This is a genomic window from Corynebacterium sp. c24Ua_83 (genome assembly GCF_039907245.1).
GTDB lineage: Bacteria > Actinomycetota > Actinomycetes > Mycobacteriales > Mycobacteriaceae > Corynebacterium.
Genome location: NZ_JASBOI010000013.1, coordinates 1 through 57,464 on the forward strand (window position 1 = coordinate 1; position 57,464 = coordinate 57,464).

Consider the following 57,464-nt stretch of genomic DNA (forward strand, 5'->3'; position numbering starts at 1 on the left):
TGGGGAGCAGTTCAGATTTCGGCGAGGCTTTGCACTTTGTACCGTTGGAGACTGCCGCTGTGGCTGCTGTCGCTGCAGCCGCAGCCGCAGCCGTAACAGCAGGTACTACTTGCGGCGGACGGCGGTGAAGTAAACCGCCACTGCTGCGATCAGAATGAGGGCCAGGATCCCCAGGCCGATGTACAGGATCGTGTTGCTCTGGGAGGCATTGTCGATGTCCTTGGCTTGGGCGTTGGAGTCGTCGCTGGAGTTGCTGCCCTTCGCGTCGCCGTTGCCGTCGTCACTGGTTCCTGGCGGTTCGGGGGAGGGCTCCGGCCCGGGCTCTAGGGTTTGACGCCACTCCGGTCCATCGACCTTATTGCCTTCCACTGCGGTGGACAGGCGGAACTCGATGTCCTTTGCTTGCTTTCCGTTATCGTCGTAGCCCTCGAGGGTGACCATGACATACCACTGACCGGCATCCGAAGCTTGCGAATCCCCAACGTTTCCTTCACGGTTGCGGTAGAAAACGTACGGCGTACCCACAGCACGTGCGGTGGTGGGGACATCCTTGTCGAGGGTCCGAATTGTCTGCTCTGACGTGACTTCGCGGCGCGGCGACGCCACGTAAATGTCGCCGTTACGGGAATCGTCCGTGTTCTTCCTATCGAATTCAACCTCTGCGATGGGGCGCTGGCCCCAGTCGACATTCATGCGGTAGAACTTCGTCTCGCCGGGAACCAGGGTGTCGGACACAGTGCCCGGGGAGATCTCGGTTGCGTTGTTGTAGGAATTGCCACCGGGGGTCGGCTTCGGAGTGGTGCTAGGCACCTTGACCTTATCCTTGTCTTCACCCTCCGGGACTTCACGATCGTTTTCCGGGCCGGCATCGGCGCCGTCAACTTCGGGCGCAAAGCCGATCATGATCTCGACCGGCAGGTCGTGGTCAATTTCGGTACCGGTATGGTTCAGCTTCACGCGGTACTTCGTCGGGTCGCAGTCCTCATCCGGTTCGATGGTGACGGTCTCCGCTTCTGGCGGGCCGGGCCAATTGGAGCCGTTGTAGTGGCCGGAGCCCTTGTCGCTGCAGCTGTCGTTCTTATATTCGACGTCGACGTTGTAGTAGATGTGGTCACCGCCCTCGAAGCCAACGGGAACCAGGTTTGCAGTTACCTGCGCCTTCTTGCCTTCGGGGACGCTGATGCTGAACCACTTTTCGTCGCCGTCCTTGTTGGATCCCTTAGGGGAAGGCAGGGTGCTTTGGTAGAGGCCTTCGCCGAGGTAGAACCCGTCGGTGGCGTTGTCTGCTAGTTGGACTGGGGTGCCGGCGGATTCGTAGTTGCCGGCGACGCGTTGGGCGGCGTCGGTGAGTGCTTCGGTGAGGGCTTCGGTGTCGTCTGCGGAGGTGTAGGTGCCGCCGGAGACTTCGGAGATGCATTCGAGTTCCTTTTGGGCCTTGTCATCCACTTTGAACCCTACGGTGTGGATGGCTAGATCGATGCCGTCGCCGGCGATGTCTTCGGCGACGTCGCAGACTGGTGGTGGGGCGCAGGTGTCGATGCCGTCGGAGACGAGGATGATGTTGCGCTTGCCGGAACTACCGAGTTCCTCGGCGGCCTTCTTGATGGCATTGCCGATGGGGGTGTAGCCCTTGGGCTCTAGCCCGTTGATCTTGTCCTCGAGGTCTTCGGGCTTGTTGTTGCCGAGGGAAGCGAGGGTGGTGATGTCTTGGCAGCCTTTGTCGCGGTTGTCCGGGGCGTTGGATTCTTCGGAGCCGTAGGCGATGACTGCGGTTTGGGCTGAATCGGCGAGGGTGTCGATGGTGTCGTTGGCTGCTTTTTTGGCGGCGTCCATGCGAGTACCGCCGTCGCCGGTGTCTTTTTCGGCCATGGAGTCTGAGGCGTCGAGGACGACGGCGACTTTGCTGTCGTCGGTGTTTCCGCTGTCTTGTCCGTTCCCGTTGTTGTCTTCGGCGTTGGCGTTGACGGCGAGGATGGGGAGGAGGGTGATGATGGTGAGGAAGGCGAGTAGTGCGAGGGTGAGGCGCCAGGGTGTGGGGTGTTTTGCTGAGGTTTGGGGGGTGGGGCTAGCTGGGTGCAAAGGGGATCAGCGCCTTTCTAAGTACTGCGAGGTTTTGTTTTACAAGGGTGGGACGCAACGCGGCCGCATAATGTTCCCAGCCCGGAAAAAGTTCCGCGCTGAGAAAAATTGTGGTGAAGAAAATAATAGGAAATAAAGCTCTGACCCGCATGAAAAGCGTTCTGATTTGAACGGTAACGAGGGGTGTCCGGGGGCACCTATAAAGTGGTCAGCATGACTGCACCGCATTTTGACCCGGCACACATGCTGAGCTTCGACCTGGAAACCACTGGAGTAGACCCGAAGACCGCCCGCATCGTCACCAGCGCACTTGTGACCATCAAAGGGCGCGAGCGAAACGACATCGAGATGCTCGCCGATCCCGGCGTGGAGATTCCTCAGCAGGCCTCCGACGTCCACGGCATCACTACCGAGTACGCCCGCGAGCACGGCCAGGATCATGGAGAAGTGCTGGCCAAAACCATCGAGGGCATCCGGGAGGCATGGCGCTCCGGCGCCACGCTGATCGTCTACAACGCCGCCTATGACCTCAGCGTTCTGCGCGCTCTGGAGCCCAGTTTCACCATCGACGGGCCGGTATTCGATCCCTATGTGGTTGATAGGGCAAAGGATCAGTACCGTAAGGGCAAGCGCACCCTGGAAAGTGTGTGCCAGCACTACGGCGTGAATTTGGACAACGCCCACGAGGCGACGGCGGATGCAGTGGCTGCCGCCCGTGTGGCGTGGATGCTGGCGCGCAAGTATCCCGAGGTGACACAGATGTCAGCAGATGAACTGATGTTTTCGCAGGCCACGTGGTTCTACGAGTCTCAGAAGGGGCTGCAAGAGTGGTTTCAGAAGAAGGGCAAAGACGTGCAGGTCAACACCGCCTGGCCGCTTGCCGAGTAGCCTGACGAAACCCTATCGCAGCGCCCATTTGTTTCTTATCTTCCCCTAGGGGCACAATAAAGGTGTTGTGGTTCTTCCCCTCTGCTTCTCACTGACGTTTCTATTGACGCCCACTGGGGCTCCAGCCGGTCTCTAAGGGAATTCACTGGCGCAGCAGGGGATGGGAGCCAACGCTTCCAGAAAGTAGATGCTTCAACAAGGCCGACGCCTGAAGAAGGCAGACGCCTGAAGAAGACAGCTGAATACAGAAAACATCTGAATACACCGAAATGGGGCACTAGGGATCATGGACGATAAAAGCAATCCCCAGGGCGAAGAGCGCAACGGCGCTGAACGGCACTCATCAGGACCGAGTCCAGCCGACCAGAGTTCAGCCGGACAAATCTCACAGGAGAAGCGGGAGAAGCAGGCCGCTCCTGGTTACGCCGTCGCTTCCACTCCGAAGATCGCGGAGTCTAAGAGGGAGAAGAAAGACAACACCCACTGGCTATACATCGGCGTGATCATCGCCGTGATCGCCGGTATCATCTTCGGCCTCGTGGCGCCCGATACTGCCAAGGGATTCAAAGAGCTGGGCACCACCTACGTCAGCCTGATCAAGATGATCATCGCACCGGTGATTTTCTGCACGATCGTGCTGGGAATTGGCTCGGTGAGGTCTGCGGCGTCAGTAGGTAAAGCAGGCGGCCTCGCACTGACATACTTCGTTACGATGTCCACCTTTGCCCTCGCAGTGGGTCTGGTGGTCGGCAACATCCTGCAGCCGGGCGATGGCCTGAACCTGAGCACCGGCGGAAGCAACACCTTCGGAAACGGCGAAGAGCAGAAAGCTGAAGGCCTGGTGGGCTTTGTCCAGGGGATCGTCCCGGACACTTTCTTCAGCGCTTTTACCAGTGGTCAGATTCTGCAGGTGCTTTTCATTGCCCTACTGGTGGGCTTCGCCACGCAATCGATGGGTAAGGCCGGCGAGCCGATCCTCAGCTTCGTAGCCACGCTGCAGAAGCTGGTATTCAAGATCCTGTCCTGGATCCTGTGGCTCGCACCGATCGGCGCCTTCGGCGCCATGGCAGGTGTAGTCGGCGGCACGGGCATCAAGGCCGTTCTGCAGCTGGGCGTGCTGATCCTCGGCTTCTACATCACCTGTGTGATCTTTGTGTTCGGCATCCTGGGTCTGATCCTGCGGGTATTCACGGGATTCAACATCTTCAAGCTGGTGAAGTACCTGGGTCGCGAGTACCTGCTGATCTTCGCCACCAGCTCCTCGGAGTCTGCATTGCCGAACCTGATGCGCAAGATGGAGCACATTGGTGTGGACAAGTCCACGGTCGGCATCGTCGTGCCGACGGGCTACTCCTTCAACCTGGACGGTACTGCCATCTACCTGACTATGGCCGCCATCTTCATCTCGGACGCCATGAACGTCCACATGGGACTCGGAGACCAGATCAGCCTGCTGGTGTTCATGATCATCGCCTCCAAGGGAGCGGCGGGCGTGTCCGGCGCTGGCATCGCCACGCTGGCGGCCGGCCTGCAGTCCCACCGACCGGAGCTGCTGGGTGGCGTGGACATCATCGTCGGCATCGACCGCTTCATGTCCGAGGCTCGCGCGCTGACCAACTTCTCCGGCAACGCGGTGGCCACCCTGCTGGTCGGCAAGTGGACGCACACTGTCGACAAGGAGCAGGTCAAGCGGGTGCTGAACGGCGAGGACCCGTACGTGGAGGCCGCGGACGACCACAACGTCAACCTGAAGTATCCGTCGGTGAAGAACCCCGCCACGGCACACCTGCAGCCGACCCCGCAGGTGAACCTGGACGACTACCGCCAGCAATAGCCTGGCAGGTGGCGGTTTGCGGAGATTGCAGCCCGGGTAGGTGCACGGCGAGGCTGGACGTGAACGGCCAGCTACGGCAATCGCCCGCCTGCGGGCGCGGCGGCGGAGACCGCAGCCCGTGTGGGTACGCGGTGGCAGCCTGGCGGACGCGGACGGGCGAGTGCGCGTCGAGCCCGGCGCGGCAGTGGGGGACTGCCGCGTAAGGGGGATCACCGGCAGGACTATACTGAAGCGCATGTCACATGAAGCTTCACGTCCCGTAAGCGAGGGAAACGCCCCGGCAGGGCAAGTCCCAAACACGGAAGAAAGCGCCGGCGCGGAGGCCGACGCAGCTGGAACCACCGCCGGTACTGATTCCACCGCAGGCACGGAGTCGATGTCCGGCAAGGAGGCCATTTCCGGCGCGGAATATCTGAAGAAGATCGTCTCCGCCCCCGTCTACCGCGTGGCCACGAACACGCCACTCGAAAACATGGCAACGCTGTCCAAGCGCATCGGCAACGAAGTGTTGGTCAAGCGCGAAGACCTTCAGCCTGTGCACAGCTTCAAGATCCGCGGCGCGTTCAACCGCATGTCCCAGCTCACGGACGAAGAACGCGCCCGCGGCGTCGTCGCCGCCTCCGCTGGAAACCACGCCCAGGGCGTAGCGCTCTCCGGTACGGAACTCGGCATCCGCACCGTCATCGTCATGCCGGAAGTTACACCCAGCATCAAAATCGACGCAGTCCGCAGTTTCGGCGGGGAAGTGCTGCTGCACGGCGCGAACTTCGACGAAGCCAAAGCCAAGGCCATGGAACTCTCCGAGGTTGAGGGCATGGTGTGGGTCGCCCCCTTCGACGACGAAGCCGTCATCGCCGGCCAAGGCACCACCGGGCTGGAGATCTTCCAATCCCGCCCCGACGTAGACCGCGTCTTCGTGCAGGTCGGCGGCGGCGGACTGGCCGCCGGAATCTCCGTGCTTCTCAAAGAACTAGACCCCAACATCCAGGTCATCGGCGTGGAGCCCGAAGAATCCGCCTGCCTCACTCATGCGCTAGCCGCCGGACACCCCGTGGCTCTCGACCACGTCAGCCTCTTCGCCGAAGGCGTGGCCGTTAAGCAGATCGGCAGCGAAACCTTCCGAGTCTGCCGCGAATACCTCGACGACGTCATCACCGTCAGCTCCGACGAGATCAGTGCCGCCATCAAGGACATCTTCGACGACACTCGCGCCATCGCTGAGCCAGCCGGCGCCGTCGCACTGGCAGGCCTGAAGCGCTACGCCGCCGACCACCAAGTCGAAGGGGAGACCCTGGCACACGTCCTGTCCGGCGCGAACGTGAACTTCCACTCCCTGCGCTACGTCTCCGAACGCGCGGAGATCGGCGAGGGCGGCGAGGGTATCTTCGGCGTGAGCATCCCCGAGCGCGAGGGAGCTTTCCTCGAGTTCTGCAAGATCCTCGGCCATCGCGCCGTCACAGAATTCAGCTACCGAGTCGGTCAGCGCGACGGGGAAAAGCCCGCCCGAATCTTCGTGGGCGTCAAACTCAAAAACGGTGAGGATGAGCGCAAGGCCATCGCCGAAGACCTCCGCGAGGCAGGCTACGGCGTGGTCGACCTGTCCGACGACGACGTAGCCAAGGAACACGTCCGCTACATGATCGGCGGCACCCCCGGCCAGCACGTCGACGAAACCGCCTACAGCTTCGAGTTCCCCGAAAACCCGGGAGCCCTGCTGCACTTCTTGGAAGTCCTGGGAACCCGCTGGAACATCACGGGCTTCCACTACCGCAGTTTCGGCATGGACCACGGTCGCGTGCTGGCGGCTTTCGAGGACGTCTCCGGCGACGCGGAATTCCAGGAGCACCTGCAGCAGCTCGGCTATCACGCCACGGACGTGACGGACAGCCCGGCCTACGACTTCTTCATCAGCGCCGAATAGCGCGGCACGCGGGTGGTACGCCTAAGTGCGCAGCGTTAGCTGAAGAACGCGCCGAAAATCGAGCCGAGCTGGCGCAAATGCTCAACCTCGCTGAGCAGGAAGTCCGGCCCACCCGGGCGCCCGATGATCAGCAGCAGGCTCGTGCCCTCGATCGGCGTGCCCGCCAGCGCGGAATCCATGACCGCCCAGTTCTCGGGAATCCAATCCTCGCGCTCTGGGTTCAGCACGCGCGCCTCGTTCAATGGCGGATGATCCAGCTCCTTGCCGTTGTCCTCCGGCGCGGCAGGGGAAGACGCCACCCGGTGAGTCCGCGGCAACGTATCCAGCACGACCGCCCAGCCTGCCGTCATGGAGCGCGGCAGGTCCTGCATCATGATCTCTAGCGCCTTTTCTTTGTGACGCCGCTTCTCCGCCACCCCGGACAGCATCTGAATCTGGCCACGTCGGTCGATAGAACCTGTAAAGGGGCGAATCGAGTCGACGTAGAAACCGTCGAGTTCCTGTGTGGCCGTGATCAGGCTGTCGGGCAGATGCCCAGACGGCAGGGAGACGACAATGTCGTCCATAACGAAGTCGGGCTCATCCTGTTCTGGGCGTCCGACAATATCCACACCGCGAATGTCACCGCCGACAGTCCCCAGCGCCATGGCCAGCAGACCAAGGGAGCCGGGGGTATCGGGCATACGCACACGCATAAGGAAAGACATGGCACCGATACTAGCGACACCTGAAGTCCACGGGGGCTACTTGCCTTGGCTAGAGTAGAACCCATGTCTGAGATTTCGCGCGAAGATGTTGCCCACCTGGCCCGCCTGGCTCGCCTGGACCTGGGGGAGCAGGAATTGGATGAATACGCAGCTCAGATCGACGGGATCGTCGATCACGTGGCCGCGATCGGGAAGGTAGACACCGAAGGCGTTGAGCCACTGAGCCACCCCACTCAGAACGTTGACGGCGATGTCGCCGTCATGCGTGAAGATGTGGTCGTTCCGAGCCTCACCGCAGAGCAGGCCCTTGATCAGGCGCCGAAGCAGAGCGAGCAGCGCTTTGAGGTGCCGCAGATCCTCGCGGACTAGGACAGCCTCTGAGGAACGCTAGCGTCACTGGGGCTGCGGCACAGTTGCGGCGGGTGGCGTCAAAAAGCTAAAAGACCGCTAGAGCAACGAACGTTTAGAACTAAAAACTGAAAGAACCAAAGGAACTGTAGGAACACTCATGGCTGAGAACAAGTACATCGTCGGTTCCCGGGACGACTCGGACTTCACCACCTGGACCGCCGCGGAACTGGCGGAGAAGATCCACGCGCGCGAGATCAGCTCCCAGGAAGTTACGCAGGCCCACCTGGACCGCATCGGTGAGATCGACGGCGACATCCACGCATTCCTCCACGTCGGCGCCGATGAGGCGCTGGCGGCGGCCTCCAACGTTGACGACGCACTGGCCGCCGGCGACCAGCCGACCAGCAAGCTGGCCGGCGTGCCGCTGGCGTTGAAGGACGTGTTCACCACCACCGACGCGCCGACCACGTGTGCCTCCAAGATGCTGGAAGGCTACATGAGCCCCTACGACGCGACCGTCACCATGCGCCTGCGCGCCGCCGGCATCCCGATCCTGGGTAAGACGAACATGGACGAGTTCGCCATGGGCTCCTCTACGGAGAACTCCGCCTACGGCCCGACGAAGAACCCCTACGACCTGGAGCGCACGCCGGGTGGTTCCGGCGGTGGCTCGTCGGCGGCGCTGGCCGCGGGCATGGCTCCGCTGGCCATCGGCACGGACACGGGTGGCTCCATCCGCCAGCCCGCCGCGCTGACCAACACCGTCGGCGTGAAGCCGACCTACGGCACTGTTTCCCGTTACGGCCTGGTGGCCTGCGCCTCCTCGCTTGACCAGGGTGGCCCGACGGCGCGCACGGTTCTGGATACCGCGCTGCTGCACGAGGTTATTGCGGGGCATGACGCCAACGACTCGACCTCCTCCTCCCACGCCGTCGCGCCGGTTGTCGAGGCCGCGAAGCAGGGCGCCTCCGGAGACTTGAGCGGCGTGAAGCTGGGTGTGGTGAAGCAGTTTGAGAAGGCCGAAGCCTTCCAGCCGGGCGTGCTGGACACCTACCACGCCAACCTGGAGCAGCTGAAGTCCCAGGGAGCTGAGCTGGTGGAGGTCGACTGCCCGAACTTCGACCACGCGCTGAATGCCTACTACCTGATCCTGCCGTGTGAGGTCAGCTCCAACCTGGCCCGCTTTGACGGCATGCGCTACGGCCAGCGCCGCGGAGACGACGGCTCCCGTTCCGCCGACCAGGTGATGAGCCTGACCCGCGCCGAAGGCTTCGGCCCGGAGGTCAAGCGCCGCATCATGCTGGGCACCTACGCCCTGTCCGTCGGCTACTACGACGCCTACTACCTCCAGGCTCAGCGCGTACGCAACCTGATCTCCCAGGACTTTGCTAAGGCCTACAAGCAGGTCGACGCGATCGTCGCGCCCGTGACGCCGTCCACCGCCTTCAAGCTCGGCGAGAAGGTCGATGACCCGTTGGCGATGTACATGTTCGACCTGTTCACCCTGCCGCTGAACCTGGCGGGTGTGTGCGGCATGTCCGTGCCCGGTGGCTTCGCCAGCGACTCCGGCCTGCCGACCGGCCTGCAGATCATGGGCCCGGCGCACGGCGACGACCGCCTGTACCGCGTTGGCGCCGCCTTCGAGGCCGGCCGCGCCTAACTGGCCCTGCTCAGCCGGTAGCGCCTGGCCTGCCGAGCCAGCTGGCCGGCTGCCCTCGGGTAGCCGGGGCGGGGTGGCCGGTCTGGCCGTACCTGTTCAGCCGCGTAGTTCTGCCGGGGCCGCGGCGCTGAGAAGAGTCAGACTCATTTGCCAGAGGCTTTTGACTTGGGGATCCGCGTATGGTGGGGGACATGGGTAAAATTCCCGAATTTTACACAGGCGATGGCTTGGTCGAGGATCCCGACGGATCCCGGCGCTGGGGAGTCCTCGGCGCGGCGGGATTGTTCCTTGTCACCGACGACCGCCACGTGCTGATGCAGCACCGCGCCAAGTGGACCAACCGCGGCGGTACTTGGGCTCTGCCCGGCGGGGCGATCGACGTTGGCGAATCACCCACCGACGGCGCCCTCCGCGAAACGTGGGAAGAGACAGGCGTGGGGGCGTCTTCGGTAAAAGTACACCGAGAAATCGTCACCTCCACCGTGCCCGTCAAGGTTGCGTACTGCCGCCTGCCCGTCCGCGACGACGAGTGGCACCTCTTCGCCGACATCGAGAAAATCATCGAACGCAACGGAGACCCCCGCAAGGCTCTGCAGGATTTCCCAGTCCGACACCCCAGCCTCGACGCCTCGCTGAACGCCCACGGAATCTTCGGACTCGGCGGCACATTCTGGTGGCAATACGAGAACCCAGAAATCAACGAGTGGACGTACACCACCGTCCTGGCCACCTGCTCCGAACACCTGGAATTGCACCCGACAGCCGAATCACTGGAGCTACTGTGGCAGCCCATCGACCAGCTGGAAGAACTGCCGCTGATGCCGGAGTTTAAGGCCAGTTTGCCCGCCATCCGGGCAGCAGTAGACTCCCTTTAAGTGAAATATCCCGCGCTGCCGCTCCCACTTCCGCAGGCCTGGCGCGCCCTCGTGGCGCTGTGCATCGGCTTCTTCATGATCCTGCTGGATCAAACGATCGTCGCAGTCGCCACGCCAGCATTCCAAGCTGACCTGCACGCCGACTACGGCCAAGTGCTGTGGGTCACCAGTGCTTACCTGCTGGCGTTCGCGGTGCCTCTGATGGTCACCGGCCGGCTCGGCGACCGCTTCGGCCCGAAGAATCTCTACATCGCGGGCATGACGATCTTCACGCTCTCGTCGCTTGCCTGCGGACTGGCCGGCAGCATCGAAACGCTGATCGCCGCCCGCGCCGTGCAAGGTATTGGCGGATCTTTATTGACGCCCCAGACCATGAGCGTGATCAACCGCATCTTCCCGCGCGACAAGCGCGGGGCCGCACTGGGCATCTGGGGTGCCACGGCGGGAATCTCCACTCTCGCCGGGCCACTGCTCGGAGGATTCATCACCCAATACGCAACCTGGCAGTGGGTGTTCTTCATCAATGTGCCAATCGGTGTGCTGTCCGTGGTGATGGTCGCCCGCTGGGTACCGCGGTTCCAGCCGACCGAGGAACGCATCAACGTGCCGTCGATCCTGCTTTCCATGGTGGCGATGACGATGGTGATCTACGGCATCCAAGAAGGCGACCCCGCCGGGTGGGCGCCGTGGATCTGGGGACTGCTGCTCGGAGGCGTGGCGCTGCTGGTGGCCTTCGTCTGGCTGCAATCCCGCCTGCCCGCAGGCAGCGCACTGGTTCCGATTTCCCTGTTCGCACGCCGCCACTTCGCATTCGGCAACGCATCCATCTTCACCATGGGCTTCACCGTCGCCGGCATGATGGTGCCAGTGATGATGTACCTGCAGGAAGTCCACCTCTTCAGCCCGATGAAAGCCTCCTTTGTGGTGACGCCCATGGCCATCATCGCTGGAATTATGGCTCCGTTCGTCGGCCGGCTGGTCGACCGCTACGAACCCAGGCGCTTCGCCGTCCTCGGGTTCTGCCTGATGGCCACCGGCGTGGCCGCGCTGGTGTTCTCCATGCGGCCAGAACGGCCCCTATGGATGATGATCGGGGCGTTCGTGATCCTCGGATTCGGAAACTCCTTCGTCTGGGCTCCGAACTCCACCACCACCCTGCGCGACCTGCCGCCCCAGTTCGCCGGCGCCGGCTCTGGAATGTACAACGCCACCCGCCAGCTCGGCGCCGTCACAGGAGCCGCCGTTATCGCCGCCGTCGTGCAAGCGCGCGTCAGCGCCGTCGGCCCCCAAGCCTTCGGCGACTCCCTGCTGCCCGCGGTGATCATGCTGATCCTCGGCGCAGTGGCCTCCGCCATGGCTAGGCCAGAGGTCAGCAACGGAGACGAGTAGGCGTCAATAAATTCAACAAAAGAGACCAGCAACGACCAGCAGAGACCCAAATAGAAAGAGCCGTGGGAGCGAAGCCCCGGGAAATGCAACAAAACATCCCGCCCGGCAGATCCCGCGGGGTATCGCTAAACTTTAAAACATGCGTATTGCGACCTTGACCAGTGGTGGAGACTGCCCAGGATTGAACGCCGTCATCCGAGGCATCGTGCGGACAGCGGCCGGGGAAGGCCATACCGTCGTCGGATTCGAAGACGGCTGGCAGGGGCTGCTGGAAGACCGCCGCGTGCAACTGTACGACGACGACTTCATCGACCGGATCCTGCGCCGCGGAGGCACCATCCTCGGCACCGGACGCCTGCACCCCGACGACTTCATGGCCGGCATCGACCGCGTCAAAGCCAACCTCGCGGATGCAGGCATCGACGCACTGATCCCCATCGGCGGCGAAGGCACCCTTAAAGGCGCGCGCTTCCTGCACGACAACGGCGTGCCAGTCATCGGCGTGCCGAAGACCATCGACAATGACGTCAATGGAACCGACTACACCTTCGGCTTTGACACCGCCGTCGCCGTCGCCACCGACGCCATTGACCGCCTGCACACCACCGCCGAATCACACGACCGCGTGATGATTGTGGAAGTCATGGGCCGCCACGTCGGCTGGATCGCACTACACGCGGGCATGGCCGGCGGCGCCCACGAAATCCTGATCCCGGAGTTCCCGTTCGACATCGACGACGTCTGCCGCCGGATGGCTCGCCGATTCCAGCTGGGGGAGAAGTACGGCATCATCGTCGTCGCCGAAGGCGCACTGCCGAAGGAAGGCACCCTGGACGTCGCCGAACGCGAAGTGGACCAGTTTGGACATGAGAAGTTCCAAGACATGTCTGCGCTGATCGCCAAGGAGATCGAAAACCGCCTGGACACCGACGTGCGTTCCACCGTGCTAGGGCACATTCAGCGCGGCGGAACTCCCACCGCGTTTGACCGCGTTCTGGCAACGCGCTTTGCCGTGAATGCCACCAAGGCCGCGATCCGGGGGGATTTCGGCAAGGTCGTTGCGCTCAAGGGTGGCAGCATCGAGCTGATCGACTTTGAAGAAGCCGTCGGCACGCTGAAGGAAGTTCCCGAGAGGCGCTACGAAACGGCGCGCTCGCTGTTCGGCTAGCGGACGCCGCGGACATCACAGACGCCCCGGACGCTGAAGGGGGCGCAGGGCGGCGGTGCAGCAAGGCGCAGGGCGGCGCAGGCGCGCGAGCAGCCTAGCGCGGTGCAATGGCGGCAGAGCCAGGCGCCACAGGCAGGGCGCGCTGTGTGGCCTGGCACGGCGCAATGGCGACAGAGCCAGGCGCGACGGGAAGGGCGCGCTGTGTGGCCGACGTTAAGCCAGCGCCGGGCAGGGCCGGGCAATCGTGCGTTTAGTGGCAAGCGTCGCATGCTGGGGATGCGTGCTTCGTACAGCACGCCTGGCGGAGAATTGTCAAGGGGGAATTGAAAAGCCTGTGGAAAACGCTGGCAAAGAGGGCAAGTTATCCACAAGCGGTCGCGCGGGGCGGGGCAGAAATTTTGCGCATGGTTTAGCGTTCGGGGCATGGAAAAGTTGCAGCAGCTCGCAGAGCTCAAGCGTCAAGTGGCGGACGCGCAGCGCCACGGCGTGGAGCTGCTGACAGAAGCCATTGGCACGCCCGCCGAGCAGCTCCCACTGGAACGCGAGTATGCGCGGAGCGTGGCGCGGGCAGCGGAACACTTCTCCGGGGCGGCGTACTCGCGTTATAAAAAGCGGGCGCTGGAAGCCGCCCAGCGCAACGGACACGGTCTGGATGTGCTGATACTGATCGCCGAACGGGCTCGGGCGCTGGGGATCAAACAGCGTTACGTGTTTACGGAAGCGCTATGCAACACTGCCGGAGACTATGCAGCGATTTCGCGCCGGGCGACGCAACTGCGGCGCGAAATGCAAGGGACGCGGGTGCCCGACGACGGAGGACGCCGCATCATGCATGGCACGAAGACCACTATCCAGTTCACGGGGCCGTCGCACCGCATGTCGGAGATCTGGGAGTCTGCACGTCTGGACCCACTGGCATGGCTCACGGAGAATCGCACCATTCAACGCAGCACGCTGACCACCAACGTTGTGGTCAGTCTGGATGACTACATTCAGGTACTCAGCGGACAAGGGGATGAGATCGAGTTGCGTGCCACCAACGGGGCCGTCCTCACCGGGGCGGAATACGTCGCCCGTCGTTTAGAAGACGCTGTGTCTCCCCGCCAGCTATCCACGCCAATTGCCGACGCCTCAGTCGCCGACGCGGCCGTGGCAGACAGCACCTCGGCGGGCCCGGCCGGGGTGGCGGGCAGCACCTCGGCGGGCCCGGCGGAGACGGCGCTTACGGCGAGTTCAGCCGGTGTGGCAGGTGTTGCGGGCGAGGCGAAGACGGCAGGCGTGATGTTGAAGGATGGAGATTGCATCACCCTGATAGCCCCGGAGCAAGGGCCGGTGAATTTGTACAGGGTGAAGCGGTTGGCGTCATCAAAACAGCGCCGAATGCTGGAAGCCGAAACGACACGGTGCGCCTGGCCGGGATGTGGGCGTCCGGCGAGTGAATGCCAAGTTCACCACCTGCAGGAATTTGCGAAAGGCGGAGAAACGAACCCTGAAAATATGACACTCCTGTGCCCGTACCATAACGGCGTGAACGGGCAACGCGGCCGCGGGCGGATGATGCGCGAGCACGGGCGCGTCACCTGGCTGCCGCCAGGATCGCCGGGACGCGGGGAACCGCCGGAACCGCCGACCCCGCCGGGACGCGGGGAACCGGCGAGCCCGCCGGGACGCGGGGAGCGCGGACCAGGCGGACATCGTGGATGGAAGGACTAGGGACGCTGAAATGCGTGAGAGGTGCGCGGAGGCGCGGCTGCGTTGACGCGGCGGCGGTGCTGACGCGTACACGTCGCGAAGATGTCGAGGTCCTCGAAGGCTGGGCCGGCGCGGTGCGGCATACAGTGCGGCATGCAGTGCGGGCGCGTTGGGCCGCCAGGGGTATCCGGAGCCGGGACAGCCTTTGGCGCCCGCCGGGGCAGCGCCCAGCGACCCTAACGCCACACAGTTGCGCAGACGTATTAAGATGGCTGGCATGACTGCGCCTGTCTACGATTACTCCGATGATGTGATGGACTTCGACGAAGTGCTGGAGCGCTTCGACCCGGTAATGGGCATGGAAGTTCACGTCGAACTCGCCACGAAGACGAAAATGTTCTCCACGTCCTCCGCGGAATTCGGCGACGCACCAAACAGCAACGTCGACCCATGCAGCCTCGGCCTGCCGGGCGCGCTGCCCGTCGTAAACAAGCTGGGCGTGGAGTGGGCCATCAAGATCGGCCTGGCGCTGAACTGCGAGATTGCTCCGAAGTCCCGCTTCGCACGCAAGAACTACTTCTACCCAGACCAGCCGAAGAACTACCAGATCTCCCAGTACGACGAGCCCATCGCCTACGACGGATACCTCGATGTCGTACTGGAAGATGGCACCGAATGGCGCGTGGAGATTGAACGCGCCCACATGGAAGAAGACACCGGCAAGCTGACCCACCTCGGCGGCGCAGACGGCCGCATCCACGGCGCTACCGCCTCCCTCGTGGACTGCAACCGCGCAGGCGTGCCACTGATTGAAATTGTGACCAAGCCGATCGAAGGCGCCGGCGAACGCGCACCAGAAGTTGCGAAGGCATACGTCTCCGCACTCCGCGACCTCGTCAAGGCACTTGGCGTATCCGACGCGCGCATGGACCAAGGCTCCATGCGCGTGGACTCCAACCTGTCCCTGCGCCCCGTCGGCACCACCGAATACGGCACGCGCACCGAAACGAAGAACATCAACTCACTGAAGTCCGTCGAGCAGGCCGTACGCTTTGAAATGCAGCGCCAGGCAGCCTGCCTCGTCAACGATGTGGAAATCGTTCAGGAAACCCGCCACTACCAGGAAACTGACGGCACCACCTCCAAGGGGCGCCCGAAGGAAACCATGGCGGACTACCGCTACTTCAACGACCCGGACCTGCCGCCCGTACTCGCCCCCGCCGAGTGGGTCGAAGAAATCCGCGCCACCCTGCCGGAAATGCCGTGGATCCGCCGCGCCCGCATCCAGGAGGAGTGGGGTCTGAAGGACGAGGAAATGCGCGATCTCGTCAACGCCGGCGCCCTGGATCTAGTGGTCGACACCGTCGAAGCAGGCGCCAAGCCCGACGAAGCTCGCTCCTGGTGGGTCTCCTACCTCGCAGGCAAGGCAAACGAACAAGGCGTGGAACTTTCCGGTCTCGACATCACGCCGCCTCAGGTGGCGCGGGTGGCGTCACTAGTAAACGAAGGCAAGCTCACCACCAAGCTTGCACGGCAAGCAGTCGACGGAGTACTGGCAGGCGAAGGCGACGTCGACGAGGTCGTCGCAGCGCGCGGCCTGGAAGTCGTGCGCGATGACGGCGCCATCGAAGCGGCAGTCGACGAAGCCCTGGCCGCAAATCCGGACATCGTCGAAAAGTACCGCGCGGGCAACAAGAAGGTCACCGGCGCGATTGTCGGTGCCGTCATGAAGGCCACCAAGGGCAAGGCAGACCCAGCGCAGGTTAACCAACTGATCGCTAAGAAGCTCAGCTAGCGGCGCCCGAGCCCAATGGGCTGCAGAGGCGAAGCGCTGCCGTAGCCGGGGACGCTGGAAATGTCGGGCCCGCCGGACTCGCCGGAAATGCCGGACCGTCGGAGTCGAAAGGTGCGCGGAAACTCGGCAGGCACACAGCCGATGGAGTATGCCATCGAAGACATGCCGAGTGACCTCCCGCGCAAATCGCGCTGGTCAGAATAGTCTGGGGTGCGTGAATAACAACGCGAAGCCCAACAGTCCAGACGACGCTTTGTTCGGCAACTCCGCGGATGATCTGGCGGATGACCTGAACAACGACATCGACGTGCCCGTCTACCGTCGGGACGCGCAGAAGCCCGCGGACGCCACACCTCCCGCCAAGGCGACCAAAATCGACAAGCCCGGCGAGGAAGCTGCCGGCGAAGAGACTGCGGAAGCGTCAGCAGCAGGGGATGCCAAGCCCGAAGCCCCAGAGAGGGGGAAGGCTTCCGGGGGAGAGGCGAAGTCGGCGAAAACGTCAGAGCCGGCCGAGTCGGGCGCTGCGGTCGCCATGGCGGCTGAGGGCGCTCCGAACACGGACACTGGTTCGGAGCGTGCGTCGACTGACACGTCGGCCGACGCTTCGGCTAAAACTCCTGTAGAGGAGAAGCCCGCCAAGCGGGATATTTATGCGGTGCTTGGCCGGGCGCGTCCGCAGCGTATTGAAAGCCGCCCGTCGGAGCCGGAAGTGGATCTGTCGAAGCTGGACTCCTCCCAGCCCGCTGCCGGCGCTGGTGCTGATGTGGGCGCGGCCAGCGGCGCGTCCGACCGTTGGGGCAAGGTTGATGACGCCAATCCGGCGGAGCAGCCCACCGCTTCGACCAACGATCAGGCCTTCAGCCGACAGGCGAAGAGCGGCGCGGCCCCTGCCGCGAGCGCTGGTGTGACCGGCGCGGCTGCTGGGGCTGCTGATGCTGGCGTGACTGGCGCTGACCGTGGCGCGACGGGTGTGGGCTCGGCCGCCGGCGCCGGAGCGGCTGCTGGCGCGGACACTGACCGCAGCACGGCGGGCGCGGGTGTTGCCGGCGCGTCTGATGGTTCTGAGATTGGCGGCGCCGACACGCCGGGATCGGCTACTGGCGCGGTTACCGCCCCTGAAACGGCAGCTGGGGCTGCAGGTGCTGGAGTGGTTGGCGCGGGCGTGGCTGGCAGCGCTGACACGGCCGCTGGGGCTGACACGGCTGTTGATGCTGGTGTGACTGGGGGAGATCGCGACGCGGCGGGCGCAGACCGCGACGCGGCGGGCGCGGGCGCTGGCGCAGAAGTTAAGCGCGGTACCACCAGCTTCGGACTGTTCATTTTGCGCGCGGTGCTGGGCGCGTACCTCTTGGTACGCGGCCTGCAAACGCTGTTCGCCTTCGGCGGAGACCCGGGCGTCGACGTATTCCAGAGCCAGCTGGAGAACTACAACTTCACCGACATCCTTGCCGTCGGCATCCCCGTCGCGGAGGTTGTCGCCGGCGGGCTACTGCTCCTCGGCCTCGTCACACCATTCGGTGCGGCACTCGCCACTATCGTCGGCGGATTTATGGCGTTCCACAACCTTGACAGCTTCCAGGGAACCCTATGGCCATACGGCCTGAACCCTCACGTCCAACTGTGGGCGGCGCTGACGGTGGCGTCAATAAGCCTCATCTTCCTCGGCCCCGGCCGGATCAGCCTTGACCGCAGCAGAGGATGGGCAACCCGACCGTTGGCGTCTGCATGGATTTTCTTCGTAGTCGCAGCGGCGGCCACCGCCGGGCTGTGGCTCGGCGTCGGCGGAGGCAACCCGTTCAACTAACTAGCTCCTTTCCGCTAGTACACGCCCCGTCGCGGTGTCCGTCTGAGCCACTGCGGCGGGGCTTCCGTCTGCGACAACCCGGCCGCCCCGCGCGCCAGCCCCCGGCCCCATTTCGAGCACCCGGTCCGCCTGCGCAACAACTTGCATGTCATGCTCCACAACCACCACGGAGTTCCCCTTGTCGACCAACCGCTGGAGCTCCGTCACAAGCAGATCCACGTCCGCAGGGTGTAGGCCGGTGGTCGGCTCATCCATGAGGTACACAGTGTGTCCCCGCTGAGCCCGCTGCAGTTCCGTGGCCAACTTGATTCGTTGTGCCTCGCCGCCGGACAGCTCCGTGGCCGGCTGTCCGAGCCGGAGGTAATCCAACCCGACAGCCGATAGAGCCCGCAGCGCCCGGGCGATTGCATCTTCATCGGCGAAGACCTCCCGCGCCTCAGCGACGGTCAATTCCAGCACGTCCGCGATTGTCCGCCCGTTCCAGGTGACTTCCAGCGTTTCAGAGTTGTAGCGCGCGCCGTGACAGTCGGGACAGGGAGTGTAGCTGCCGGGCAGGAACACTAGCTCGACTTCAATTTGCCCTTCTCCGCTGCAGGTGGGGCAGCGTCCTTGGGTGACGTTGTACGAGAACCGGGAGACGGTCCAGCCACGCCGTTTCGCTTCGTCGGTCTGCGCGAAGAGTTTCCGCACGCGGTCGAATAGTCCGGTGTACGTTGCGAGGCAGGATCTGGGGGTTCGGCCGATGGGCTTCTGTGAGATTTGCACCAACCGGTTGATGGCAATGTCTGAGTTGAGGTCTGCGCTGAGTTCGGCCGTTGTTGCCCTTGCGGAGCCTGTTTCTTCTGCGGGGCCTTTTTTGGACGCCACGTCTCCGTCGTCGACCGTCGTCTTCACCCGTTCGCGCAGTGAGTTGGCCAGTGTGTGCAGAAGCGTGGACTTGCCGGAGCCCGAGACTCCCGTAATCGCAGTGAACGTGCCGAGGCCGAATTCCACGTTGAGGCCGTTCAGGGTGCGCTCGTTGATGTCCGTGAGGCTGAGTGTGCCGGAGGGGGTGCGCGCTTCGGCGTCGGTGGTCAGTTTCAGCGGCCCGGCGGCGAGGGCCCGCCCGGTGGGGCAGTCCAACTCCGCCAGGCCCGCGCCGCCAGCGACGTCCGGACCGCCGGCGTCGCAAGTGTCAGAGCAAAGGCAGTATTCAGCACGGCCAACATCCGCGCGGTCAGCAGTGTCCGTGTCACCAGCGCCGGCCGGGCTGGAACCCCTGGCTGGGGCTGCGTCTCCTGCCGGGCTGTCGTCTGCTGCCTGGTACCGGGCTGTCACTCGGCTCTGAGGTACAACTGGATGTTGGTTTGCTTTCAGGGCAGAAGTGGTCGCGGCTGAAGTTGCGACTGGGGTGGCGTTTGCTTCCGGTGTTTGGGATGGGGCCGGGCAGCAACTCTCAGCCTGGGAGGCGTTCGGGTCCCGGAGTTTGGTCGGGTTCTGGGACTTAGCCGGGCCGGAGTAGAGGATCTCCCCGCCGAGTTCGCCTGCGCCGGGGCCGACGTCGACGATCCAGTCGGCCTCCGCAACCAGGTGCATGTCGTGTTCGACCAGTAGGACACTGTTGCCTGCGTCGAGGAATCCTCGGATCAGCCGCATCACTGCGCGGCGCTCCTCGGGGTGCAGCCCCGCGGACGGCTCGTCCAAAACGTATGCCACTCCGAAAAGTCCCGACCGCAGCTGGGACGCCAACCGCAGCCGCTGCAGCTCACCCGCCGACAGGGTGGAAGTGGCACGATCCAGGCTCAGATGTCCCAAGCCGAGATCTACCACAGACTCCAGCGTAGGGATCGCCTGTTCCAGCAGAATCCGCTCCGCCTCCGCGCCGGCGGAATCTCCGCCGGCGGGTGCGGCTGCGCTGGCGGAACCTCCACCGGGGGACGCGGCTGCGCTGGCGGAACCTCCACCGGGGGACGCGGCTGCGCTGGAACCCCCGCCGGCGGGGGATTCCGCAGCATCCTCTGTGGCTTCAGTGTCTGAAGTTACTGAAGTTTCGGTTGCCTCTCGCCTCGTGGTCACCGCTGCGCTAGAGTTTCCGCCGGGGGACACGACTGCGCGGCGCTCAGCGAAGCGAGAGAGAACCTCCTCCAAAGGAAGCGCCCCAAGGCGATCGATGGGAAGGCCGAGGTATTCCACGGAAAGGGCGTCGACAATAAGTCGACGACCATCGCACACTCCACAGCGGGAAGATTTCATAAATGACAGGACGCGGCGTCGCGTGGAATCGGAACCCGTCTCCGCCAACGTCTTCCGCAAATAGGAAGCCACCGAACGCCAAGTGCCCTCATACGTCCGCTGAATCTGATCCGCACCCCGGTGAGGGTGGATCGTCACCACCGGCCGCTCATCGGTGTAAAGGATCCAATCTCGGTCGGCCTTTGGGATCTCCCGCCACGGAATGTCCATAGGGAAACCGAGCTCCGCGACGATATCGCGGAAATTCTTCCCCAACCACGCGCCGGGCCAAGCGGCAATAGCGCCCTCGTCGATGGAAAGCGACGGGTCCGGAACCATGGACTCCTCCGTCGGCTCATGCACGACTCCCGTGCCCTGACACTCCGGGCACATTCCCGCCGTCGTATTAGGGGAGAAGCTATCCGAATCCAGACGCCCGCCGTGGCGTTCGCGCACTTCCGCCGGGTACTCACCGCAGCGGGAATACAGCAGGCGGATCGTGTTCGACAGGTTTGAAACCGTTCCCACCGTCGAGCGCGCTCCGCCCGCCTGCGCCCCCTGCTGCAGCGCGACAGTCGGCGGCAGCCCCTCCACGGACCCCACACGCGGGTCTACCGCTCCGCCGATCAGTCGGCGCGCAAACGGTGCGACCGATTCCAGATACCGCCGCTGAGCCTCCCCGTGCAGCGTGCCAAACGCCAGTGAAGATTTCCCCGACCCGGATACGCCCGTCACCGCCACCAGGGCGTTGCGCGGCAGCGAGACGTCTTGGTGTTTGAGGTTGCGCAAGTGTGCGTCTCGGACGTGGATCATCCCGTCGTCGCCGACGCTGCCGCCGCGTCTGTTGGCGTCGTCGCCGCCGCGAGCGCCGCTGCTGGCGCAATCACAGGCGCTGCTACCGCGAGCGCTGTGGCCGCTGACATTACCGCTGACAGCGCTGGTGCCGCCGGTGTTACAGCCACCGCGGGCACTGTCAGCCTCGACTGCATTGGTGTCTGCGCATTTTGCATCGGGCTGGAGATGTGAATCATGCATGCCCTCCAGACTACGGCCGTGCGGGAGGCCGCGACCCGGGGATGCCGGCTGTGCGGGACGTCTGCGCCGCCGATCAACCGTCAGCACCGCCGGCTGAGGCAAGCGCCCGCTGGAGTATGCGGAGGGCACACGACCGCTGCAGCGTGCGGCCACGCGCCCTATGGCCCCGCGCGCTGGCTGCTGGGGCGCGGTGGCTATTTCACCTCGCGGACGGCTCCGCGGTCAGCGGAGGTTGCCATCGCGGCATAAGCGCGCAGCGCCTTGGTGACCTTGCGCTGACGAGTGGTGGGAGTCCAGGGCTTATCGGAAGCTTCCATTTCGGCACGGCGGCGCTCGATCTCCTCGTCGGAGATGTTCAGTTGCAGAAGGCGCTCGTGAACGTCGATCGTGATCGGATCCCCGTCGCGGACCAAGCCAATCAAGCCGCCGTGAGCAGCCTCAGGGGAGATGTGGCCGACGGACAGGCCGGACGTGCCTCCGGAGAATCGACCGTCGGTGATTAGCGCGCACTCCTTGCCAAGCCCTGCGCCCTTGAGGAAAGCGGTCGGGTGTAGCATTTCCTGCATTCCCGGTCCGCCGGCGGGGCCTTCGTAGCGTACGACTACCACGTGGCCCGGCTTGACTTTCTTGTCCAGGATCACGCGCACGGCTTCTTCCTGGGATTCGACGACTAGCGCTTTGCCTTCGAAGTGCCAGATCGACGGATCAACACCCGCGGCTTTGATTACGGCGCCGTCTTCGGCGAGGTTGCCGCGGAGGACAACCAGACCGCCATCGGCGGTGTACGCATGTTCCACATCGCGAATGACGCCACCCTCTGCGTCGGTGTCCAGGCTGGACCAACGGTTCTCAGTACTGAATGGCTCGGTCGTGCGGACTCCGCCGGGGGCGGCGTGGAACAGCTCGATGGCTTCCTCGGTGGCAGCGCCGGAGCGGATGTCCCAGGACAGCAGCCATTCCTTCAGCGTGGCGGAGTGAACGGAGTGTACGCCTTCGTTCAGCTTGCCTGCTCGGTAAAGCTCACCGAGGATGGCGGGAATGCCGCCTCCGCGGTGGACATCTTCCATGTGGTAGTCGGAGTTCGGGGACACCTTTGACAGGCACGGCACTTCGCGGGACAGCTGGTCGATAGAGTGCAGGTCGAAATCGACCTCACCCTCTTGGGCAGCTGCGAGGATATGCAGCACAGTGTTGGAAGATCCGCCCATGGCCATGTCCAGCGCCATTGCGTTTTCGAAGGCCTCACGGGTGGCGATGTTTCGCGGCAAGACGGAGGCGTCTCCCTCGCCGTAGTAGCGGCGGCACAGTTCAACGATGGTGGTGCCAGCCTTGGTGAACAGGTCTCTCCGCTTGGCGTGAGTTGCCAAGGTGGAACCATTGCCCGGCAGGGACAGGCCCAGCGCCTCGGTTAGACAGTTCATCGAGTTGGCGGTGAACATGCCGGAGCAGGAGCCGCACGTCGGGCAGGCAGCGGACTCAACTTCCAGCAGTGCCTGTGCGTCGACCTTGTTGGATGCAGAGGCGGAGATGGCGGTAATCAGATCCGTCGGAGCTTGCACAACACCGTCAACGGCCACGGCCTTGCCGGCCTCCATCGGACCGCCGGAGACGAACACCACCGGGATGTTCAGACGCATGGCAGCGTTCAGCATGCCGGGCGTGATCTTGTCGCAGTTGGAAATGCACACCAGCGCATCGGCGGCGTGGCCGTTGACCATGTACTCGACGGCGTCAGAAATAATTTCGCGACTAGGCAGCGAGTAGAGCATGCCCGCGTGTCCCATAGCAATACCATCGTCGACGGCGATGGTGTTGAATTCGCGAGGAACGCCACCAGCTTCGCGGATGGCGTCTGCGACGATGTCTCCCACGTCCTTCAGGTGTACGTGGCCCGGTACAAACTGCGTGTACGAGTTCGCAATGGCGATGATGGGCTTTTCGAAGTCCTGATCCGTCATGCCTGTCGCACGCCACAGGGCGCGGGCGCCGGCAGCGTTGCGTCCCTGGGTGGTGACGGCGGATCTCAATGGGATGGCGTTCATGCTGTTTTCGGCTCTCTTCTCGTCGTTCGTATTCTCGGCGTGTATATTCTTTGCGTTTATATTCTCGGCGTTTAGCTGCCGGAGTTGCCCTTGTCCTGTGCGTCGGTGCCGGGCGTGTGCTCACTCTGCGCGGTGGAATTGTGCGCGCCTACATCCGGCGTACCGGGCGTATCGGTGTCTGGCGCGTCGACTCCCGCTTCGCGGCGGCGCTGCTTTTCGTATTCCTTGTACTCGTCCTTATCCATGAGCACGGCGTAGCCGTCCTTGTTGACGACCTGCACTTTGTCGTCCGTGGCTGCGCGCGCTGGGCTGACGGGGTCGGGGATACGTCCGCCACTGACCTTGTGCAGGTCGATCAGGGAGTTAAAGGTCACGCCCGGTAGCCAGATGGTGTTCTCTTGGTTGTCTACGGCGTAGGCGCGTCCTGCTCGGTTGAAGCGGAGCGCGCGGAAGTCTTCCCATTGCATGGTTTTGCCTGCGCGGAAGAGGTAGCGCGTGGTGATGGCTTTGTCGGTGACGGTGGTTCGCACCCACAAAGTCCACAGAATAAACACTAGTGGCACTAGCGGAACCCAGAAAAACCAGGCGACCTTATAGCCCGTGAATAGCAAGCAGATCAGGAACATGACGAACCCGCCGAGGATGTGTTCGCGGCTGGGGTGGAAAACCTTCGAGTTCATGGTGTTCATTTAATCAGCCGTGGGTGGTGTCGGTTGCATTGGGCGTACTCGTCGCACCCATAGCGCGAGGTGCAGCGCCGTTCATAGTGTTGCCGCCGGTGCCACTGTTGTTGGAGTTGTTTTGGACGCCACCATTTCCGCTGTTGGGACTGTTGTCATTGGAGTTACTGTTCGGCTCATTGGCTGTCCCGTTGGGTGATCCGTCGCTTCCGCCGGGGTTCGGGTTGGCGGTCTGATCAGAGTTTGCACCGGAGTTTGAGCCGCTATTCGCGTCAGAGTTTGCGTCGGTGTTTGTGCCAGGGTTTGTTCCAGTGCTTGTTTCAGCGTTTGAGTCGGAGCTCGGGTCAGAGGTGGGGTTGTTCTGATCGGTGGAGTTATCCCCGGATTGATCGTTTGCTTCGGAGGTCTCGGGGTCTTCAGTGGACGCGCTGTTGGAAGGGCGGTCGCGCCAGTAGTCGGGGGAGAGCCAGCCGGCGTCTCCGCCCTCTGGGTTCGAGGAGGCCAGCGCCAAGCCGCCGACTAGCAGCAGTGCCAGGATCAGCCCGGTGGTGGAGGGGCGGGTGCGGCCGCCGACGCTCATGATTCTCTTGAACTTGGACGAGTGTTCCTCGTTGCGCCAGATGCCCTGGAGCTTTTCCTTCTCTTCGTCGGCATCCTCTTCACCGGCATTCTCTTGACTGTCTTTCACGCCGACTCCAGTGCCAGCACCGCCTGCGCCGCCGGCGCGGCCTGCACCGCTTGCGGCAGCTGCCGTGCCGTCCTCGCCGTCAGAGCTGGAGGTGGCGTCTGCGGCGGATTGGCCGTGCTGCGAGGGAACCGACTGCGTCCGCCCGATGGTTCCATCGCTGTCGAGGGGACGGACTCCAGGGCCGTCGGCCGTGGGAGCAGTCGCGTCAGCCGGTGCAGCCGTGCCGGACGCGTCAGCTTTGCCAGAGGCGTCAGCCGGAGCAGCCGCGTCAGCCGGTGCAGCCTGGCCGGGCTGTGCAAGTTGGCCAGCCCGGTCAGCCCCTTCAGCCTGCACGGCATCCATAGCGGCAGTGTCCATGGCGGCGGTTTCCTGCGCCGACGCGGTTCCGTGCGCCGCTATAGCCTCGCTCCCCGCTGCGGACCCCTTCGCCTTGTCTCCGTTCACTGAATCAGCGATTTCGGCAGAGCCGCTCTGTGAACCATCAGCCACTGAAGCTGACCGGTTGCGCAGGCCGTGCTGGGCGGGCAAGACCTCCGTAGGCGCCAGCGCGGAATCCGCTGCCACAGCCTTCCTGGGATCGGCAGCGGGGGAGGAGTGGGCGTCAGAACCATCAAGAAAGACCCGCGGCATGTCATAACGGTCCCAGAAGACATTCACCAAAGCCGAGCGCAGAACACGCTCCACAGCCCACTGACGCGCCGGGTTCACCACGACCATGACTCGGAAATTAACCTGCCAAGACTGACCCGCCGCAGTAGGAGCGACGATGTCCGTAGCCGGCAAAACCTCCAGGTCGCCAGTGACGTCCCCGGCGATAGTTGGATCCCCCAGTGCCTTCGCAGCCGTGGCCTCCACGCGATCCGTCAGCTGCGACATGGACTCGCCCGGCTGGAGGGGAACAGCCAAGTCCACCACTGCCCGAGACCAATCCTGTGAATAGTTCGTGATCACACCCGCGGAGCCGTTCGGGATGGTCACCACCTCGCCGGAGGCAGTACGGACCTTCGTCGCGCGCAACGTCAGCCCCACAACCGTGCCCGAAATGTCACTGGACGTGCCGTCGAAGGCAACGAAGTCTCCCACGCCGAACTGACGCTCCGAGATGATGAAGAACCCCGCGAGGAAATCGCCGATCACGTTCTGTGCGCCGAAACCAATAGCAGCTGAGACGACGGTTGCGGGCAGGGCGGCGCCCATGGCGGGTACACCCAGGTTCGTCAGTCCCAGCATGATGATCGCGAAGTACGCAATCGCCTGCAGCACGTACACCAACGCTCCGACCAGGGCGAGGCGGGATTTGGTGGCCTCCTCGCCCTCATTGAAGCGGTTGCTGACAATGCGAATCGCCAAACGCCCCACGCGGGGGATCAAAATTGCGATAATGACCAGTGCAGTCAAGGGAAGGCCGTGGACGACCACCCATTCCCAGAGCTGGAAAGCATAGAACTTCAACATGCTTCCCCACCGTAGTCCCGGAAACGGCCGGGGCGAGCGCCCCGCCAGGATTCTGCCCGAATTCTGGCAAGATTCCATCGGGATTCACGGCTCGCGTTCAGGTGCGCGCTCTGCGCGCTGAGGCGACCGTGGCTACTGCGGCTGGGCGACCGTGACTACAGAGCTGCGGGGCGACCGTGACTACTGCGGCGGAGCGACCGTGGTGACCGCGTCGCCGGGGTAATCGCGCCGCCGGGTACGTGGCGACCGGGAGGGCATTGGAGTTTCGGTTGCGCTGAGGCTGAGTGCCAGAGGGGAACTGGAGGGAAGCCGCGGATGAGAACTGGAGGGGGAAGCTCAGGGGAGCCGGGGAGACCGGGGAGGGGGAACCGGAGGGGATCGGGGTGGGGGAACCGGAGGGAGACCGGGGGCGCGGGTGGGATGAAGTACAGGTCGGGGGCGTTTTGAGCTGTCCAGTAGGTGAGACGGGGGCATCATACTTTGGGAAACGAGTGGTCAACGGCTTGACTACTTTCACGGAAGCCGCTAAATTTAGAGCCATGGAATTCACGCAACTAGTACGAGTACTCATTATCGAGGGGCGCCACTAGCTACCTCGTCGAGCTCGACACGGCGCCCCCGACAACTGACGCAGCAGCGTCGGCAAGTTGGGGGCTTTTGTTGTGTGGAGGACATGCACCTAACCGAACAAGCGATTCCACACCGAAGATTTTCGGCTCTATCGCTTCCTGGTGACGCCAGCTTGCCGAAGTGCGAACGCTGCGGCGTGCGCCGCGTGGCAATGCGTGGCGCTGATGCGCGTGGCACTGCGGGGCACTGCAGAGCTTTGCGTGGCGCTGCGTTGATGCGCAGCGCTGAGGCGCGAGCGCTGCGGCGTGCGACGCGTGGCAATGCGTGGCGCTGATGCGCGTGGCACTGCGCTGCGTTGCGGCGCGTGGCGCGGCGGCGGGCAACTGGGAAGTGAAGGGGCAGAGAATTGAAGGCAGGACGGATTCAAGGACTCAAGGAGCGAAGGAAAACGTGACACACACATCACGCTCGCAACCCAGCCCCGCCACCTTGGCGAACAACCCCCGCGGCAAGCGGCCAGAGCGAATTAACGGCGCGCAAGCCGTAGTCCGCTCCCTAGAAGAGCTAGGCACCGATGTCGTATTCGGCCTGCCCGGAGGTGCTGTGCTGCCGCTCTACGAGGCGCTGTACGACTCCGAGAAGCTGAACCACATCCTCGTCCGCCACGAGCAGGGCGCCGGCCATGCCGCCACCGGCTACGCCCAGGCCACCGGCCGCGTCGGCGTGTGCATCGCAACTTCCGGCCCGGGTGCAACGAACCTGGTAACCCCCATCGCCGACGCCAACATGGACTCGGTGCCCCTGGTCGCTATTACGGGCCAGGTCGGTAAGGGTCTTTTGGGTACTGACGCCTTCCAGGAGGCGGACATTCGCGGCGTGACCATGCCGATCACCAAGCACAACTTCATGGTGACCCGCCCCGAGGACATCCCCGGCGCCATCGCCGAGGCCTTCCACGTGGCCGCAACCGGCCGCCCTGGCGCGGTACTGGTGGACATCCCGAAAGATGTTCAGAACGCAGAGCTGGAGTTCAACTGGCCGCCGAAATACGAGCTGCCCGGCTACCGTCCGGTCACTAGCCCGCACCCGCGCCAGGTGGAGGAAGCCGTGCGCATGATAAGTGCGGCGAAGCGCCCGACGCTGTACGTCGGCGGCGGCGCGATCAAGGCGGAAGCGCACGCAGAACTGCTGGAATTTGCAGAAGCCAACGACATCCCAGTTGTCACCACCCTCATGGCACTGGGCAGCTTCCCGGCCTCCCACCCGCTGTACATGGGCATGCCCGGCATGCACGGAAGTGTCCCGGCGGTCGCGGCTCTGCAGCGCTCCGACCTGCTGATCACCATCGGCGCCCGCTTCGACGACCGCGTTACCGGCCACGTGGATAGCTTCGCCCCGGATGCGAAGGTCATCCACGCCGACATCGACCCGGCGGAGATCGGCAAGATTCGCGAAGCCAACGTGCCGATCGTCGGCGACGCCCGCGAGGTACTGGCCGCACTCCACCAGGCGATGCGGAACCTGGACCTGAAGAAGCCCGCTACCGCCGGCTGGCTGAACTACCTCAATAAGCTGAAGCAGGACTTCCCCCGCGGCTACGACGAGCAGCCCAACGGCAAGCTCGCCCCGCAGTACGTCATCGAGACCCTATCCAAGACCATCGGCCCGGACGCTATCTACGTCGCCGGCGTGGGACAGCACCAGATGTGGGCGGCGCAGTTCGTGGACTACGAAAACCCCCGCACCTGGCTGAACTCCGGTGGCCTCGGCACGATGGGCTACTCCGTGCCCGCCGCCATGGGTGCAAAGGCCGGCAAGCCGGACACTTCCGTCTGGGCTATCGACGGCGACGGCTGCTTCCAGATGACCAACCAGGAGCTCGTCACCTGCGCGGTGGAGAACCTGCCGATCAAGGTCGCGCTCATCAACAACGGAAACCTCGGAATGGTCCGCCAGTGGCAGACGCTGTTCTACGACCAGCGATACTCGCACACCAACCTGAAGCCGGGAGAAACCTACCTGCCGGACTTCCTGATGTTGGCTGAGTCCATGGGCTGCGCGGCGTTCCGCGTCACCAAGCCAGAGGATGTAGAGCCGACCATCCGCAAGGCGGAAGCGATCAACGACCGTCCCGTCGTCATCGACTTCATCGTCGGCGAGGATGCGCAGGTGTGGCCTATGGTCGCCGCCGGCACGTCCAATGAGGAAATCCAGTATGCACGCAACCTGCGGCCGCTGTTCGACGAGGAATCCTCGGCGGCAGAATCGCCCGCGGAGATCCACGAGGTCACCCAGGAAGGTGAAGAAGACTAATGAGCACGAACAAGGTACAGGTCCACACCCTGTCCGTCCTGTGTGAGGACGTCGACGGCATCATCTCGCGAATCTCCGGCATGTTCACCCGCCGCGCGTTCAGCATCATCTCGATCAGCTCTGGCCGCACGGAGGTTGAGGGCATCAACCGCATCACCATCATCGTCGAGGGCGAGGATCACGTGGTGGAGCAGATCACCAAGCAGCTGAACAAGCTGATCCCCGTTATTAAGGTCACGCGCCACGATCCGGAGTCAATCGTCTCCCGCGGCCTGATGATGGTGAAGGTTTCTGCTGACAACTCGAACCGCACGCAGGTGGTGGAGTCCGCGAAGCTGTTCCGCGCGCACGTCGTGGATGTTGGGCCGGAGTCGGTGATCATCGAGTGCACCGGCACGCCGTCGAAGCTGCAGGCTCTGCTGGACGTTTTGGAGCCGTTCGGGATTCGCGAGCTTGTCGAGGCGTCGCCGACTGCGATCAGTCGCGGTCCTCGCGCCATGTATCCGGCGAATCTCTAGGTTCTTTGGTGACGCCTTCAGCTTGCAGCCGGGTGGGCGTCACTACCTACGAAAGAGGGCAACAGCCCGCAACAGTCCACTATGTGGACGCCAAAATCTCACCAAATGAAATAAAGTTTGCTATAAAGGTAGACAGTCAACGAAAGGAAGCTCCCCATGGCAATTGATGTTTTTTACGACGACGACGCTGATCTGTCGATCATCCAGGGTCGCAAGGTAGCCATCATCGGCTACGGCTCCCAGGGTCACGCACATGCCCAGAACCTGCGCGAGTCTGGCGTGGAGGTCGTTATCGGCCTGCGTGAGGGCTCCAAGTCCCGCGCCAAGGCTGAGGAAGCCGGCTTTACCGTGAAGACCAACGCAGAGGCTGCGGAGTGGGCAGACGTGATCATGCTGCTGGCTCCGGACACCTCCCAGGCGAAGATCTTCACCGAGGACATCGAGCCGAACTTGAACGACGGCGACGCACTGTTCTTCGGCCACGGCCTGAACATCCACTTCAAGCTGATCGAGCCGGCCGACAACATCATCATCGGCATGGTTGCCCCGAAGGGTCCGGGCCACCTGGTTCGCCGCCAGTTCGTCGACGGCAAGGGCGTTCCGTGCCTGATCGCCGTTGAGCAGGACCCGAAGAACAACGGCCGCGACCTGGCTCTGTCCTATGCAGCCGCCATCGGTGGTGCGCGCGCCGGAGTGATCCCGACGACCTTCGAGGCGGAGACCGTTACCGACCTGTTCGGCGAGCAGGCCGTTCTGTGCGGCGGCACCGAAGAACTGATCAAGACCGGTTTCGAAGTTCTGGTCGAGGCTGGCTACGAGCCGGAGATGGCCTACTTCGAGTGCCTGCACGAGATGAAGCTGATCGTGGACCTGATGTTCGAGGGTGGCATTGCCAACATGAACTACTCCGTGTCTGACACGGCTGAGTTCGGTGGCTACCTGTCCGGCCCGCGCGTCATCGACGCGGACACCAAGAAGCGCATGAAGGACATTCTGACCGACATTCAGGACGGCACCTTCACCAAGCGCCTGGTTGCCAACGTTGAGGGTGGCAACAAGGAGCTGGAGGAGCTGCGCGCTTCCTACAACGATCACCAGATCGAGAAGACCGGCGCCAAGCTGCGCGACCTGATGAGCTGGGTCAAGGTCGACGCTCGCGCCGAGACCGCCTAAAGCGGCCTGGTCACAACGGCCTGGCCGAAACTGCCCGACCGAAACTGCTCGGCCGAAACTGCTCGGCCGAAACTGCTCGGCCGAAACTGCTCGGCTGAAGCGGCCTGCTTAAAGCGGTCTGGCTGAATAACTGAATGCTTTAGATTTCCAAGTTTATGGATTCTGAATTTGGAATCTGTTTAGCGGGGAGCCCATGTTCCGGCCGCCAATGGCGAGCCGTTCTGGTCCCCCGTCTTTGTTTTCAGTAAGTTGCCAATAAGGGATGTGGCTGCCTAAAGTGAGGGTATGAACGACCCCGCAAGCGTAGCTCAGCAACAACCACAGGACCGTGGTGGTGCCGACGTGCGCCGCCACGGTTCTGCGCGTTCCAGCGAGTCCGCGCCTGCGGCTGGCGGCGCGCCCGCGTCGACCGCTGGCAGCGCGCCCGCGCCCGCCGGCGTATCTGAGGGGGGCCATGCACATTCGCACGAATCCGGCCATGCACAGTCCCACGACTCTGGCCACGGGCATTCGCACGGGCATTCGCACTCCCACGCGCCGACGGATGCTCCGCTGCGCGCGCTGCTCATTGTGCTTGGCGTCACTGGCACAGTCTTCTTTGCAGAGGTGATCGGCGGTCTGATCACCGGCTCCGTCGCATTGCTGGCCGATGCGATGCACATGCTTTCGGACGCCGCCGGCCTAATCATCGCAGTCGTTGCCATTTTGATCGGTCGCAGGGCCGCAACCGCACAGGCGACCTTCGGCTATCGCCGGGTGGAGGTGCTCGCCGCGCTTGTTAATGCTGTCACTGTGCTGGGAATTTCGGCATGGATAGTGGTCGAGGCGTTCCAGCGCCTCAGCGAGCCGGTGGAGATCATGGCCGGTCCGATGATGATCGTCGCGGTGATCGGCCTGCTAGCCAACATCATTTCCGCGTGGATCCTTAATCGCCAGCGGGAGCATTCGGTCAATGTCCAGGGCGCATTCCTGCACGTGCTGGCGGATATGTTGGGTTCCGTCGCGGTGCTAGTGGCGGGTGGCGTGATCATTCTGACCGGCTGGCAGTATGCGGATGTTATCGCCTCGCTGGTGATTGCCGCACTGGTGTTGCCGCGCGCCTGGCAGCTGATGATGCAGGCCTTGCGCATTCTGCTCGAGCAGGCGCCTCCGGGCTACCGGCCCGCTGAGGTTGATGCTTTGCTGCGGCAGGTCGACGGCGTGCTGGACGTGCATGATCTCCACCTGTGGTCGCTGGATGGCACGAGCGCGTTGGCTTCCGTGCACTTGGTGGTTCCGGAAGGGCGCGATCCGGCCGCGGTGCTGTGTGCTGCACAGGCCGCGCTGCAGGAGCGGGGGATCGCGCACGCCACCATTCAGGTGGAGCGCGCCAGCCACGCTAACCACGAGGGCTCGCAGAACGTTTGCTAGCGGATAGATAGGCAATGGCCGCGGGCGGTTGGGTAAACAACGACCGCCAACGGCTGGATAAACAACGACCGCCAACGGCTGGATAAACAACGACCGCCAACGGCTGGGTCGATATCGGCCGGCGCCGGCTGGGTCGATAACGACCGCTAACGGTTGACGAAACTCTTAGCAACCGGAGCCGACCTGAGAGGGTAGGTTCACCTTGCTTAGGGTAACCTAATTCTGATAGCGTCTGGGGAATGATGAACTCTCGAAACTCTCAGCGTCGCTCTCTGCGCCGTACCTTTGCTCTTCTTGTTGCGACGATTCTCGGAGCCACGGCCCTTGTTGCCTGTGGCGCCGGTGACGGTAACAACGGTGGAGGCGGTAAAGACGGCGAGCCAAGGGTGGTCGCGTTGGACTGGCGATATGAGGAAATCCTCGAGGCGCTGGGCGTAAAGCCTGTCGGCATTGTAGAGATCGGCAAGTCCGCCGGGCCGAAGACTCTGGAGGGCAAGCTCGAGGGCATCGAATCGGTTGGACAGGCAAAGCAGCCGAACCTGGAGGTCATTCAGTCTCTTGAGCCCGATCTGATCCTCGCTAGCCCAACGCGGCAGGAATCGATCATGCCGCAGCTGGAGGAAATTGCAGGGACGAAGTCCTACAGCGACTCCAGCTACACCGACGTCCTTGACTCCATGGATGACATCGCAAAGAAGCTGGGCAAGGAAGATAAAGCTAAGGAAGTGCGCAAGCGTATCGAAGACAAGGTCGAAGAGGCAAAGAAGCTCGTCAAGCCGAACACTCGTGCAGCGCTGGTCGGATGGTCGAAGGGCACTCTCTACACCTGGATCAAGGATTCCTTTGCAGGCTCTCTTCTTTCTGACGCCGGCTACGTCTACGGCTACGACGGTTCCCGTACCGCTATCGAGTCCAAGACTGACGTTGCCGAAATGACGGGTGATAAGCTCCCCTCAATGAAGCTGGACCGGATGTACCTGTACAACGACATCGAGGGCTTTAAGTCCAGCCCATATAAGGATGTGGTGAAGGACATCGTGGACGTGGAGCAGGACACCTGGTCCCGTTCTCGTGGCCCGCTGGCCGCAGAGGCAATGCTGGATCAGATCATTGAAACGGAGAACGCTCGTAAGTAGGCGCACCTTCGTGCGTTTACGACCGAAGGAAGTTAAGTGCAACGAGGGCTAAAACCACGCCTTACACAACTAGCGATTCTGCTGGCGCTGGGATTGGCTGTCATTCTTGCGGTATGGGTCTGGCGCATGAGCAGCGTGGAGGTGCCGACTAACGCGCCAGAACTCGCGGGGGAGATGCACTCCGTCATGCGCGACCGGCTCTTGGCAGCGACGGTGATCGGCATGGCTTTGGGCGCGGCAGGCGTGCTGCTTCGCACGGCTACAGGCAACCCGCTGGCGGATCCGGAAATCACCGGCGTGAATTCCGGTGCGGCTTTCGGCGCTGTGCTGTGCACGACGATCACGGGATCTGTGTCGGGCGCAGCTGTGTTGCCGGGGGCGTTGTGTGGTGCAGCGCTTGGAGCTGCGATCACGGTAGGTATCGGGATGCGTGTGACGGTGGGGGATCCGACTGGTGCTCAGTCGGTGCAGCGGATGATTTTGCTCGGCATAGCCGTTTCTGCATTGTTCTCGGCGTGTACCGCGATCATTTTGGTCATCGATGAGGCTCAGCTTTCGACCGTGCTGTCGTGGCTTTCGGGCCGCTTGGGTGGGGTTCGTTTCCCGGATGTAGTGCCCTGCATTATTGCTGTGGCGGTGGTTCTGCCGTTTACTATTGCTGCTGGTCGGGGGCTGGATACGCTTTTTGCTGGTGACGCCCTCTCGTCTTCCGTCGGCGCGAACCCCCACCGTCTGCGCATTTTGGCAGTGGTGGGCGCAGTGCTGTTGATCGCGCCGGCAGTTGCGGCTGCTGGACCCATTGGTTTCCTTGGCTTGATGGCGGCGGTCGTCTCGTATCGGGTGGCAGGCCCGCGTCACCGATTGAGCTTAGTGATCGCCCCAGTGGTGGGCGCGGTGGTTCTGCTGGTGGCGGATTCCGTTGCGCAGGCTCTGTGGGCGCCGGCGGAGACTCCAGTGGGCGTGGTTACTGCCATTGCAGGCGTGCCTTTGCTGCTGTGGGGTATTAATCGGCTGCGACCAGGAGGTGGGCGCTGATGAACCGCAGGCTGAATCGCAAACGAATCCTCCGGAGGGGCGTTTCCCAGCCGGGAACTGCAGCGCCGAGGCGTGACACTGCAGCGCTGCAGAATGACACTGCGGCGCCGCAGGGTGATACTGCGGCGCCGCGGGAAGTTGCTATAGCGCCGCGGCGTACTAATGCCGGCGCGCCCCGCGTTATAGCCGTGTATGCAGCGCTGCTGGCTTTGCTGGCGTTCGCGATCGTCCTGGGATTAAGCGTCGGCGCCGTCATGAAGCCCCCGGCAGAGACGATCCACGACCTCTTCACCGGTGGGAAACTCATATGGCGCTACCGGATGCCCCGTGTGCTCGTGGGAATCCTCGCTGGTGCAGCGATGGCGGTCTCCGGCGCGTTGCTGCAGCTAGCCCTGCGTAATCCGCTGGCAGCTCCGGACACTGTGGGTGTCACCGCAGGAGGGGGCTTGGCTGCCGTGGCAGCTCTGTTGAGTGTCGGTTCCTTGCCGGCACAGGCACTGACTCCCGTGGCTTTTATCGGTGCACTGGTGGGTGCAGGCCTGGTGCTGGTGCTCGCGGGCCGAGGAGCAACGGATCCGGTGCGGCTTACCCTCACTGGCGTAGCGGTCTCTGTGGGTCTGGGCGCGCTGACTCAACTGTTGTTGGTCAAGGCTGCTCCGGAAGCGGGCGCGGCGATGACCTGGCTTAAGGGGTCGCTTTACGCCCGCACTCTCGCGGATGCGCAAGTAGTGGGGCCAGTGGTGTTGGTAGTCATCGTGGTAGCCATCGTGCTCTCGAGGCACCTGGACATGCTGAACCTGGACTCTTCTGCCATGGCGGGAGTAGGTGTCAGTGAGCGAACGTGGCGCACCGTGGCGGTGCTGTTCGCGATCCTGTTGGGAGCTGCCGCTGTGGCTGCGGCGGGGGTGTTGGGATTCGCAGGACTAATCGTGCCGCATGCTGCTCGACTGCTAGTTGGCGGTGCTGCCAGGCGAGTGGTGCCAGTGTCTGCGCTGGCTGGCGCGGGGTTGGTCGTTTTTTGTGACGCCCTTGGCCGCTGGGCATTTGCACCCACCGAAATCCCTGTGGGTGCGTTGATTTCCGTTGTCGGCGCCCCGTACTTCATTTATCTTCTGCTGCGGATGTCCCGCACCCCAGCGGGTGTATCTCGTAGTCCAGCGGAGGCCCGCGCAATACCCACGACAGTTGAAAGGAGTTCCCGATGAGCACACCTGCCTTGCACGCCGAGGCCATCACGGTGAGCTACGGCGGCCCAGATGTCCTGCGAGACGTTTCCCTCCAGGTTCCGGAGGGGAAGGTTACAGCCCTTATAGGTCCGAATGGCTGCGGAAAATCTACGCTGTTGCGAGCGTTGGGGCGTCAACAACCAATCTCGAAGGGGCGGGTCTACCTAGGCGATCGCACGATCCACGAGATGAGCGCGCGCGAGTTTGCCCGACACGTTTCCTTCTTGCCGCAACAGCCAGTTACTCCCGAGGGGGTGAGTGTGCGGGAAGTTATCGCGTACGGCCGGTACCCGTATACCGGTGCGTTTGCGTCGTTAAAAGCGGAAGACCACCGCACGGTGGAGGAGGCAGCTGAGCGCGCCGGGGTGACCTCCCTGCTGGACGTTCCAGCGACGGACTTGTCCGGCGGTCAACGTCAGCGTGTGTGGGTGGCGATGACTGTGGCTCAGCAGACCCCGGTGCTGCTCCTTGACGAGCCAACGACGTACCTCGACCCCGCGCACCAGATCGCGATTCTGGATTTGGTGCGAGATCTCAATTCCGCAGGTCGAACTGTGGTGATGGTCGTGCACGATATGACGCACGCGGCTCGTTTCGCCGATTTCATCGTCGCTATGCGTGACGGTCAGGTGCTGGCGGCGGGGGAGACAGAGGAAGTTATGTCTGCGCAGCTCGTGGAGCAGCTTTTTGGAATCTCCTGCCTGGAGGCGCGGGACCCCGAAACGGGCCGTGTCTTGCCGATTCCGTATCGCTAAGGGCTCGCTAGAGGCTCTAGAAGCAAGTCCGCTAGAGATACTTTGAAGCGCCACCCTCAAGCCGCTAATGAAAACCACTTGCAATAACGTGTAGGGTGGCGGGCTATGAGACATACACATAGCCATTCATCCGGCCGCACACCCGCGCCCGTCACGGTGCTGTCCGGTTTCCTCGGCTCGGGCAAGACAACCCTGCTCAACGACCTGCTTGCCAACCGAGGTGGCCGTCGCATCGCGGTGATCGTCAACGACTTCTCGGAAATCAACATCGACGCCGCCCTCATCGCCGGGGAAGGCCACCTCACGCGCGGCGAAGACCGCTTCGTCGAGCTCACCAACGGCTGCATCTGCTGCACATTGCGCGAGGATCTGGTGGAATCCGTTGGCACGCTCGCACGCAGTGGCGACTTCGACCACATTGTCATCGAATCCACCGGCATCTCCGAGCCCATGCCCGTCGCCGCAACCTTCGAATGGCGTTGGGAGGACGGCACTCGCCTCGCGGACGTTGCGCCGATCGACACTATGGTCACTCTTGTTGACGCCGCCCAGTTCCTGCCGCAAATAGGGCAGAAGAAGCTGCTTACAGAAGCGGACTTGCAGGCGACTGCGGACGACGAACGCACCATCGCGGATCTGCTGGTCGATCAGGTGGAATTCGCGGACGTCATCTACGTCACCAAGGCGGACCTTGTCAGCGAGCAGCGCTACCGCGCGACGGTAGCGCTGCTGCGCCGAATGAACCCGCGGGCGCGCATCGAGAAACTTCTCCACGGCCGCATAGTCACCGACCTGTCCGGAGGTTCGGCAAGCGGTGCGGCGAGTAATGCAGCGCGCAACGCAGCGACTAACGCATGTGAGCCTGGCAATGTTGAAGCTCCTGGTGTTGCGAGCGCAGGGCGGTCGGCGGTAGATGACATTCTCGGCGCGCACCTCTACGACGAGGCGACGGCCCGCGCCTACGAGGGCTACCTCGACGAGCTGGAGAACCCGCACACCCCAGAGACGGAAGAGTACGGCATCAGCTCCGTTGTCTTCCGCGGGGACCGCCCCTTCGACAGGGAGAGGCTGATTAAGGCGCTGCGCTCCACAACTGGGTTGGTGCGTTCCAAGGGATACTGCTGGATCGCCGACCGTCCGGAGCTCGCTCAGGTGTGGCACCAGGCTGGTCCTGACCTGCGGATACAACCGGCCGGCGGGTGGCGCCAGGTGGGGCTAACTCCCTCGAGTGAGGTGGTACTGATTGGCGTCAATTTCGATGCAGACAGAGCGGTACAGCAATTCTCTAATGCAATGCTGAGTGACACAGAGGTAAGAGCTATGCTGTAAGGGTCGCACGTCACATTTGGATGGCGTGGTCCCTTCCCGCGTCGGCGCGGTCGTTTCGGCGTGGGCGAGGCAATGTCGCACTTTAGGGAGAAACATTCGTGAGTAACACCCGTCCGGTAGTCCTCATCGCCGACAAGCTGTCCCAGTCCACCGTCGATGCCCTCGGCGATTCCGTCGAGGTTCGCTGGGTCGACGGCCCGAACCGCCCCGAACTGCTGAAGGCAGTCGCAGACGCGGACGCGCTGCTGGTCCGCTCTGCAACCACCGTCGACGCCGAGGTGCTCGAGGCAGCACCGAAGCTGCAGATCGTCGGTCGCGCTGGCGTGGGCCTGGACAACGTTGACATCGACACCGCCACCTCCCGCGGCGTGATGGTCGCCAACGCTCCGACCTCCAACATCCACTCCGCTTGCGAGCACGCAATCAGCCTGCTGCTGTCCACCGCCCGCCAGATCCCCGCCGCCGACAAGACCCTGCGCGACGGCGAGTGGAAGCGTTCCTCCTTCAAGGGCGTGGAGATCCTGGGCAAGACCGTCGGCATCGTCGGCTTCGGCCACATCGGCCAGCTGTTTGCACAGCGCCTGGCCGCTTTCGAGACGGACATCATCGCTTACGACCCGTACGCCAATCCCGCTCGCGCCGCACAGCTGGGCGTGGAGCTGGTGGAGCTGGAAGAGCTGATGGGCCGCTCCGATTTCGTGACCATCCACCTGCCGAAGACTAAGGAAACCGCGGGCATGTTCGACGCGGATCTGCTGGCAAAGTCCAAGAAGGGGCAGATCATCATCAACGCCGCCCGCGGCGGCCTGGTGGACGAGGCGGCCCTGGCGGAGGCCATCAAGTCCGGCCACATCCGCGGCGCCGGCTTCGACGTGTACGCCTCCGAGCCGTGCACCGACTCCCCACTGTTCGAGCTGGAAGAGGTCGTCGTTACCCCGCACCTGGGCGCTTCCACCGTGGAGGCACAGGACCGTGCGGGCACCGATGTTGCCGCATCCGTTCTGAAGGCCCTGGCCGGCGACTTCGTCCCGGACGCCGTGAACGTCTCCGGCGGCAAGGTTTCCGAGGAAGTTGCCCTGTGGCTGAACCTGGCCACCAACCTGGGCCGCGTTGCCTCCGAGCTGCTGAACAGCGCTCCGAACACCGTGACCGTCACCGCCCGTGGCGAGTTGTCTACCGAGTCCGTCGACGCGCTGGGTCTGGCTGGCCTGCGTGGTGTGTTCTCCGGCGTGATCGACGAGCAGGTCACCTTTGTCAACGCCCCGCAGATCGCTGAAGAGCGCGGCGTGGAGCTGGACGTACAGACTCAGGACGAGTCCGTCAGCCACCGCTCTATCCTGGAGGTTCAGGTTGTCGCCGCAGACGGCACCACCGCCACCGTCGCCGGTGCGCTGACCGGCTTGGAGCACGTGGAGAAGATCGTCCGTATCAACCACCGCGGCCTGGACCTGCGAGCCACCGGCACGAACCTGTTCCTGGCATACCCGGATCAGCCGGGCGCGCTGGGCAAGGTCGGTACGCTGCTGGGTAACAAGGGCATCAACATCGACGCCGCTGCACTGTCCCCGACGGACGATGAGCAGGCTGCAACTCTGGTTCTGCGCGTGAGTGAGGAACTGGACCAGCAGCTAGTCGAAGAGGTCAAGGCAGAGCTGAACGCCTCCAACGCGTTCGTTCTGAACCTCTAACCCGCGATCCTGGGCTCACCGTCCAGCGGCCGGCGACCCGGGTGCAGGCTCGCCCCCGGCTAGCCGAACAACTGGGCGCCCCAGTCCTCACCTTCGCCGAGCCCCCGCGGGCAGGCGAAGATCGCCGAGGATTCGTAGCGCACGTACTCGTTCATCTTGTCGTTGCGCGAGAGCTTCATCTGAATTGGGATGAAGCTCTTTTTTGCGTCTGCAACATAGGCAATGAAGAACAGCCCCGCCGACAGGTGGCCGAAGTTATCCGACCCCTCCACGAAGTTGTACGCCCGCCGCAGCATGCGCTGCCCGTCGTTGTTGTCGGGGTGTGCAAGGAAGACGTGCGAATCCTCCGGGATCGCGGCCTCGCGCCCGATTGTCAGGTCGAAGGGCACATCGGCGAACTCGTCGTCTGTACCAATCGGCGCACCGTTGTCCTTGTAGCGGGCGAAGGTGTGCTCCTGGTCGGACAGCGACTGCCTATCCCACGTTTCCAGCAGCATGCGGATGCGCCGGGCACACAGGTACGAGCCACCTGCCATCCAGTCCTGCCCGCCGGCTCCGTTGCCGTCGCTGGCCCAGATGTACTTATCCATTTCCTCGGTTTCCTCCGCCACCACGTTGCGGGTGCCGTCCTTGAAACCAAAGAGGTTGCGTGGGGTTTGCTGCTCGCGGGTGGTGGAGCTGGCGCGGCCGTATCCCAGCTGCGACCAGCGCACTTCCACCACGCCGCTGCCGGCGCGCACCAGGTTGCGCACGGCGTGGACGGCCACCTGCGGGTCGTCGGCGCAGGCCTGGATCACGATGTCGCCGTCGCACAGTTTGTCTACCAGCTGGTCGGAGGGGAATTTCGGCATGACCTCGAATCCCTCGGGGCGCCGACCTGCCAGGCCGAAGCGCTTGTCGAAGAGTTTGGGCCCGTAGCCGATCGTTAGCGTGAGGTTGTTCGTGCCGAGGTCGATCGCCTCGCCGGAATCCTCGGGTACCCAGAACTGGGCGGCGTCACTACGTTGGTCTTCGCGCAGCGGCGCGGCGGTTTCGCCGGCCACCATGCGCTCGGCCATGCCGGTCCATTCGGTGAGCATATCGCGCAGGTCGTCGCGGTTGTCGGTGGTTACGTCGAACGCGACGATATGCAGGTGTTCCTGTTGCGCGGTCGCGATGCCGGCTTGGTGCTCGCCCCTAAAAGGTATGACGCCCTCAGCCGCATCTTTCTGCCCGAACGGACCAACGTTGGCCTTGTCGGCGGCGATCGCTCCCGCTCCGGTGGCGAGCACTCCAGCGCCGGCGCCAACTCCCAGCCCGGTGAGGAATCGGCGGCGGGAGATTCCCGTGCCGTTAGCGCCGGCGGCGTTCCTGCCGTTAGCGACGGCGTGGTTGGAAGCGCCAGCGTTGCTAGCGCTAGCAGCGGAGTCGGCGGATTCGCGGGGAGTAGGGGATTCGGCGGACATGGTATGGCTTTCTTCTTGAGACGGGTAATGGCTGGAGATCGGGCGAAAACCGGTGCCCCGGAAATGGGGAGTCCTGAACTGGGGGATCAGGGGACAGCGTGGCTTAGCCGGCGATGATGGTCTGAACCTCGGAGACGGCCTCGGTCAGGTGGTCCAGGGCGCCAGAGAGCTTCTTGCGCTCGGATTCGCTCACCGTGTCGTAGAGCACGAACCCGTCGCCCTTGCGGTAGCCGTTCAGAAGCTCCTGAACCTCATCGAAGCGCTTGTTGATCTCGTCCAGCTTGCCGGGCTTGCGCTGCTCCAGCGGGGTTTCCAGCGCGGCGATGGCGGCCTTGGAGCCTTCCAAGTTGGCCTGGAAGTCCCACAGGTCGGTCTTGGAGAAGATGTCCTCTTCGCCAGTGATCTTCGAGGTGGCGATCTCGTCCAGCAGGCCCAGAGCGCCCGTGGCGATCTGTACCGGGGTGACGTCGAAGTCCTTGGATTCCACGCCCTCGACGAGCTCGTCGACGTCCTTGGAGAGCTGATCGGCCAGCTTCTTGGTGTTGTCCGTGATCTTCTTGTTCTTCCACAGATCTTTTTCGATGGCGTGGAAGCCGGTCCATTCGTCTCCGTCGGCGATATCGGCCTCGCGCAGGTCGATGCGCGGGTCGAGGTCATTCGGGAAGGATTCTGCGACTGGCTCGATGCGCTCGTAAGGGGTGCGGACCTGCGCGAAGAGCTCCTTGGCCTTTTCCATGTCGTCGGCCTTGATTGCATTGACGAACTCAGCGGTCCGGGATTTCAGGTTCTTCGTCTGCGAGCGGACGTAGGAAACGTAGTTATCCACGGCCTCCTGCAGCGCTTCGTCGCCCTCGGCGGCGGAGACCGCGTCGCCGGTGACGTTGATGTCGGTGCCAATGCCTGCGCCGACCATTCCGGGCTTGCACAGTCCCTGGTACTTGCCGGGCTCGCGGAGCTCGACCACCAGCTTGCGGGTCGCGCCCGGTCCGATGTTCTCAACTTCGCCTTCCACGCGGCCGCCATCGGTGAGGACGTAGAACTCGTTGATCTTGGAGCCATTGTTGGTAACCGTGAACGTATTAGAGCCTGTGGACAGGTCGGCGCTGGACAGGGTGCAGGCGTCGTCGGTTTGCGTGACCTCGATGGTGTTGGATGCATCCTTGTCGGCGCAGGCGCTCAGAGTCGCTGGGAAGAGGACCAGCGGTAGTGCCAGCGCAGCGGCGGAGCGAACGGGGCGCGCAGAGCGCACGGTGCGGGAAGTGCCGGTGGAACGGGAGTTGTGGGTGGAACGGGAGGTACGGGTGGTGCGGATCATGATGGGGATGAGTCTTTCTTTTGTAGTTGAAACGCGAGCTAAGCGCGCTAAGGCAGGAAGTTGGAGGGATGGGGGATTTAGGCGTTGGCTGGGGTGGTCGGGGCGGAAGAGTGGGCGTCAGAACCCTTAGAAGTAGACGGCACCTTCTTCGACAGGCGTAGGAACAGCCACATCGCGACAACCAGGTAAACAGCCCAACCGATGAACGCCAGGACGGTTGGCGCGGGCACGATGTTGAACATGCCCTCCAGCAGAGCGGCGTACCAGGTGCCCGGCGTGAGTACCCCCGAGATGTCGAAGAGGATCGAGTTGAGCCCCGGCAGCACGTTGGCCTCCTGCAGGTCGGTGATGCCGTAGCGCAGGATGCCAGCGGCGACGACCACCAACAGGATGCCAACGACCTGGAAGAACACCTGCAGGTTGATGGTGATGGCGCCGCGGTACATCAGTACACCCAGCAGCACGGCGATCGCTACGCCGATACCCAGGCCGATGAATGGGGTGGCGTTGTCGCTGGTAAAGGAGTCGAAGACCAGCAGGATCGTCTCGATTCCCTCGCGACCGACGGCCAGCAGCGCCACCGCGAACACTGCTTTGGGGCCGATGGCGGCGTCGAGCTTGCCTTTCAGCTCGTCGGCCATGTTCTTGCCGGTGGAGGACATCCACAGCAGCATCCAGGTAATCATGGCTACGGTGACCAGGCTGGCGATGCCGCCGATGAGTTCCTGGCCCTGGGTGGTGAGCGTCTTCGTTCCGAACTGCAGGACGAGGAAGCTGATGACGGTGATGGCCAGCGCGGCGGCGACTCCGCCCCACAGCCAGGGGCGTTCGTGGGAGCGGCCGGTCTTCTTTAGATAGGCGGCCAGGATGATGACGATCATCGTGGCTTCGAGGCCTTCTCGAAGTCCGATGAGCAGGTTGGCGTAGAGCATGGGCAACCTCAAGAGGAGGGGCGAGTTCAGGTTAGTCTCGCCTTAGTGATTGGGACCGCTTTAGCATAATCCCCTAGGTGAGGTTTGCCTAATCTTTTGGTGGGTTGAGTGAAAACTAGCCCCGTAGAGCGCCCCCATGCCGCGCTGCTACAGGTACTGCTGCACCTTCTGCGCGATGTCCGGCCACTCGAGGTCGAGCCTGCGGGAGGCGCGGCGGTTCATGATCCAGGCGGCGCCGACAACGATCACCCAGTGCAGCAGCACGCCCAGCCAGCTGAGCAGGGGAATGTCGGCAATGCTGTTGCCTGCTCCGTCGGCCATGGCCAGCGGGGTCAGTGCCAGCAGACCGCCCGGCAGGAAAGAGATGGTGAGGATCAGCATCGTCACCAGCGCGGAGACTATGGCGTTGCTGCCACCGTTGCGCTGCTTGAAAGAGTTGGTGCCCGGCGCGGTGGTTTGAGCGGGGAAGCGTGTGGCGCTGAAGTTCGCCATCGCGGAGGCGAGGAGGATGCAGCCCAGGGTCAAAAGGCTAACCAGCAGCCAGGTGGCGCTAAAGTCGTCGATTGCTCCGGCGGCGATGCAGACGATCAGCCAGATCGGCACCAGTACTGTCGCTGTGGAGAGGCTGCGGCTGGCGACGATCTGCTTGCCGCGCACTCCGGCGACCATGTGCACCCAGTTGGATGGGCCGTCCATGCCCAGGGAGTTGCCCGCGACCTGCTGGGGACCAAGGGATACGAAGAACAGGGCGAACCACAGCATCCAGCGGTTGGCTTCGTTGAGCATTCCCATCAGCAGGTATAGCCCGCAGAGGACGACTACGATCATCAGGCTCATCATGAAGCGGTTGTCGCGGCGCCAGTAGCGGATCTCTCGGGAGTAGAGGGCGCCAACGGGGGAGCCGGGGACGCGCGGCAGCAGCAGGCTATCGCCCTTCGCAGCACGGGCGGCGTGCTGAGTCGGCAGTGGGTTGTTGAGGTCGTGCTTGACGGCCACGCGCATTATGTAAGCCACTGCGAGGATCGCCACGAGGCAGATCGCGCCCTTGGCGAGGCCGGTGCCGAGGTCGGTTCCGAAGGTGGTTCCGGTACTGCCATTATTGACGCCACCGCCTCCGATATTGGCCAAGTCAGCAGCTGCTCCGGCCGCGGCGGCGAAGGGCGTCCAGGACAGGATGTCGGCGCTGGTCTTGATGGCCGCGGTGGGATCGGTTCCGTCGGTGAGCAACTGCGGCAAGAGGTACAGAGCCAGGAAGCCGAAGGTGACGACAATTCCGGCGACGTTGCCCCACAGTTCGCTGAACTTGGTGGCAATGCTGCTGAGCGCGGCGGCGAGCGCTTCGCCTGCCAGCAGGGTGATCACCAGCTGGAGTACGCACGCCAGCACCCACAGTGCGCCCGCGCCCGCGGAGGCTACCTCCGCGAACGCGAGGTATCCGAGGGCGGCCATGATGATGGTGTTCACCAGCGAGATCGCCGCCCGCGAGTTGATGAACATCGCCGTGACCATGCCCGGCAGAATATCGCGGTCGGTCAGCGGCAGGGAGCTGAACATGCGCGGGTCCAGCATCCGTTCCTCGCTGGGGAAGATGGCCGATAGTGCCAGGTAGAGCACGCTGCCGAGCCCCATGGTCAGCACGAACATCGCTGGATCCCCGTCGGAGATCAGGGTGTTGTAGCTGCCGAACGCCAGGCCTACACAGCCCATGATCGCGAAGATGGTGACGACCACGGACGAGATGATCATCTGCAGGTTGCCGACGAACGCGTGCGCCCACAGCTTGCAGTGGAGTGTGAGGAGAGTTTTAGTCTTCGACACCGGCCTGCCCCTCATGACGCACGCTCGGCTGCTCGCCGCCGCGGAGCCAGCCGAAGGATCCCGTATCCAGCTGCTTGCCGCCTACGGCCTCGACGAAGCGCTCGGAAAGCGACTTGCCCGCGCGCACCTGTTCTGTGGTTCCAGCGGTGACGACGGTGCCCTGGTTAATGATCGCCACGTGGTCACAGAGACCCTCGACCAGCTCCATCACGTGCGAGCTTAGGATCACGGTGCCGCCGGCTGCCACGTAGCGTCGCAGGATCGTACGGATCACCTCGCCAGATACCGGATCCACGGCCTCGAAGGGTTCGTCCAGGATCAAAACCTCGGGGCTGTGTAGCAGGGCGCCGGCCAGGAGGATCTTCTTCTTCATGCCCGCGGAGTAGTCGGCGATGTACTTCTTGCCGGCATCCGCCAGGTCGAGTGCCCGCAGCAGGTCTGCGATGCGCTGCTGTAGTTCCTCACCGGGGATGTCGCGCAGGTAGCCCAGGTATTCCAGATACTCCTTGCCGCTGAGGCGTTCGAACACGGGGAGGCCGTCGACCAGCAGCCCGTAGCTGCGCTTGGCTGCCAGCACTTCCTCTTCCGCCCGGGTGCCTTCGGCGGGGTCTGCCCACAGTGGGTGGCCGGCGACCCAGGAGTTGCCACTATCGGGTCGAATGATGCCCGTTGCTGCGAGGATGGCGGTGGTCTTGCCCGCTCCGTTGGGTCCGACGATGCCGTAGAAGCTGCCCTTCGGCACGGTCAGGTTGAGGTTGTTCACCGCGACTTTGTCGGCGAATGTCTTCACTAGGTTGCGGATGACCAGCGCTGCGTCGCCGACCTCCGCGTTGAGGGATAAGTGTGAGGGAAATGGCTCATAGGTCATGCGCGCCACTTTATCAATGGGGTGTCGCGTGGCTTCCTCTGTTTTGGGTCTGACGCCCACTCGGTCTCTGTGAACCGAGGCTTCATCGTGTGCCTTTTATGTCGGTTCGTGGGTGGTGTCCGGGTGGCATGCTATTGTTCTAAATAACCAACTAGTGAGACAAAGGAGTTCATACAGTGAAACTCGCAGTGATTGCCGGCGATGGCATCGGTACCGAAGTAACCGCCGAGGCCCTGAAGGTTCTGCACGCTCTGCGTGACGACGTGGAGACCACCGATTACGACCTCGGCGCCCGCCGCTACCTGCGCAATGGTGAACTCCTGACCGACGAGGATCTGGACTCCCTGCGCGAGCACGACGCAATCCTGCTGGGCGCCATCGGCGATCCCCGCACCGTGCCCGCCGGTGTGCTGGAGCGCGGCCTGCTGTTGCCGCTGCGCTTCAAGCTGGACCACGCAGTGAACCTCCGCCCGTCGAAGCTGTACCCGGGTTCTTCCAGCCCGCTGGCCAACCCGGGCGACATTGACTTCGTCGTCGTGCGAGAGGGGACCGAGGGCCTCTACTGCGGCAACGGCGGTACACTGCGCGCGGGCACTGACCATGAGGTGGCGTCCGAAGTATCCCAAAACACCTACTACGGCGTGGAGCGCGTGGTGCGCGATGCGTTCGAGCGTGCACAGAGCAGGCGTAAGAAGCTGACCTGGGTGCACAAGACGAACGTGCTGGTGAACGCCGGCTCCCTGTGGCAGCGTGCCATCGAGACGGTGGGGCAGGAGTACCCCGAGGTGCAGGTCGATTACAACCACATCGACGCAGCGACGATCTACATGGTCACCAAGCCGCAGGAATACGACGTGATCGTCACGGATAACCTGTTCGGCGACATCCTGACCGACCTGGCGGGCGCTGTCACCGGCGGTATCGGCCTGGCAGCTTCCGGCAACATCGATCCCTCGCGGAAGAACCCCTCCATGTTCGAGCCGGTGCACGGCTCCGCGCCGGACATCGCGGGCCAGGAAATTGCCGACCCGTGCGCGGCGATCCTGTCGGTGGCGCTGATGCTGCGCCACCTGGGTGACGATGCCAACGCTGAGCGCATCGAGGCCGCCGTGCTGGCCGAGGCCGGCTCGCGCGACGGCGGCCCGGTGAAAACTGCGGAGGTCGGCGACCGCGTGGTCGCGGACCTCAAGTAGGTCGCGCCGCGGCTACTGCGCGCGCAGCGTCTTCGACCACAACTCCTTGCCACGGGTGGTGAACAGCCGGACGGTGAGATCCTTCGACCCGCCGTCGATGTCTACCTCTCCGAAGTGCTGGAAATCATCCAGTGGCGAGGAGTTTTGCTTATCCTTCGCCGGGGCGTGCACGTACACGACCTCCGGGCCGAAGGTGCCGTCCATGTCGTTCGGGCCGAAGCCACCGGCGTTCAGCGGCCCGGTGACGAACTCCCAGAACGGCGCGAAATCCTGGAAGTCCGCACGATCCGGCGAGTAGTGGTGGGCGGCGGTGTAGTGCACGTCGGCGGTCAGCCACACCACGTTGCGCACGTCCTTGATTCCGCTAAGCACGCGCCCAATCTCCGCCTCGCGGCCGACGGCCTTTCCACCCGCTCCGTTGGACACACCTTCCTGGTCGTCCCCATCCGGAACCACGATGCCCAGCGGCAGGTCGTTGGCGATGATCTTCCACGTGGCGGTGGAGTTCTTCACGCCCTCGATCAGCCACTTTTCCTGCTTGGCGCCCAGGATGTGCCCCGGCTTGGTGGCGGAAGCTCCGCTGTCCGGGTTGCGATCCTTGTAGCTGCGCATGTCCAGCACAAAGATGTCCAGTAGGGAACCGTAGGAAATCTTGCGATACACGCGGCCATCCACGGCCATCTTCCGGTCTAGCGGCTGCCACTCGTGGAACGCCTGGAAGCCGCGCTGGGCCAGCAGGTTCACGTCCTTGACCTGGTACTTGTCGTCATCCAGGATCTCGCCTGGATACCAGTTGTTCGTCGTCTCGTGGTCGTCCCACTGCACCACCTGCGCGACCTGAGAGTTGAAGCGCTTGTAGTTCTCGTCCAGCAGGTTGTAGGCGTGCTGGCCGCGGAACTCCTCTAGGGTTTCGGCGACCTTGTTCTTGTATGGGCTGGTGAGGTTTTTAAATACCCGCCCGTCGTCCATCTTGTGGTTTTCCTCGATAGGTCCGTCGGCGTAGACCGTGTCGCCGGAGTGGATAAACAGGTCCGGGTTGCGGTCTGCCATCGTCTTCCAGCAGTACATGCCGCCGATGTCCGGGTTGATGCCGTAGCCCTGGCCCGCCACGTCGCCGGACCAGTGCAGGCGGATGTTCTTCGGCGCCTGGCTGGTGGAAGGCGCGGTAGTGAAGCTGCCGAATACCGGCACGGAGCGCGCGGCGGTGTGCTGGTCCTCCATGGTCACGCGGTAGTGGATCTTCTGGCCGGGCTCCATGCCAACCAGGCGCAGCCGCCCGGTGCCGTCGCTCTCCGGGGTGAGGGTGGCGCCACGGAAGGTCTTGGTCTTGTGTCGCGGGAACGCCGGGTCCGTCGATGCCTCCACGACCATGCGCGCCGGTCGATCGACGCGCGCCCATACAAGGCCGCCGTCGGGTCGCACATCGCCGGTAGCGACGCCATGAGTGATCACTGGCCGGGCGCGCTGCAAACCAACCGAGCCGACCGCCCCGCTGGAACCCACCGACGATCCGGCGGCGGAGCCAGCCACGCTGCCGGTCTGCGAGCCGAGAGCGTGCGCCACGCCCGTGCCCAGCAGGGCGGCGCCGGTGGCGCTGGCGCCGGCCAGGAACGTGCGGCGGGTGGTGTTGCGCGAGTTGGAAGGAGTTTCGGAATTCGAAGTAGTCGGGGAGTTGGGGAGTTGAGGATTAACGCTGCGATTCGTCATAGCGGCCAAGCTAAAGGCCAAACGTGTCGGAGCCGTGGCAAGCGCGTAAACCGAGGATTACGTGAAACTAAATTCATGGTTAATGGGCGGGGAGAAGGGGGCGTCATGAAAAAATACAGGGACAAGACCACAAAGAAGGGGCATAGCAAGAGGTAGAGCGGGCAGTGGAGTAGGGTATGAAAACATGCGTATTGCTCGAATTGCACACCCCGAGGGCATGGCCTTCGCGATCGTGGAGGGCGGCCAGCCGGACGGCACCGGCGCTACCCTCCGCGAGATCGCAGGCCACCCGTTCGGACAGCCCGAATTCACCGGAAAATCCTGGCCCATTGAAGACGTTCGACTGCTGGCCCCGATCCTGCCGTCGAAGGTTATCGCCGTCGGGCGCAACTACGCTGACCACGTCAAGGAGGTGTTCAATAAGAGCGCCGAGCACCTGCCGCCGACGATCTTCCTGAAGCCCCCAACAGCAGTTGTTGGCCCCGAGGCTCCCATCCGCATCCCCGAGTGGGCCACGCGCGTGGAGTTCGAAGGCGAGATGGCGATCGTCATCGGCCGCCCGTGCAAGGACGTCAACCGGAACAACTGGAAGGACGTGGTGCTGGGGTTCACCATCGTCAACGACGTATCCTCCCGCGACCTGCAGTTCCAGGACGGCCAGTGGTCCCGTGCGAAGGGCCTGGATTCCTTCTGCCCGCTGGGTCCGTGGATCGAAACGGCTGTGGACAGCATCGACATCGATAACCAGCCGATCCTGGCGCACCTCACCCACGAGGGCAAGACGGAAACCAAGCAGGATTCCAACTCCAACCAGATGATCAAGTCCATCCCGGAGATCGTGGAGTGGGTTTCCTCCGCTTTCACGCTGCTGCCGGGCGACGTGATCTGCACGGGCTCGCCCGCGGGCACCGCAGAGATGGTTCCGGGCGACCGTATTGAGGTGGAGATCCCGGGGCTGGGCAAGCTGGCCAACCCGGTACAGGCCTACGGCAAGTAGGCGGAACTCGCCAGCCGCGTGGTCAGCGCCGGGCGGATGTGGCTCCGAGCGTTACACTTCTCGCAGCGCTGCAGGCACGTTAAGTGCCCGCAGCGCTGTTTGCAGCTTGGCAGACGTTTCCTCCGCCTCCATGGCGGGAATCGAGTCCACGACAATGCCGCCGCCGGCCCAGGCGCGGGCGGTGTTGTCCTCCACGATGGCGCAGCGGATAGAGAGCATAAACTCCCCGTCGCCGCTGGAATCGCACCAGCCCACGGCGCCGGAGTAAAACTCGCGCGGAGACTTCTCCTGCGCAATAACCCCCAGCGCATCGTCCGTCGGGGTGCCGCCGATGGCCGGGGTGGGGTGCAGCATCGAGGCCAGATCCAGCGCGGAATACTCGTCGTCCTTCAGTGTGCCCGCGATCTGGGTCCCCAGGTGGATCATCTCATTTGTCTCGTGGATCTCCGGGGTGGCCGGAATGTCCAGCGTTTCGCACAATGGCTCCAGCACTCGGCGGTAGTGCTCCACCACAAAGCGGTGCTCGCGTAGATCCTTGTCGGAGCTTCCGAGTTCGCGGGCTGTGGCGTCATCAATAGAGAGACTTCCGGTACGCGGCGCGGAACCGGCCAGGGGGAAGGCCGAGATCTGACGGCCATCGCGGCGAATCAGCATCTCCGGCGAACTGCCGACGAACATTGCGTTTTGGTACTCGGAGCGACCCGTGGCGGAGAGGTCCACGGCGAAGCCATCGCGGTAGGCGGACAGGTCGATCAGGCGGGCGGCGATGAGCAGCGGATCCACGGTCTCGGCGTAGGTGATGTCCACGGCACGCGCCAGTACCACCTTTTCCAAACGGGACTGCTGGATCGTGGCGACGGCGGCGGCGACCATTGCCGTGTGTTCCTCGGCGGTGGTCTGCGCTTCGACGGACTCGACCGTCAACGAGCGGGCGGCATCCTTGCCACGGAAGAAGGCCGGTGGCTCCAGCGGGCCTTCGGCGCGGACAACGGTCTCGGGCTCCATGAGGGCCGCGCGGAGGGACGTGTCGAAGGGGAAAGCGCCGACAATCAAGTCTGCATCCTTGTTTCGAAGCGCGGTGGAGGCCTCGAACGGATCCGGGAAGGTCGCCTTGCGCCCCTGGGTGCGGATGCTGCGATCTGGGCGGGAAAGCAGGAAATCCGGGGCGGTGGCCGGTCGCTGCTCGTGGGTCATGGGTGCCATTTTACTTCCCGGCGGGACAGCGAGCTGCCTTGGCCTGGGTTGTGTGCGGGTTGTGTGCGGGCCGTGTGCGGCAAGAAGCCCTGGGCTGTACGTGGCAAAAGACTGACCTCAATTCCGGATTAGTGCCTCTACGTGGAATGATGATGCTTATGAATACAGAATCAGGTGAACATCCGGTGGGCTTCGCCACCGCGATGAACCATTCCCTCGGCGCGCAGACCGGCGCGGATTCCCTCGAAGCGGTTGCGAATTCTCCCTATGACAAGGTGGAGCTGTGGTGGCCGTGGGAAACGCCCCACCCCTCCGAGCAGCAGATGCGCCAGCTGGTCGATGCGCTGGCCAAGGGGCGACCGGAGAACCCGCGCCAGCTCGTCGCGCTGAACCTCTGGGCCGGCGATCTGGCGGCGGGTGATCGGGGAGTGCTGCACTTGGTCGGCCCGGCGAGTGCCGCTGACAATGCTGTCGGTGCCGAGGGCGCTGGGGATGCCGGGAGTGTGGTCGACGACGTATTTTCCGACGGCGATCCGGCGATCACTGAGGAGCTGATTGAGCACCTGAATGCCGTTGAGTACCTGCACCGGCTGACGGGCGTGGGGCGCTTTAACGTGCTGGTCGGCCGCGGTGGGCGCGCGCTGCAGCGCCGCCAGGTCCGGGCGTTCGCTGCAGTGGTCAAGCGTCTGGCGAGCTTCGACGGCGTGGCTCTGGTCGAGCCCCTGAGCGGTATTGAAAACTACCCTGTGACCAGCATTAAGGAGGCTGCGCCCTTGGTTGCTGCCGGTGGTCGCCTTCTTCTTGACGTCTACCACCTCGCCGCCAACGGTGAGGACTGGACCTGGCTTGCCGACCGGGGACCGGGGAACGAGCTATGGCCGGAGCATGTGCAGATCGCGGACTTCCCAGGCCGCGGGGTGCCGGGGACTGGCGAAGCTCCTCTGGAAGAGTGGATTAGCCAGCTGCGCGCGTCTGGCTATGAGGGGGAAGTAGTCCTCGAGCACATCTAGTGCGTGAGGTCAGCTGAGTAAAAGCTGAAGAAGTTGCGCACATTCCGGCGTGTTACAGCACATGCGCAGTGAAACTTGTACCTAATGTTACGCTTGTGACTCATGTGACTGTTGTTAAGAATATTAAAGCTGTTAGCTCTGTAATTGCCGGAAATACTGCGGGTGCCGGACGCCACCTTGGCAGCCGTGCCCTGCGCTTTGCCCTGCTCATGGCGGTATCCGTCGCTATGACGGTGGCAATGATTGCTACCGTGCTCGTCGGCGGAGCTGGAGCGGCTAGCGCTCAGGAAGCGCCCGCGCCTGCTCCCGCACCCGCGCCCAAGCCTGCACCGAAACCGGCACCGGCGCCGAAGCCGGCGTCAACAATAGATAGGGCGCACCCCGGACAGTCAGAGAACATCGAGTTCACCCGACCCGACGGCAGCATCCGCAGCGCAATCGTCAGCGTGACCTCCAACTACGACCCGCGCAAGCCCACGCCCGTGCTGTTTGGTTTCGGCGGGCGCGACGATACGCCCGAGAATTACCGCAGTTACTCCCGCTTCTCTAACACCGGCGCGGCCAGTGAAGCGATCGTGGTCTACCCACGCGGTATTGATAACGCCTGGGAAGGCGCGCCGTACGCCACCAGCAAGCGCGGCCAAGACGTCGACTTCGTGCGCCAGATCGTCAACGAGCTGGACAGGAAATTCAACGTCGACCGCAACCGCATCTACGCCACCGGCATGTCCAACGGTGGCGGTTTTGTGATGAACCTTGCGTGCCAGGCTCCTGATCTGATCGCTGGCGTGTTGAGCGTCTCCGGCGCCTTCTACAACCCGGTCAACGAGGGCTGCGCGCCGGAGTCCGTGCCGACGTTCGTGATCCACGGCCAGCAGGACGAGCTGACTCACTACAACGGCGGCACGCTGCACAACGCGCCGTACCTGCCTGCGCCACGCCTGATCCACTCGCGCGCGCTGCGCAACGGCTGTGCGCCACAGCCTGCGGTGGAACAGAAGCCCAACAACGTCACCCAGTTCGGCTACCGCGGCTGCCGCGACGAGGCTGTGTTCTGGCGGATCAACGACCAGGGGCACAACTGGCACTTTGCGCCCGACGTAGCCAACGAGGCCTGGAACTTCCTGGCTCGTCAGAACAAGACGTTGCCGGGCGCGGCCAGCTAGAGCTAACTAGAGCTAACTAAAATCGGCCAGAGCCAGCCAGAGCCAGCGCTGTGTCGGCTTTTAGGATTTTGTAAGAAAAAGTTCCTAAATACTACCGCCCGGTGTATGTTTAAACGGTGCAAAAATTTTCGTCACGTTTTACTCACACGAAGGCTGCGAACACTCACTCTCTTTCCGCGGCTACTCACACTGATTCCGCAGGCTCCGCAGTCTCCGGCGCTTCCCGCCCAGCCCGTCGCGGCGGCCGCTTCCGCAAGCTCACGCTGTCTCTGGGCGTGGCTCTCGGTATCGGCGCAAGTACCCTGGCCGGCTCGGCTCTGGATACTGCTGCCGGCAACGAGTCCGCGACTCCGCAGGCTAGCGCCGCCCCAAGCAACTTGGTTGGCGGCGTTTCCGGTAGCCTAACCGGCCTCGCTGGTGCCCTGAGCCCGCGCCCGGCGAACAACTACCAGACCTTCAACGTCAAGGGGAAGACCCGCACGGCTATTGTCGATGTTCCGGTGAACTCCGGAAACCGCAAGAAGCCGATCCTCTTTGTGTTCGGCGGTCGTGGCCAATCTGCGGCGGACATGAAGAGCACGTCCCGCCTCAATGCGGTGGCCGGCCGCGATGCCGTCGTAGTCCACGCGGAGGGTATCGACCGCTCCTGGGAAGGCGCCCCGTACTCCAAGACTCGCCGTGGCGAGGACGTTGCGTTCGTCCGCGAGATGGTGCGTTCCCTGTCCAAGCGCTACAACGTTGATACCCGCCGCGTCTATGCGGCCGGCCTGTCCAATGGTGGCGGCATGGCAATGAACCTGGCTTGCCAGGCTCCGGATCTGGTTGCCGGTGTCGTGTCTGTTTCTGGTGCCTACTATGACGCCACCATGAACAACTGCCGTGGGCGCAACGTACCGACCATGCTGATCCACGGTGTGCACGACACCCTGATGCACTACGGTGGCGGCGAGCGCCACGGCATGCGTTACTACGGCGCCCGCGCTGCTTTCGACAACGCAGCACGCCGCAACTCCTGCGACATGCGTACCCTGCATGGGGTTCGCACCCACGCCCTCACCAGCGGATTCACCTACAACGGTTGCCGCGCTTCCACCGTCCTGTGGCGTGCGGACTTCGGCGGCCACAATTGGCACGCCTTCGCCCCGGACGCTCCGCAGGCTGCGTGGCACTTCCTGTCGCGCCACCGTCATGCCTAGGTAGCGCGCCTCAACGGCACCCCAAACCCCCGCCACCGCGCCGGGGGTTTTGCTTTGCCCGCACAGAGCCCGCACAGAGCCCGAACCGAGCAAGCGCGAAGGCAAGAACGTGGGAAGGTACAGTTAAATACCATGAGTGAAGTAAGCGAAGTTCGCGTTCGATTCTGCCCGTCGCCCACCGGCACCCCGCACGTCGGCATGGTGCGCACGGCACTGTTCAACTGGGCTTATGCCCGCCACACTGGCGGCAAGCTCGTCTTCCGTATCGAGGACACCGATGCGAAGCGAGACTCCGAGGAGTCCTATCAGGCCATCATTGATTCCTTGAAGTGGCTGAACCTCGGCTGGGACGAGGGCATCGAGGTTGGCGGCCCGCACGAGCCTTACCGCCAGTCCCAGCGCATGGATATCTACGCGGACGTCCTGGAGAAGCTGAAGGAATCCGGCGACGTGTACCCGGCCTACTCCACCAACGAGGAAGTCCAGGCCCGCCACAAGGCTGCAGGCCGCGACCCGCAGCTGGGATACGACAACTTCGACCGCGATCTCACCGAAGAGCAGATCGCGCAGTTCAAGGCTGAAGGCCGCGAGCCGGTCTGGCGCTTGCGCATGCCCGACGACCGAGTCTACGAGTGGCACGACCTCGTCCGTGGCGACATGAGCGTGGACGGCAAGACCGTGCCGGACTTCGTGGTCGCTCGCTCCAACGGCCAGCCGCTGTACACCCTCGTTAACCCGGTGGACGATGCTCTGATGGAGATCACGTACGTCCTGCGAGGCGAAGACTTGCTGCCGTCCACACCGCGACAGATCGCACTCTACGAGGCGTTGGTACGGGTGGGCGTCGCTAAACAGGTACCTACATTCGGCCACCTACCGTTCGTAATGGGCGAGGGCAACAAGAAGCTCTCCAAGCGCGACCCGGAATCGAACCTGTTCAACCACCGCGACAACGGCATCATCCCCGAGGGCATGCTGAACTACCTGTCGCTGCTTGGCTGGTCGCTGTCCGCTGATGAGGACATCTTCACGATGCAGCAGCTCATCGACAACTTCGATGTGGCGGACGTGAAGCCCAACCCGGCACGCTTCGACCAGAAGAAGTTGGAGGCCATCAACGCCGACCACATCCGCATGCTGGAGCTGGACGACTTCACCGAGCGCCTGCGAACTTACCTGGAGGAGCACAAGGCCTTCCCGGCGGACTACCCCGCGGATAAGTTCGCTTTCGCCGCGGAGCTGGTGCAGACGCGCATCAAGACGCTCTCGGAAGCTGACGGTCTGCTGCGCTTCCTGATCACTTCTGACGCCGACTTGTCCCTGGATGAGAAGGCCGCTAGGAAGAACCTGAAGGAAGACGCGGTGGAGGTTCTCGAGGTTGCCATCGCGCAGTTGGAGGCCATCGCGGACGGGGAGTTTAAGACCGACGTCATTGAGAAGGCGCTGCAGTCGAAGCTAATCGAGGAGATGGAGCTGAAGCCGCGCAAGGCCTACGGTGCTCTGCGTGTGGCCATCAGTGGTGCGGCTGTGTCCCCGCCGCTGTTTGAGTCCATGGAGCTGCTGGGCAAGGAGTCCACGCTGGCGCGCCTGCAGGCTGCCCGCGAGCAGACGCCCTTCGCGCCTGCACAGCAGTAGAGGCAGCGGTAGACGCAGCGGGGGAGGTGCGCTTGCGCGTGCCGTACTGCGAGTGAAGGGCGACGCAGTGAGCGCACTATGGCCGGAAAAATGGGTGTTTACCAGCTGATTTGCTTGTAATTCACTGTTCTGGTTATAGTATTCCTCGTTGCGAGCGAGGTTCGCAGTGTTCAACGACCTGGATAGCCGGGGAGTGTCACTTGCGGGTTTTGTTCGACGAACGATGGCCTATGGTGTAATTGGCAACACTACGGTTTCTGGTACCGTCATTCTAGGTTCGAGTCCTGGTAGGCCAGCGCCCCGTTCGTCTAGCGGCCTAGGACGCCGGCCTCTCACGCCGGTAACACGGGTTCAAATCCCGTACGGGGTACAATCTGAAACGCCCTCGGAGAAATCCGGGGGCGTTTTCCTTCTTCGAACGAGAGTTCTAATTATCGCAAGATCCTAGTTGTATGTCCTGACCATTTGTCATTATGCAACTATGACGCCTTCACCGCATACAAACCACGTTCAGGTTACAAAACATCTGGCGCTCAGAAGGGACATTCATTTGGATGAGCCGATGTGTGTATTCAATGATTCAGACTGGGAACTCATGCATGGAAAAGACAGGTTGCCTACTGGAACCTTGATTTGCTGCGAGCCAGGATGTCGAGCCGAATTGGTGGCTGTACAACGCAAGAACGGAACTCGGTTTTTGAGGAATCGTCCCAGTCAGAATTGTGGACATACATCTGTTGTTGGATGCGGTGGAGGTCCTCATACTCCAGAGCATCGATGGATACAACATAGATTGAGAAATATGCTTTCCAGTATGGGGGTCGAGGTGACGCTCGAGCATAAGTTCGCGGACTTATGGGTACATACGGATCCACCGATTGCTATTGAAGTGCAACGGGTGCCTACTAACATTGGAAAGCGATCGAAATCTAGAAAAGAGCACGGAGCTTCAACCATCTGGTTGCTTACGGAGTCTGCGGTAGACTCAAGATTAAACAGAGATCTCTTTCGCTATCCCGCTGCTCGAATTCGAGTGCTAGACGAGGACCGACGTACGATGGTTAAGCCATGGAGTTCGTCAGAGAAGAGCAAACGGGCGCGGTTGAACGTGGGCGCAACGATTCTCAGACTCGATGACAATGGTAAGGCGTTTGAAAGCGAGGGAAACTACGATGCCAAAAAGTTTTTTCAAGAGGTTTTCGATGGGCGCCGACGTTGGGTTGGTCAAGATTGCCAGGAGACGAACCACTTTTCTGGGTGGGTAAGGACACAAGACTTAAACTATGTTCGAACCATAGGAACGAGGACCATCCGGAAGTCAGTAAAATTCTCGGGTAGGTCTAGATACTTTCCGCGAAGGTTTCGGAATTAGTTCCTACCTCGGCATGCACGGGCGTTGCCGTCAACCGAAGTGAGCTTCGTGAGTTCTGTCGATTTGATTAGATTCGTGAGTAGGTTTGCGTTCTATCCGAATTGATATCAACGCTTGGCCGAGGTGTCTGCGTTATAGCTGCTTGAGGCCTGGTTAGTCAGTTTCAGAGGCATCACACCCCCGGATCGT

At 63.1% G+C, this 57,464-nt stretch carries 41 protein-coding genes and 2 tRNA genes; 29 read left to right on the plus strand and 14 right to left on the minus strand.

Annotation, left to right across the window (positions count from 1 at the left end):
* Positions 1-105: 105 nt before the first annotated feature.
* Positions 106-2,079 (minus strand): VWA domain-containing protein, encoded by a 1,974-nt coding sequence (locus tag QKE30_RS08180; RefSeq protein ID WP_297668252.1) that lies wholly within the window; start codon positions 2,077-2,079, stop codon positions 106-108.
* A gap of 213 nt (positions 2,080-2,292) precedes the next feature.
* Between QKE30_RS08180 and QKE30_RS08185 the strand changes: the two genes are divergently transcribed.
* From QKE30_RS08185 to ilvA, 3 genes are all read left to right on the plus strand, one after another.
* On the plus strand, positions 2,293-2,967 hold the full coding sequence (locus QKE30_RS08185; protein ID WP_239202631.1) for a 3'-5' exonuclease: 675 nt from the start codon (positions 2,293-2,295) through the stop codon (positions 2,965-2,967).
* A 286-nt stretch (positions 2,968-3,253) separates the two neighbouring features.
* Complete coding sequence (locus tag QKE30_RS08190; protein ID WP_297668249.1) at positions 3,254-4,801, plus strand: cation:dicarboxylase symporter family transporter; 1,548 nt, start codon at positions 3,254-3,256, stop codon at positions 4,799-4,801.
* Positions 4,802-5,177: 376 nt separating this feature from the next.
* Entirely contained in the window at positions 5,178-6,722 is a 1,545-nt protein-coding gene (gene ilvA / locus QKE30_RS08195) for a threonine ammonia-lyase, biosynthetic (RefSeq protein WP_347934565.1), read from the plus strand.
* 35 nt (positions 6,723-6,757) lie between these two features.
* Here the strand turns inward: ilvA and QKE30_RS08200 are convergent, their stop codons facing one another.
* Positions 6,758-7,429, minus strand: coding sequence for an amino acid-binding ACT domain protein (locus tag QKE30_RS08200; protein WP_347934555.1), 672 nt, complete (start codon positions 7,427-7,429; stop codon positions 6,758-6,760).
* Between the two features lie 63 nt (positions 7,430-7,492).
* On the opposite strand from QKE30_RS08200, the gene gatC reads away from it, so the two are divergent.
* The 7 genes from gatC (at position 7,493) to gatB (ending at position 16,359) form a co-directional block, all read left to right on the plus strand.
* A complete protein-coding gene (gene gatC, locus QKE30_RS08205) occupies positions 7,493-7,798 on the plus strand; it encodes an Asp-tRNA(Asn)/Glu-tRNA(Gln) amidotransferase subunit GatC (RefSeq protein WP_034985553.1) in 306 nt (101 codons plus the stop codon).
* A 139-nt stretch (positions 7,799-7,937) separates the two neighbouring features.
* A complete protein-coding gene (gene gatA / locus QKE30_RS08210) occupies positions 7,938-9,440 on the plus strand; it encodes an Asp-tRNA(Asn)/Glu-tRNA(Gln) amidotransferase subunit GatA (RefSeq protein WP_347934556.1) in 1,503 nt (500 codons plus the stop codon).
* Positions 9,441-9,631: 191 nt separating this feature from the next.
* Positions 9,632-10,315: an NUDIX hydrolase gene (locus QKE30_RS08215; protein WP_347934557.1), complete on the plus strand. Its 684-nt coding sequence runs from the start codon at positions 9,632-9,634 to the stop codon at positions 10,313-10,315.
* Complete coding sequence (locus QKE30_RS08220) at positions 10,316-11,704, plus strand: MFS transporter (protein ID WP_347934558.1); 1,389 nt, start codon at positions 10,316-10,318, stop codon at positions 11,702-11,704. It begins immediately after the preceding gene.
* A 139-nt stretch (positions 11,705-11,843) separates the two neighbouring features.
* A complete protein-coding gene (locus tag QKE30_RS08225) occupies positions 11,844-12,872 on the plus strand; it encodes an ATP-dependent 6-phosphofructokinase (protein ID WP_297666962.1) in 1,029 nt (342 codons plus the stop codon).
* 423 nt (positions 12,873-13,295) lie between these two features.
* Positions 13,296-14,585 (plus strand): HNH endonuclease signature motif containing protein, encoded by a 1,290-nt coding sequence (locus tag QKE30_RS08230; RefSeq protein ID WP_347934559.1) that lies wholly within the window; start codon positions 13,296-13,298, stop codon positions 14,583-14,585.
* 256 nt (positions 14,586-14,841) lie between these two features.
* A complete protein-coding gene (gene gatB, locus QKE30_RS08235; RefSeq protein WP_239202643.1) occupies positions 14,842-16,359 on the plus strand; it encodes an Asp-tRNA(Asn)/Glu-tRNA(Gln) amidotransferase subunit GatB in 1,518 nt (505 codons plus the stop codon).
* Here gatB and QKE30_RS08240 read toward each other — a convergent pair.
* Positions 16,356-16,523, minus strand: a complete 168-nt coding sequence (locus QKE30_RS08240; RefSeq protein WP_239202645.1) for a hypothetical protein — start codon at positions 16,521-16,523, stop codon at positions 16,356-16,358. The two genes, gatB and QKE30_RS08240, sit on opposite strands and share 4 nt — an antisense overlap.
* A 50-nt stretch (positions 16,524-16,573) precedes the next feature.
* Between QKE30_RS08240 and QKE30_RS08245 the strand changes: the two genes are divergently transcribed.
* On the plus strand, positions 16,574-18,163 hold the full coding sequence (locus tag QKE30_RS08245) for a DoxX family protein (protein WP_239202650.1): 1,590 nt from the start codon (positions 16,574-16,576) through the stop codon (positions 18,161-18,163).
* On the opposite strand, the gene QKE30_RS08250 is transcribed toward QKE30_RS08245, so the two are convergent.
* From QKE30_RS08250 to QKE30_RS08265, 4 genes are all read right to left on the minus strand, one after another.
* Complete coding sequence (locus QKE30_RS08250; protein ID WP_347934566.1) at positions 18,164-21,187, minus strand: excinuclease ABC subunit UvrA; 3,024 nt, start codon at positions 21,185-21,187, stop codon at positions 18,164-18,166.
* A gap of 416 nt (positions 21,188-21,603) precedes the next feature.
* Positions 21,604-23,451, minus strand: a complete 1,848-nt coding sequence (gene ilvD / locus QKE30_RS08255) for a dihydroxy-acid dehydratase (RefSeq protein ID WP_239202652.1) — start codon at positions 23,449-23,451, stop codon at positions 21,604-21,606.
* A gap of 71 nt (positions 23,452-23,522) precedes the next feature.
* Positions 23,523-24,131 (minus strand): PH domain-containing protein, encoded by a 609-nt coding sequence (locus QKE30_RS08260; RefSeq protein ID WP_239202654.1) that lies wholly within the window; start codon positions 24,129-24,131, stop codon positions 23,523-23,525.
* Positions 24,132-24,144: 13 nt separating this feature from the next.
* On the minus strand, positions 24,145-26,274 hold the full coding sequence (locus tag QKE30_RS08265; protein WP_239202665.1) for a mechanosensitive ion channel family protein: 2,130 nt from the start codon (positions 26,272-26,274) through the stop codon (positions 24,145-24,147).
* A gap of 1,020 nt (positions 26,275-27,294) precedes the next feature.
* Between QKE30_RS08265 and QKE30_RS08270 the strand changes: the two genes are divergently transcribed.
* The 10 genes from QKE30_RS08270 to serA all read left to right on the plus strand — a co-directional run bounded on the left by QKE30_RS08270 (position 27,295) and on the right by serA (position 39,427).
* A complete protein-coding gene (locus tag QKE30_RS08270) occupies positions 27,295-29,157 on the plus strand; it encodes an acetolactate synthase large subunit (RefSeq protein ID WP_239202560.1) in 1,863 nt (620 codons plus the stop codon).
* The gene (gene ilvN / locus QKE30_RS08275; protein WP_005292872.1) at positions 29,157-29,675 is read left to right on the plus strand and encodes an acetolactate synthase small subunit; all 519 of its coding nucleotides are present in this window, start codon (positions 29,157-29,159) and stop codon (positions 29,673-29,675) included. The genes QKE30_RS08270 and ilvN overlap by 1 nt, the downstream gene beginning before the upstream one ends.
* Before the next feature lie 156 nt (positions 29,676-29,831).
* Entirely contained in the window at positions 29,832-30,848 is a 1,017-nt protein-coding gene (gene ilvC, locus QKE30_RS08280; RefSeq protein ID WP_034979133.1) for a ketol-acid reductoisomerase, read from the plus strand.
* A 285-nt stretch (positions 30,849-31,133) separates the two neighbouring features.
* On the plus strand, positions 31,134-32,258 hold the full coding sequence (locus tag QKE30_RS08285; protein WP_239202562.1) for a cation diffusion facilitator family transporter: 1,125 nt from the start codon (positions 31,134-31,136) through the stop codon (positions 32,256-32,258).
* 239 nt (positions 32,259-32,497) lie between these two features.
* Positions 32,498-33,394 carry an ABC transporter substrate-binding protein gene (locus QKE30_RS08290; RefSeq protein WP_239202564.1) on the plus strand — a complete coding sequence of 299 codons (897 nt, stop codon included), beginning with the start codon at positions 32,498-32,500 and terminating at the stop codon, positions 33,392-33,394.
* A 126-nt stretch (positions 33,395-33,520) separates the two neighbouring features.
* Positions 33,521-34,429 (plus strand): iron ABC transporter permease, encoded by a 909-nt coding sequence (locus tag QKE30_RS08295; protein WP_173362240.1) that lies wholly within the window; start codon positions 33,521-33,523, stop codon positions 34,427-34,429.
* Positions 34,429-35,634 carry an iron ABC transporter permease gene (locus tag QKE30_RS08300; protein ID WP_239202570.1) on the plus strand — a complete coding sequence of 402 codons (1,206 nt, stop codon included), beginning with the start codon at positions 34,429-34,431 and terminating at the stop codon, positions 35,632-35,634. Before QKE30_RS08295 ends, QKE30_RS08300 begins: the two co-directional genes overlap by 1 nt.
* Positions 35,631-36,410: an ABC transporter ATP-binding protein gene (locus QKE30_RS08305; protein ID WP_239202572.1), complete on the plus strand. Its 780-nt coding sequence runs from the start codon at positions 35,631-35,633 to the stop codon at positions 36,408-36,410. Before QKE30_RS08300 ends, QKE30_RS08305 begins: the two co-directional genes overlap by 4 nt.
* 105 nt (positions 36,411-36,515) lie before the next feature.
* Complete coding sequence (locus tag QKE30_RS08310) at positions 36,516-37,739, plus strand: GTP-binding protein (protein ID WP_239202574.1); 1,224 nt, start codon at positions 36,516-36,518, stop codon at positions 37,737-37,739.
* A gap of 98 nt (positions 37,740-37,837) precedes the next feature.
* Positions 37,838-39,427 carry a phosphoglycerate dehydrogenase gene (gene serA, locus QKE30_RS08315; protein ID WP_239202586.1) on the plus strand — a complete coding sequence of 530 codons (1,590 nt, stop codon included), beginning with the start codon at positions 37,838-37,840 and terminating at the stop codon, positions 39,425-39,427.
* 59 nt (positions 39,428-39,486) lie between these two features.
* Here the strand turns inward: serA and efeB are convergent, their stop codons facing one another.
* The 5 genes from efeB to QKE30_RS08340 form a co-directional block, all read right to left on the minus strand.
* Positions 39,487-40,872 carry an iron uptake transporter deferrochelatase/peroxidase subunit gene (gene efeB, locus QKE30_RS08320; protein ID WP_239202594.1) on the minus strand — a complete coding sequence of 462 codons (1,386 nt, stop codon included), beginning with the start codon at positions 40,870-40,872 and terminating at the stop codon, positions 39,487-39,489.
* 103 nt (positions 40,873-40,975) lie between these two features.
* Entirely contained in the window at positions 40,976-42,187 is a 1,212-nt protein-coding gene (gene efeO, locus QKE30_RS08325; protein ID WP_239202596.1) for an iron uptake system protein EfeO, read from the minus strand.
* 77 nt (positions 42,188-42,264) lie between these two features.
* Positions 42,265-43,119: an iron uptake transporter permease EfeU gene (gene efeU, locus QKE30_RS08330; protein WP_239202597.1), complete on the minus strand. Its 855-nt coding sequence runs from the start codon at positions 43,117-43,119 to the stop codon at positions 42,265-42,267.
* A 147-nt stretch (positions 43,120-43,266) separates the two neighbouring features.
* A complete protein-coding gene (locus QKE30_RS08335) occupies positions 43,267-44,937 on the minus strand; it encodes an ABC transporter permease (RefSeq protein WP_239202598.1) in 1,671 nt (556 codons plus the stop codon).
* Entirely contained in the window at positions 44,924-45,805 is an 882-nt protein-coding gene (locus QKE30_RS08340) for an ABC transporter ATP-binding protein (RefSeq protein ID WP_347934560.1), read from the minus strand. Before QKE30_RS08340 ends, QKE30_RS08335 begins: the two co-directional genes overlap by 14 nt.
* Before the next feature lie 176 nt (positions 45,806-45,981).
* Here QKE30_RS08340 and QKE30_RS08345 point away from each other — a divergent pair, with 176 nt between their 5' ends.
* Positions 45,982-46,998: a 3-isopropylmalate dehydrogenase gene (locus QKE30_RS08345; RefSeq protein WP_347934561.1), complete on the plus strand. Its 1,017-nt coding sequence runs from the start codon at positions 45,982-45,984 to the stop codon at positions 46,996-46,998.
* A 12-nt stretch (positions 46,999-47,010) separates the two neighbouring features.
* Here QKE30_RS08345 and QKE30_RS08350 read toward each other — a convergent pair whose 3' ends face one another.
* The gene (locus tag QKE30_RS08350) at positions 47,011-48,705 is read right to left on the minus strand and encodes an alkaline phosphatase D family protein (RefSeq protein WP_347934562.1); all 1,695 of its coding nucleotides are present in this window, start codon (positions 48,703-48,705) and stop codon (positions 47,011-47,013) included.
* A gap of 184 nt (positions 48,706-48,889) precedes the next feature.
* On the opposite strand from QKE30_RS08350, the gene QKE30_RS08355 reads away from it, so the two are divergent.
* On the plus strand, positions 48,890-49,702 hold the full coding sequence (locus tag QKE30_RS08355) for a fumarylacetoacetate hydrolase family protein (RefSeq protein WP_070488253.1): 813 nt from the start codon (positions 48,890-48,892) through the stop codon (positions 49,700-49,702).
* Positions 49,703-49,753: 51 nt separating this feature from the next.
* On the opposite strand, the gene QKE30_RS08360 is transcribed toward QKE30_RS08355, so the two are convergent.
* Positions 49,754-50,896, minus strand: coding sequence for an isochorismate synthase (locus QKE30_RS08360; protein ID WP_239202611.1), 1,143 nt, complete (start codon positions 50,894-50,896; stop codon positions 49,754-49,756).
* A 158-nt stretch (positions 50,897-51,054) separates the two neighbouring features.
* On the opposite strand from QKE30_RS08360, the gene QKE30_RS08365 reads away from it, so the two are divergent.
* From QKE30_RS08365 to QKE30_RS08390, 6 genes are all read left to right on the plus strand, one after another.
* Complete coding sequence (locus QKE30_RS08365) at positions 51,055-51,906, plus strand: TIM barrel protein (protein WP_239202613.1); 852 nt, start codon at positions 51,055-51,057, stop codon at positions 51,904-51,906.
* A gap of 95 nt (positions 51,907-52,001) precedes the next feature.
* Positions 52,002-53,072 carry an alpha/beta hydrolase-fold protein gene (locus QKE30_RS08370; RefSeq protein WP_347934563.1) on the plus strand — a complete coding sequence of 357 codons (1,071 nt, stop codon included), beginning with the start codon at positions 52,002-52,004 and terminating at the stop codon, positions 53,070-53,072.
* A gap of 116 nt (positions 53,073-53,188) precedes the next feature.
* Positions 53,189-54,268: a PHB depolymerase family esterase gene (locus QKE30_RS08375; protein WP_347934564.1), complete on the plus strand. Its 1,080-nt coding sequence runs from the start codon at positions 53,189-53,191 to the stop codon at positions 54,266-54,268.
* Positions 54,269-54,400: 132 nt separating this feature from the next.
* Entirely contained in the window at positions 54,401-55,903 is a 1,503-nt protein-coding gene (gene gltX, locus QKE30_RS08380) for a glutamate--tRNA ligase (RefSeq protein WP_297667013.1), read from the plus strand.
* A gap of 224 nt (positions 55,904-56,127) precedes the next feature.
* Positions 56,128-56,199, plus strand: a tRNA-Gln gene (locus QKE30_RS08385).
* A gap of 1 nt (position 56,200) precedes the next feature.
* Positions 56,201-56,273, plus strand: a tRNA-Glu gene (locus QKE30_RS08390).
* Positions 56,274-57,464 lie beyond the last annotated feature (1,191 nt).

Bases quoted from the DNA above. Each gene is read 5' to 3' on its own strand.
- QKE30_RS08185 (WP_239202631.1), top strand. From the start codon at position 2,293: ATGACTGCACCGCATTTTGACCCGGCACACATGCTGAGCTTCGACCTG.
- QKE30_RS08190 (WP_297668249.1), top strand. From the start codon at position 3,254: ATGGACGATAAAAGCAATCCCCAGGGCGAAGAGCGCAACGGCGCTGAA.
- ilvA (WP_347934565.1), top strand. From the start codon at position 5,178: ATGTCCGGCAAGGAGGCCATTTCCGGCGCGGAATATCTGAAGAAGATC.
- QKE30_RS08200 (WP_347934555.1), bottom strand. From the start codon at position 7,429: ATGTCTTTCCTTATGCGTGTGCGTATGCCCGATACCCCCGGCTCCCTT.
- gatC (WP_034985553.1), top strand. From the start codon at position 7,493: ATGTCTGAGATTTCGCGCGAAGATGTTGCCCACCTGGCCCGCCTGGCT.
- gatA (WP_347934556.1), top strand. From the start codon at position 7,938: ATGGCTGAGAACAAGTACATCGTCGGTTCCCGGGACGACTCGGACTTC.
- QKE30_RS08215 (WP_347934557.1), top strand. From the start codon at position 9,632: ATGGGTAAAATTCCCGAATTTTACACAGGCGATGGCTTGGTCGAGGAT.
- QKE30_RS08225 (WP_297666962.1), top strand. From the start codon at position 11,844: ATGCGTATTGCGACCTTGACCAGTGGTGGAGACTGCCCAGGATTGAAC.
- QKE30_RS08230 (WP_347934559.1), top strand. From the start codon at position 13,296: ATGGAAAAGTTGCAGCAGCTCGCAGAGCTCAAGCGTCAAGTGGCGGAC.
- gatB (WP_239202643.1), top strand. From the start codon at position 14,842: ATGACTGCGCCTGTCTACGATTACTCCGATGATGTGATGGACTTCGAC.
- QKE30_RS08240 (WP_239202645.1), bottom strand. From the start codon at position 16,523: ATGTCTTCGATGGCATACTCCATCGGCTGTGTGCCTGCCGAGTTTCCG.
- QKE30_RS08250 (WP_347934566.1), bottom strand. From the start codon at position 21,187: ATGATCCACGTCCGAGACGCACACTTGCGCAACCTCAAACACCAAGAC.
- ilvD (WP_239202652.1), bottom strand. From the start codon at position 23,451: ATGAACGCCATCCCATTGAGATCCGCCGTCACCACCCAGGGACGCAAC.
- QKE30_RS08260 (WP_239202654.1), bottom strand. From the start codon at position 24,131: ATGAACTCGAAGGTTTTCCACCCCAGCCGCGAACACATCCTCGGCGGG.
- QKE30_RS08265 (WP_239202665.1), bottom strand. From the start codon at position 26,274: ATGTTGAAGTTCTATGCTTTCCAGCTCTGGGAATGGGTGGTCGTCCAC.
- ilvN (WP_005292872.1), top strand. From the start codon at position 29,157: ATGAGCACGAACAAGGTACAGGTCCACACCCTGTCCGTCCTGTGTGAG.
- ilvC (WP_034979133.1), top strand. From the start codon at position 29,832: ATGGCAATTGATGTTTTTTACGACGACGACGCTGATCTGTCGATCATC.
- QKE30_RS08285 (WP_239202562.1), top strand. From the start codon at position 31,134: ATGAACGACCCCGCAAGCGTAGCTCAGCAACAACCACAGGACCGTGGT.
- QKE30_RS08290 (WP_239202564.1), top strand. From the start codon at position 32,498: ATGATGAACTCTCGAAACTCTCAGCGTCGCTCTCTGCGCCGTACCTTT.
- QKE30_RS08295 (WP_173362240.1), top strand. From the start codon at position 33,521: ATGAGCAGCGTGGAGGTGCCGACTAACGCGCCAGAACTCGCGGGGGAG.
- QKE30_RS08300 (WP_239202570.1), top strand. From the start codon at position 34,429: ATGAACCGCAGGCTGAATCGCAAACGAATCCTCCGGAGGGGCGTTTCC.
- QKE30_RS08305 (WP_239202572.1), top strand. From the start codon at position 35,631: ATGAGCACACCTGCCTTGCACGCCGAGGCCATCACGGTGAGCTACGGC.
- QKE30_RS08310 (WP_239202574.1), top strand. From the start codon at position 36,516: ATGAGACATACACATAGCCATTCATCCGGCCGCACACCCGCGCCCGTC.
- efeB (WP_239202594.1), bottom strand. From the start codon at position 40,872: ATGTCCGCCGAATCCCCTACTCCCCGCGAATCCGCCGACTCCGCTGCT.
- efeO (WP_239202596.1), bottom strand. From the start codon at position 42,187: ATGATCCGCACCACCCGTACCTCCCGTTCCACCCACAACTCCCGTTCC.
- efeU (WP_239202597.1), bottom strand. From the start codon at position 43,119: ATGCTCTACGCCAACCTGCTCATCGGACTTCGAGAAGGCCTCGAAGCC.
- QKE30_RS08340 (WP_347934560.1), bottom strand. From the start codon at position 45,805: ATGACCTATGAGCCATTTCCCTCACACTTATCCCTCAACGCGGAGGTC.
- QKE30_RS08350 (WP_347934562.1), bottom strand. From the start codon at position 48,705: ATGACGAATCGCAGCGTTAATCCTCAACTCCCCAACTCCCCGACTACT.
- QKE30_RS08355 (WP_070488253.1), top strand. From the start codon at position 48,890: ATGCGTATTGCTCGAATTGCACACCCCGAGGGCATGGCCTTCGCGATC.
- QKE30_RS08360 (WP_239202611.1), bottom strand. From the start codon at position 50,896: ATGACCCACGAGCAGCGACCGGCCACCGCCCCGGATTTCCTGCTTTCC.
- QKE30_RS08365 (WP_239202613.1), top strand. From the start codon at position 51,055: ATGAATACAGAATCAGGTGAACATCCGGTGGGCTTCGCCACCGCGATG.
- gltX (WP_297667013.1), top strand. From the start codon at position 54,401: ATGAGTGAAGTAAGCGAAGTTCGCGTTCGATTCTGCCCGTCGCCCACC.